Source organism: Rhodococcus sp. P3_B8, assembly GCF_056402775.1.
In genome coordinates this window covers 1-40507 of the sequence record NZ_JBFUGT010000047.1, presented here as the reverse complement: position 1 = coordinate 40507, position 40507 = coordinate 1, and the positions used below count along the sequence as shown (strand labels likewise).

At 67.5% G+C, this 40507-nt stretch carries 45 protein-coding genes; 33 read left to right on the top strand and 12 right to left on the bottom strand.

What is annotated here, in order from left to right; all coding sequences use genetic code 11:
* Both AC1D1G_RS17825 and AC1D1G_RS17820 read right to left on the bottom strand, forming a co-directional pair.
* A partial coding sequence (locus AC1D1G_RS17825; protein ID WP_477953060.1) for an acyl-CoA dehydrogenase family protein occupies window positions 1-349 on the bottom strand: 349 nt, incomplete at its 3' end.
* Window positions 350-485: 136 nt separating this feature from the next.
* Window positions 486-1091, bottom strand: coding sequence for a TetR/AcrR family transcriptional regulator (locus tag AC1D1G_RS17820; protein ID WP_477953059.1), 606 nt, complete (start codon window positions 1089-1091; stop codon window positions 486-488).
* A gap of 202 nt (window positions 1092-1293) precedes the next feature.
* Here AC1D1G_RS17820 and AC1D1G_RS17815 point away from each other — a divergent pair, with 202 nt between their 5' ends.
* The 7 genes from AC1D1G_RS17815 to AC1D1G_RS17785 all read left to right on the top strand — a co-directional run bounded on the left by AC1D1G_RS17815 (window position 1294) and on the right by AC1D1G_RS17785 (window position 6040).
* Window positions 1294-1773, top strand: a complete 480-nt coding sequence (locus AC1D1G_RS17815; RefSeq protein ID WP_477953058.1) for a nuclear transport factor 2 family protein — start codon at window positions 1294-1296, stop codon at window positions 1771-1773.
* Window positions 1770-2123 carry a DUF485 domain-containing protein gene (locus AC1D1G_RS17810; RefSeq protein ID WP_317571689.1) on the top strand — a complete coding sequence of 118 codons (354 nt, stop codon included), beginning with the start codon at window positions 1770-1772 and terminating at the stop codon, window positions 2121-2123. Before AC1D1G_RS17815 ends, AC1D1G_RS17810 begins: the two co-directional genes overlap by 4 nt.
* Window positions 2120-3724, top strand: a complete 1605-nt coding sequence (locus AC1D1G_RS17805) for a solute symporter family protein (protein ID WP_477953057.1) — start codon at window positions 2120-2122, stop codon at window positions 3722-3724. The genes AC1D1G_RS17810 and AC1D1G_RS17805 overlap by 4 nt, the downstream gene beginning before the upstream one ends.
* Window positions 3725-3865: 141 nt before the next feature.
* Complete coding sequence (locus AC1D1G_RS17800) at window positions 3866-4336, top strand: nuclear transport factor 2 family protein (RefSeq protein ID WP_283333712.1); 471 nt, start codon at window positions 3866-3868, stop codon at window positions 4334-4336.
* Between the two features lie 20 nt (window positions 4337-4356).
* Window positions 4357-4929 carry a TetR/AcrR family transcriptional regulator gene (locus tag AC1D1G_RS17795; RefSeq protein ID WP_283333710.1) on the top strand — a complete coding sequence of 191 codons (573 nt, stop codon included), beginning with the start codon at window positions 4357-4359 and terminating at the stop codon, window positions 4927-4929.
* Between the two features lie 35 nt (window positions 4930-4964).
* Complete coding sequence (locus AC1D1G_RS17790; RefSeq protein WP_167115687.1) at window positions 4965-5288, top strand: putative quinol monooxygenase; 324 nt, start codon at window positions 4965-4967, stop codon at window positions 5286-5288.
* A gap of 53 nt (window positions 5289-5341) precedes the next feature.
* Complete coding sequence (locus AC1D1G_RS17785) at window positions 5342-6040, top strand: HAD family hydrolase (protein ID WP_477953056.1); 699 nt, start codon at window positions 5342-5344, stop codon at window positions 6038-6040.
* Between the two features lie 32 nt (window positions 6041-6072).
* Here AC1D1G_RS17785 and AC1D1G_RS17780 read toward each other — a convergent pair whose 3' ends face one another.
* Window positions 6073-7155, bottom strand: coding sequence for an NAD(P)H-dependent amine dehydrogenase family protein (locus AC1D1G_RS17780; RefSeq protein ID WP_477953055.1), 1083 nt, complete (start codon window positions 7153-7155; stop codon window positions 6073-6075).
* A 120-nt stretch (window positions 7156-7275) separates the two neighbouring features.
* On the opposite strand from AC1D1G_RS17780, the gene AC1D1G_RS17775 reads away from it, so the two are divergent.
* The 7 genes from AC1D1G_RS17775 (at window position 7276) to AC1D1G_RS17745 (ending at window position 11884) form a co-directional block, all read left to right on the top strand.
* Window positions 7276-7764: a GAF domain-containing protein gene (locus tag AC1D1G_RS17775; RefSeq protein ID WP_283333706.1), complete on the top strand. Its 489-nt coding sequence runs from the start codon at window positions 7276-7278 to the stop codon at window positions 7762-7764.
* Window positions 7765-7869: 105 nt separating this feature from the next.
* Window positions 7870-8106, top strand: a complete 237-nt coding sequence (locus tag AC1D1G_RS17770; RefSeq protein ID WP_477953054.1) for a hypothetical protein — start codon at window positions 7870-7872, stop codon at window positions 8104-8106.
* A gap of 283 nt (window positions 8107-8389) precedes the next feature.
* On the top strand, window positions 8390-9622 hold the full coding sequence (locus AC1D1G_RS17765; RefSeq protein ID WP_317571698.1) for an alkane 1-monooxygenase: 1233 nt from the start codon (window positions 8390-8392) through the stop codon (window positions 9620-9622).
* Window positions 9622-9789: a rubredoxin gene (locus tag AC1D1G_RS17760; protein WP_280780589.1), complete on the top strand. Its 168-nt coding sequence runs from the start codon at window positions 9622-9624 to the stop codon at window positions 9787-9789. The genes AC1D1G_RS17765 and AC1D1G_RS17760 overlap by 1 nt, the downstream gene beginning before the upstream one ends.
* Window position 9790: 1 nt before the next feature.
* Window positions 9791-9976, top strand: a complete 186-nt coding sequence (locus AC1D1G_RS17755) for a rubredoxin (RefSeq protein WP_477953053.1) — start codon at window positions 9791-9793, stop codon at window positions 9974-9976.
* The gene (locus AC1D1G_RS17750; RefSeq protein WP_283353968.1) at window positions 9973-11247 is read left to right on the top strand and encodes an NAD(P)/FAD-dependent oxidoreductase; all 1275 of its coding nucleotides are present in this window, start codon (window positions 9973-9975) and stop codon (window positions 11245-11247) included. The genes AC1D1G_RS17755 and AC1D1G_RS17750 overlap by 4 nt, the downstream gene beginning before the upstream one ends.
* A gap of 10 nt (window positions 11248-11257) precedes the next feature.
* On the top strand, window positions 11258-11884 hold the full coding sequence (locus AC1D1G_RS17745) for a TetR/AcrR family transcriptional regulator (protein WP_283353967.1): 627 nt from the start codon (window positions 11258-11260) through the stop codon (window positions 11882-11884).
* Between the two features lie 31 nt (window positions 11885-11915).
* Here the strand turns inward: AC1D1G_RS17745 and AC1D1G_RS17740 are convergent, their stop codons facing one another.
* The 3 genes from AC1D1G_RS17740 to AC1D1G_RS17730 form a co-directional block, all read right to left on the bottom strand.
* The gene (locus AC1D1G_RS17740) at window positions 11916-13094 is read right to left on the bottom strand and encodes a 4-hydroxybenzoate 3-monooxygenase (protein WP_477953052.1); all 1179 of its coding nucleotides are present in this window, start codon (window positions 13092-13094) and stop codon (window positions 11916-11918) included.
* 91 nt (window positions 13095-13185) lie between these two features.
* Window positions 13186-13923, bottom strand: coding sequence for an IclR family transcriptional regulator (locus tag AC1D1G_RS17735; protein ID WP_477953051.1), 738 nt, complete (start codon window positions 13921-13923; stop codon window positions 13186-13188).
* A gap of 16 nt (window positions 13924-13939) precedes the next feature.
* Entirely contained in the window at window positions 13940-16015 is a 2076-nt protein-coding gene (locus tag AC1D1G_RS17730; protein WP_477953050.1) for an acyltransferase family protein, read from the bottom strand.
* 194 nt (window positions 16016-16209) lie between these two features.
* Between AC1D1G_RS17730 and AC1D1G_RS17725 the strand changes: the two genes are divergently transcribed.
* From AC1D1G_RS17725 to AC1D1G_RS17715, 3 genes are all read left to right on the top strand, one after another.
* Entirely contained in the window at window positions 16210-17487 is a 1278-nt protein-coding gene (locus AC1D1G_RS17725; protein WP_283353964.1) for an MFS transporter, read from the top strand.
* 91 nt (window positions 17488-17578) lie between these two features.
* Entirely contained in the window at window positions 17579-18055 is a 477-nt protein-coding gene (locus tag AC1D1G_RS17720; RefSeq protein WP_283353963.1) for a VOC family protein, read from the top strand.
* Between the two features lie 26 nt (window positions 18056-18081).
* A complete protein-coding gene (locus tag AC1D1G_RS17715) occupies window positions 18082-18474 on the top strand; it encodes a VOC family protein (RefSeq protein WP_283353998.1) in 393 nt (130 codons plus the stop codon).
* Here AC1D1G_RS17715 and aztA read toward each other — a convergent pair.
* Window positions 18455-19090, bottom strand: coding sequence for a zinc ABC transporter ATP-binding protein AztA (aztA, locus tag AC1D1G_RS17710; protein ID WP_317571702.1), 636 nt, complete (start codon window positions 19088-19090; stop codon window positions 18455-18457). The two genes, AC1D1G_RS17715 and aztA, sit on opposite strands and share 20 nt — an antisense overlap.
* A gap of 18 nt (window positions 19091-19108) precedes the next feature.
* On the opposite strand from aztA, the gene aztB reads away from it, so the two are divergent.
* The 4 genes from aztB (at window position 19109) to aztD (ending at window position 23398) form a co-directional block, all read left to right on the top strand.
* Window positions 19109-19963, top strand: a complete 855-nt coding sequence (gene aztB, locus AC1D1G_RS17705) for a zinc ABC transporter permease AztB (RefSeq protein WP_477953049.1) — start codon at window positions 19109-19111, stop codon at window positions 19961-19963.
* A gap of 13 nt (window positions 19964-19976) precedes the next feature.
* Entirely contained in the window at window positions 19977-21251 is a 1275-nt protein-coding gene (locus tag AC1D1G_RS17700; protein WP_477953048.1) for an ABC transporter, read from the top strand.
* 5 nt (window positions 21252-21256) lie between these two features.
* Window positions 21257-22168, top strand: a complete 912-nt coding sequence (gene aztC, locus AC1D1G_RS17695; RefSeq protein WP_317571717.1) for a zinc ABC transporter substrate-binding protein AztC — start codon at window positions 21257-21259, stop codon at window positions 22166-22168.
* A gap of 66 nt (window positions 22169-22234) precedes the next feature.
* Window positions 22235-23398, top strand: coding sequence for a zinc metallochaperone AztD (gene aztD, locus AC1D1G_RS17690; protein ID WP_477953047.1), 1164 nt, complete (start codon window positions 22235-22237; stop codon window positions 23396-23398).
* A gap of 16 nt (window positions 23399-23414) precedes the next feature.
* Here aztD and AC1D1G_RS17685 read toward each other — a convergent pair whose 3' ends face one another.
* Genes AC1D1G_RS17685 through AC1D1G_RS17675 form a run of 3 tightly spaced genes read right to left on the bottom strand, consistent with a single transcriptional unit; the run spans window position 23415 to window position 26657 of the window.
* Window positions 23415-23834: a carboxymuconolactone decarboxylase family protein gene (locus tag AC1D1G_RS17685; RefSeq protein WP_283333693.1), complete on the bottom strand. Its 420-nt coding sequence runs from the start codon at window positions 23832-23834 to the stop codon at window positions 23415-23417.
* A gap of 43 nt (window positions 23835-23877) precedes the next feature.
* Complete coding sequence (locus AC1D1G_RS17680; protein ID WP_477953061.1) at window positions 23878-25425, bottom strand: NAD-dependent epimerase/dehydratase family protein; 1548 nt, start codon at window positions 25423-25425, stop codon at window positions 23878-23880.
* Complete coding sequence (locus AC1D1G_RS17675) at window positions 25425-26657, bottom strand: aminotransferase class I/II-fold pyridoxal phosphate-dependent enzyme (protein ID WP_477953046.1); 1233 nt, start codon at window positions 26655-26657, stop codon at window positions 25425-25427. The genes AC1D1G_RS17680 and AC1D1G_RS17675 overlap by 1 nt, the downstream gene beginning before the upstream one ends.
* A gap of 168 nt (window positions 26658-26825) precedes the next feature.
* Here AC1D1G_RS17675 and AC1D1G_RS17670 point away from each other — a divergent pair, with 168 nt between their 5' ends.
* Together AC1D1G_RS17670 and AC1D1G_RS17665 are read left to right on the top strand one after the other, a co-directional pair.
* The gene (locus AC1D1G_RS17670) at window positions 26826-27941 is read left to right on the top strand and encodes an acyl-CoA dehydrogenase family protein (protein WP_477953045.1); all 1116 of its coding nucleotides are present in this window, start codon (window positions 26826-26828) and stop codon (window positions 27939-27941) included.
* A 75-nt stretch (window positions 27942-28016) separates the two neighbouring features.
* Window positions 28017-28388 carry an MmcQ/YjbR family DNA-binding protein gene (locus AC1D1G_RS17665; RefSeq protein ID WP_477953044.1) on the top strand — a complete coding sequence of 124 codons (372 nt, stop codon included), beginning with the start codon at window positions 28017-28019 and terminating at the stop codon, window positions 28386-28388.
* On the opposite strand, the gene AC1D1G_RS17660 is transcribed toward AC1D1G_RS17665, so the two are convergent.
* On the bottom strand, window positions 28369-29721 hold the full coding sequence (locus AC1D1G_RS17660; protein ID WP_317571706.1) for a TIGR01777 family oxidoreductase: 1353 nt from the start codon (window positions 29719-29721) through the stop codon (window positions 28369-28371). The two genes, AC1D1G_RS17665 and AC1D1G_RS17660, sit on opposite strands and share 20 nt — an antisense overlap.
* A gap of 59 nt (window positions 29722-29780) precedes the next feature.
* Between AC1D1G_RS17660 and AC1D1G_RS17655 the strand changes: the two genes are divergently transcribed.
* Window positions 29781-31262, top strand: a complete 1482-nt coding sequence (locus AC1D1G_RS17655) for an SDR family oxidoreductase (RefSeq protein WP_477953043.1) — start codon at window positions 29781-29783, stop codon at window positions 31260-31262.
* Here AC1D1G_RS17655 and AC1D1G_RS17650 read toward each other — a convergent pair.
* Window positions 31241-31843, bottom strand: coding sequence for a lipocalin family protein (locus AC1D1G_RS17650; RefSeq protein WP_283353952.1), 603 nt, complete (start codon window positions 31841-31843; stop codon window positions 31241-31243). The genes AC1D1G_RS17655 and AC1D1G_RS17650 overlap by 22 nt on opposite strands.
* 205 nt (window positions 31844-32048) lie before the next feature.
* Between AC1D1G_RS17650 and AC1D1G_RS17645 the strand changes: the two genes are divergently transcribed.
* From AC1D1G_RS17645 to AC1D1G_RS17605, 9 genes are all read left to right on the top strand, one after another.
* Window positions 32049-32714, top strand: coding sequence for a fasciclin domain-containing protein (locus AC1D1G_RS17645; RefSeq protein WP_283333684.1), 666 nt, complete (start codon window positions 32049-32051; stop codon window positions 32712-32714).
* A 172-nt stretch (window positions 32715-32886) separates the two neighbouring features.
* Window positions 32887-33534, top strand: a complete 648-nt coding sequence (locus AC1D1G_RS17640) for an alpha/beta hydrolase (RefSeq protein ID WP_283333683.1) — start codon at window positions 32887-32889, stop codon at window positions 33532-33534.
* A complete protein-coding gene (locus AC1D1G_RS17635; protein WP_477953041.1) occupies window positions 33527-34867 on the top strand; it encodes an NAD(P)/FAD-dependent oxidoreductase in 1341 nt (446 codons plus the stop codon). The genes AC1D1G_RS17640 and AC1D1G_RS17635 overlap by 8 nt, the downstream gene beginning before the upstream one ends.
* Window positions 34864-35604: a DUF1365 domain-containing protein gene (locus AC1D1G_RS17630; protein WP_477953040.1), complete on the top strand. Its 741-nt coding sequence runs from the start codon at window positions 34864-34866 to the stop codon at window positions 35602-35604. Before AC1D1G_RS17635 ends, AC1D1G_RS17630 begins: the two co-directional genes overlap by 4 nt.
* The gene (locus AC1D1G_RS17625) at window positions 35601-36983 is read left to right on the top strand and encodes a class I SAM-dependent methyltransferase (RefSeq protein WP_477953039.1); all 1383 of its coding nucleotides are present in this window, start codon (window positions 35601-35603) and stop codon (window positions 36981-36983) included. Before AC1D1G_RS17630 ends, AC1D1G_RS17625 begins: the two co-directional genes overlap by 4 nt.
* Entirely contained in the window at window positions 36980-38290 is a 1311-nt protein-coding gene (locus AC1D1G_RS17620; RefSeq protein ID WP_477953038.1) for a class I SAM-dependent methyltransferase, read from the top strand. Before AC1D1G_RS17625 ends, AC1D1G_RS17620 begins: the two co-directional genes overlap by 4 nt.
* Window positions 38287-39087, top strand: a complete 801-nt coding sequence (locus tag AC1D1G_RS17615; RefSeq protein WP_477953037.1) for a DUF1295 domain-containing protein — start codon at window positions 38287-38289, stop codon at window positions 39085-39087. Before AC1D1G_RS17620 ends, AC1D1G_RS17615 begins: the two co-directional genes overlap by 4 nt.
* A gap of 98 nt (window positions 39088-39185) precedes the next feature.
* Window positions 39186-39764, top strand: coding sequence for a sigma-70 family RNA polymerase sigma factor (locus tag AC1D1G_RS17610; protein WP_477953036.1), 579 nt, complete (start codon window positions 39186-39188; stop codon window positions 39762-39764).
* The gene (locus AC1D1G_RS17605; protein WP_280780612.1) at window positions 39757-40494 is read left to right on the top strand and encodes an anti-sigma factor; all 738 of its coding nucleotides are present in this window, start codon (window positions 39757-39759) and stop codon (window positions 40492-40494) included. Before AC1D1G_RS17610 ends, AC1D1G_RS17605 begins: the two co-directional genes overlap by 8 nt.
* Window positions 40495-40507 lie beyond the last annotated feature (13 nt).

Here is a 40507-nt window from a genome sequence, read left to right as displayed (position 1 = left end):
ACGCCGCCTCCTGCTCCGCGGTGAACCCGCCGCCCATCCCGTTGCCGCGGGCCAGCAGCCCCGACACGCTCATCCACGCCCGCGACAACTCCTCCGCGACCAGGCAGTACTCGAACACCCCGAGACCGAGACCGCCGTGCTCCTCGGGGATCATGATCCCGAAGAACCCGACCTCGGCCATCGCCTTCTTCACCGTGTCCGGGATGGTGCCGCGGACCGGGTCGAGTTCGTTGGCGACCGGGAGCACCTGCTTCATCGCGAACTCGCGAGCCAGGTCGCGGATCGCCACCCGGTCCTCGGTCAGATACCGCGGCGAGTCGGTACGCGGCTGTGACGGCCGGTGAGTCATGGACACTCCTCATCCACTCGAACTACGGGGCGCGTGACTCGGGGGAACTCGCGGTTCCACACTCGGATCACATTAACGCTTGTTCACCCAGTAGAGCACGGACGGGAACGCACCGTCAATGCCGAATCTCCCCGAGTCAGGCGGGACGGTATCCGACCAGGTTGAGCGCGTAGACGCCGTACGAGTCCGCGACCGCCTGCGCGGACAACGGTCCGTCCGGGCGGTACCAGAGCGCGATTCCCGCGCACATGGTGAGCACCGCAGTCACCGCCTGGTGAACATGGGGGACGTCGAAGTCACCACCCGCCACACCCGCCTCCGCGATGGTGACGAACAGGTGCTCCTGCGCATCGCGCGAGCCCACGACCCGTTTGCGGTCCACCTCGTCGAGGTACCGCAGCTCGGTGTTCGCCACCAGGCAGGCTTGCTGGTTACGGGCGGTGTACAGCGAATGCGCGACCACCGCGGCCGTCCACTGCTCCGCCGGCGCGGACCCAGCCTTCCGCAGGGCGGTCCGGGTGGCGGTGAACTGCTCGTCACTGGCCGACCGCAGAATCTCGACCAGGAGCTCGTCCTTGTTCTCGAAATGGTTGTACACGTTGGCGGCACTGCAGCCCGCGCGTTTGGCGATGGTGCGCATGGTCGCCGCATGAAAGCCGGCGGTATGGAACTCCTCCAGCGCCGCGTCCAGGATCCGCTGCCGGACGGAGGGAATCACCGCACCGCTTGACCGAGTGTTCATCCCTCGGAGGGTAGGGGCCGCGCACAGCGTGGGCAATACACCCGGCAGAAAATGCAGCTCACCACGCTTCACGCACGTCGATCGGGGTGACGGCGCACGGTATTGACCGACGGTAGCGCGTCCGTTATGGTCCAGATCACGTGAACGGTTGTTAATTGCCGGTTCGCGCATTCCGCTCCTCACACCGTGGAGGTATGCCACCTTGAGCACCCTCGAAGAACGAATCCGCCGCCTCGAAGACCTGGAGGCCATCCGGTACCTCGACGCGCGGTACTGCCGCCATCTCGACGACGGCAACTGGGACGCCCTGATGGATCTGTTCACCGACGACGGCGAATTCGACGGGCTGTCCAACCCGAAGGGCAAGAGCGAGATGCGGGCGTTCTTCGCCGGCCTCGCCCCTGGCGGGCTCACCGCGTTCTGGCACTTCATCACCAACCTGGAGATCGACCTCGACGGCGATCGCGCCACCGTCCGCTCGTTCCTGTGGCAGCCCTGTGTATCCGACGCCAACGCCTCCATCGCCGCCGGCCGCTACACGGACGAGGCCGTCAAAGTCGACGGCCGCTGGTTGTACCGCGTCAAACAGGTGCGCTTCCACTACTTCGGTCCGCTCGCGGAGGGCTGGGACGAGAACCAGTTCGCACTCGACTCGGCGCGACGCGCGGCGGTGAACGCGTGACCACCGAGTCCCCCGCCACCGCGGCGAGCGCAGCAGTCTGGTCACCGATTCTCGTGTTGCCGGAGTTCGTCGAGCTGCGACGACGACGCCGGGCGGTCACTGCCGGACTCGGCCTGATCGCGATCGCACTGTTCTCAGGCTTTCTCGTCGGATTCGCATTCTTCCCCGAATTCCTCGGCGACAACTCGGCGTTCGGCATTCCGCTGTCGCTGTGGGTGGTGTTCTCCCAGTTCGCCGGCACCTGGGTGCTCGTGTACGCGTACTTCCGACTCTCCCGCACCTTCATCCAACCCGCCGCCGATGCCGCCGTCCGGGCCATCGCGCAACGTGATCAGGAGCGTGCCTCATGACCGGCGACGCGGATTTCCTCGCCATCGGCATCTGCGCCGCCGTCATCTCGCTCACGCTGTGGGTGACGTTCGCCGCATCGCGCCGCAGCCGGAGCGCCACCGGATTCTTCGCTGCGGGACGCTCGATCACCGGCTGGCAGAACGGTTTCGCGATCGCCGGCGAATTCATTTCCGCCGGTAGCTTTCTGGGCACCACGGGCTTGATCTTCTACAAGGGCGTCGACGGCGCCGTCATTCTGTGCACGTCGGTGGTCTCCTTCCTCCCCGTCCTCTTCCTCCTCGCCGAGAAGATGCGGAATGTCGGAAAGTTCACTCTTGCCGATGTTCTGGTGTTCCGGACCGGTGCACGTCGCGTCCGGGTGGTGGTTGCGCTGAGCACCATCGTCACCGGCACGTTCGTGTTGCTCGCGCAGCTCGTGGCGGCGGGTGTCCTGCTCGAGTCCGTCTCGGGGATCCCGTTCGGCCTCTCCGTCGTGGTGGCCGGATCACTCATGGGCATCTACGTCTTCGTCGGCGGAATGCTGGCGACCACGTGGGTTCAGGTCATCAAGTCGTCCATCCTGTCGATCCTGGCGATCGTGGTGTGCCTCGGAATCCTCGCGAAGTTCGGTTTCAGCGTGCCCGGCATGCTCGGGGCGGCGACCTCGAATGCCGCGTCCGGAGATGCGATCCTCTCGCCGGGTCTGATCTTCGGGCAGACCGGTGCGATCAACCTGATCTCGTACTCCCTGGCGTTCGCGCTCGGCACAGCCGGTATGGCGCACATCCTGATTCGCTTCTTCACCGTCCCCGAGGCGGCGACCGCCCGGAAGTCGCTGGGCTGGACCGTCGCGCTGTGCAGCATCTTCTATCTGATCGTCATCGTGATGGGCTTCGGCACCGCAGCACTTCTCGGTCCCGACGGGGCGGATCGTGTCGGCGCCGGCGGCAATCTCGCAGCACCCACGCTGGTCACGGAACTCGGCGGAGGCGTCGGCACCATCGGTGGTTCGATCGCGCTGGCCATGGTGGCTGCCGTCGCGTTCGCGAGCATCGTCGCCGTCGTCGCGGGCGTCGTGATTTCGGCTGCGGGAACGTTCGCCCACGACGTGTGGCCCACCCTCACCCGCAGGAAGTCCGCCGACGCCGGCACGGAGACTGCGGATGCCCGCGAGGCGAAGATCGCCCGGTATGCGGCGGTCGCGTTCAGCGTCGCCGCGATCGGACTGACGATGGCGATCGGCGACACTACAAATATCACCTACTTCATGGGTATGGCCTTCATGGTCGCAGGCAGTGCGCACCTGCCCAGCCTGCTGCTCAGTCTCAACTGGCGGCGGTTCAACAGCACAGGCGCCGTGTGGGGCATCTCCGTCGGATTAGCATCCACCGTGGTCAGCCTGATGTTCACGGAGGCGCTCTGGCTGGGTAGTGGACCGGCGCCGCTGACCATTCAGTTGCCGGTGATCATCACGATGCCGCTCGGGCTCGCCGCCGCCGTGATCGGCTCCCTCGCCGGCGAACGCCTTCACGGACGTTCGGCAGATCGAGACGAGAAGTTCGCCGAGATGCTGGTGCGCGCCGAGACCGGTATCGGCGCGGAACTCGCCGAAACGCACTAGGTTTCACGCTCGGCCGATGCCCTCGCCGTSACGGCGAGGGCATCGGCCGGGACGTATGTCCGGCGCCACCCTGGACAGCACTTGTACCTATCGGTACAGTCTGTACTGAAAGGTACAAGAACTCCCGAAGGAGCGCCCACCATGTCCGTTCGCCCACCCGCACCCCCGTTCACGCTCGACACCGCGATCGCGAAGGTCCGTGCCGCCGAGGACGGCTGGAATTCCCGTGATCCCGAGAAGGTCGCGCAGGCTTACACCGAGGACAGTTGGTGGCGCAATCGGTCCACCTTTCTGCAGGGGCGCCGCGAGATCGTCGACTTCCTCGCCGGGAAGTGGGACCGCGAACTGGAATACCGTCTGATCAAGGAACTGTGGGCGCACGACGGGAATCGGATCGCGGTCCGGTTCGCGTACGAGTTCCACGACACCGACGGGCAGTGGTTCCGCGCGTACGGCAACGAGAACTGGCAGTTCGACGACAACGGTCTGATGCGGTGGCGTCACGCCAGCATCAACGACGTGCCGATCGACGAATCCGACCGCAAGTTCTTCTGGGACATGTCCGGCGTGCGACCGTCGGATCATCCCGGACTGAGCGATCTCGGCCTCTGACCGCCACACGAGGAGTAGTCATGCCCCGAGCAGTAGCCGAGCGCGGCGACGTCGTCCCCGTGCTGGCGGAGGTGTTCCGATCCCACGGGTTCGACGGCGCGAGCCTGGCCGTCATCACCGAGCACACAGGACTCGGCAAAGGCAGCCTGTACAACTTCTTCCCTCGCGGCAAGGACGAGATGGCGGAGGCGGTCCTCGACGAGGTCGACGCCTGGTTCCAGACCGCCGTATACCTGCCGCTGCGCGGGTCCGAGCCCGCCACTGCCCGTCTGGAGCGGATGTTCGACGAGGTCGAGACGTACTTCCGGTCGGGACGCCGAATCTGCCTGTTCGGCGCGTTCGCGCTCGGCCTCGAACGCGACCGCTTCGCCGACCGGGTCCGCGCCTACTTCACCGACTGGGTCGATTCGCTCGCCGGCGCTCTCGCCGACACCGGCCACGGCAGGCAGTCGCGGCCGCTCGCCGAGGAGGTCGTCGCGGGAATCCAGGGCGCGCTCGTCCTCGCGCGCGCCCTGGACGACCCCGACAGTTTCACGCGCATCCTCACCCGGCTACGCCGCTCGGTCGGAGATCCGACGACATCGCGCGCGTAGGATTCGGATGCGTCAACTCGAGAAGTGAGGCAGCCGTGATCTTCATCGTCGTCAACTTCACCGTGAAACCGGACCACGCGGACGGCTGGCTCGACCTGGTGCAGCCGTTCACCGACGCGACCCGAAACGAACCGGGCAACCTGTGGTTCTACTGGTCGCGGGCGGTGGAGGATCCGAACCTGTACGTCCTCGTCGAAGCGTTCCGTGACGACGACGCCGCCGTCGCCCACGTGCAGAGCGAGCACTTCCAGAACGCCTTGCGCGAGTTGAAACCCGCCCTCGCGCAGACGCCGCGGATCATCAACACCACGATCGACGGCACCGAGTGGTCGCTGATGGGTGAACTCGAAGTCGACTGACCTCGTCCGGCTTCACCCTGAAGTCGCGTGCACCGCGCGTTAGCCTGGAAAACGTGGCTTCCGATCTCACCGAATTCGACGCAGTGATCTTCGACTTCTCCGGCACGCTGTTCCGGCTGGAGGAGGACGACAGCTGGATGGCCGACCTCACCGACCACGACGGTGAGCCGTTCGACCTCCACCAGCAGGCCGAGTTGATGCGGCGCATGACGGCGCCGGTCGGTCAGACCGTCGAGATGGATGCCGCCGAGCACCACGCGTGGACCAACCGCGACCTCGACCCTCGCTTCCACCGGCAGGCGTACCTCGACGTTCTGCGCAAGTCCGGGGTCGCACACGAGGACCAGGCGGTCGGACTGTACGAGCGGGTCATCGACCCGGGATGCTGGAGCGCATACCCCGACACCGCGGAAGTGCTTGCGTCACTGAAGGACCGGGGAATCAAGGTCGCGGTGCTGAGCAACATCGCGTTCGACATCCGGCCCGCGTTCGCGGATCTGGGAGTCGAGCATCTCGTCGATGCGTTCGTGCTGTCGTTCGAGGTGGGTGCGATCAAACCGGACCCGAAGATCTTCGAGCACGCTCTCGCCGCACTCGGTTCCGAGCCCGAACGTACTCTGATGATCGGCGACAGCGAGGAAGCCGACGGTGCGGCACGAAAGGTGGGCTGCGCGTTCGCACTCGTCGAACCCGTTCCCCTCGCGGAGCGCCCGGACGGTCTCCGAACAGCCCTCGGTGCCTTCGGCCTGTGAGTACTTATTAACCACGGGCGGTTAACAAGTACTCACGGGTGCGAAGCGCACAATCCGCGGCCGGTGACGAGAGGCAGGTCGAGTGCGGTCACCAATCCGGGCTTTGCCCCGACCACCGCGTGCACCGAAWTCACCAGCCGCATCGCGGTGACGATCATCCCCGACACGTTGTGGTCGCCGTTTTCGCCGTGGTGGTTGAACTCGACGGTCATCATCGGCTCGCCCGTGATGTCGATGCGGTAGCACCCGTCGCCGCGGGTCGGTTTCGGCCAGTCCGGTTTCTGTTCGGGGTGGGTGCGGGTGACGTGCTCGAGGACCACGCGAGGCACTCCGTCGACCGTGCCGACGACTTCGAACCGCACCGCCGCCGCCGTTCCCTTCGCGATGTGGCACGAGAGAATGTCCAGGTCCTGCTCGGCGGGGATGCGTTCGAATTTCTCCACCAGCGGTTCGTCGAGCGTGAGGTCCAGTCCCGCGGCGATCTGGCGGACGACGCTCCCCCATGCCAGAGACAGCACGCCCGGCTGGAACAGCATCGGCGTCTCCTCGACAGGTTTGCCGAAACCGAAGATCTCGGTCATCACCACCGGCTGGTAGTAGGTGGAGTAGTCGGCGATCTCGGCGCAGCGCACCTCGTCGATCCGCTGCGACAGGCTCGTCATGGCCAGCGGCAGAACGTCGTTCGCGAATCCGGGGTCGATACCGTTCACGTGGAGGCTCGCGTCTCCCTGCTCGCCGGCGCGGTGGATGCGGTCGACGAGTTCGTCCGGGACCACACCGATCGGGTACTGCAACAGAACAGGTCCCGAGGACACGACGTTGATGCCCGCCTCGAGGAAGGAGATCAGGTCCTCGATGGCGTCGAAGATGCGGTCGTCCGTCATCGCGGTGTGCACGATGCAGTCCGGCTTCAGGGCGAGAAGTGCTGCTTTGTCGTCGGTCGCCGCCACGCCGAGTTCTCTTCCGAGACCGGCCAGCTCCCCGGCGTCCTTCCCGACCTTCTCCGGATCGGACACCCACACACCGACCAGTTCGAGGTCGTCGCGGGCGTCGATCCCTGCGATGGCGTGACGCCCGACCGTACCGGTGGACCATTCGACGACGCGGTATCTCATGAGTTCTCTCCGAGTTCCAGAAGTAGCACCCCTCCCGCGAATGTAACAGGTTCTAGTTTACCGGGTGGACGATTGCCGAAGAGTGCTATCGCGGTTCGGCGTCAGGGAGAATCCATACGTATGACACCCACCGACGTCTACCGCGCACCGATGCGTTCCCGTCGCGACGACGTGGACCCAGGGCTCGCGGTGCAGCGCGCGCTCGCCATGCACGTGTGTGGAATCGGCGGTTTGCTGGCCCCACCTCCCGTCGATCTGAGTGAGGCGCTCGACGCGACCGAGCGCACCTACGGCGATCCGGCCGCACGCCGGCTCGAACGCTTCACGCAGGTGCTGGACGGATCGTTCGTCTGGTCGCGTGACGCCGACGGGCTCTACCTCCTCGGCCGGATCGACGGTCCGTGGCGCTACGACTCGAGTCCGGAGGCCACGGCTGTGGATCTGGTGCACCTCCGAGACTGCGAGTGGCTCGACGTACCCGTCGCCGAGCTCGACGTACCGCCCGCGACCGTGCACACCTTCGCCCGCGGTGGACGCAACTTCCAGCAGACCCACCACCCTGACATCGCCGAGCAGACGCGGCGCGTGTGGGACCGCGGAAGGCGGTGACCCGACGCGCCGCGCCGAACGTGGCTGTCCGACCTCCCCGCCGTCGTCGAAACGCTGAGTCGGGAGTGGTCGCTGGACATCGGTCGCCCGTTCCAGCCGGGCGGCGTGACGTCCTGGACGGCGCCCGCACGTCCCGCCGCCGGCGAACGCGTGGTGCTGAAGGTCGGCTGGCGACACGACGAGGCACTGCACGAGTCGGACGGACTCGCGGCCTGGGACGGTGACGGCGCCGTCCGACTGCTCGACCACCGCGTGCTCGACCACACCACGGCGCTGCTCCTCGACTCGGGCACATGGGCGCGATGCTCCGCCCGTGAGTACTTATTAACCGCCCGTGGTTAATAAGTACTCACAGGCGGAGCTACCAGCGGTACCCGAGCAGGCCCAGGACGAATTCGAGCCAGTCGGGAAGTCCGGGATCGCGGAACATCGAGGGCCTCCTCAGCACGGTGTAACGGTGTCGACCTGTCTATCGGCACCGAAGACCCCGGCGTTAGAGCACTGCATCTCGTCGGATTTACAAATCTTCATATTTGTCTAGCCTCTGGATCAAAGTCAGTGTACTGTCCAAATGAGAGTGAGCTGGTTCATACCGGCACGGCTACTGGACGAGGAGGTTCGGATCGTGACGACGTCGAATGTCGGCAGGATTTCAGGAGAGGCGCCACCGGAAGCGTGGCGTGACCGCAAGCGCTACCTGTGGTTGATGGGATTGATTCCCCCGACCGCAGTGTTCCTCGCTGCGGGGCTCGTGTGGGCTTTCAACCAATTGGGATGGTCGGCGGCTGCTCCGGTGTGGTGGTGGATCGGCGCCCTGCTGTTGTTCGGACTGCTTCCGCTCCTCGACAGGTTCTTCGGGCCCGACGGCCAGAACCCGCCCGAGGAAGTGATGGAACAGCTCGAGAACGACAGGTACTACCGGTACTGCACCTACGTATTCATCCCGTTCCAGATGGCGAGCCTGGTGTTCGCGTGCTACCTCTGGTCGGCGGACAACCTCTCCTGGCTCGGCATCGACGGCGGCCTCGGGCTGGTGTCGAAGGTCGGCGTCGCGTTCAGCGTCGCCGTCATGGGCGGCATCGGCATCAACACCGCACACGAGATGGGCCACAAGAAGACCGAGCTCGAACGGTGGCTGGCCAAGATCACTCTCGCGCAGACCTTCTACGGTCACTTCTACATCGAGCACAACCGGGGCCACCACGTTCGGGTTGCCACGCCGGAGGATCCGGCGAGTTCACGCTTCGGCGAGAGCTTCTGGACGTTCCTGCCCCGCAGCGTCTGGGGAAGCCTGAAGTCGTCCTGGGAGCTCGAGAAGACGCGGATGCAGCGACTTGGCAAGAGCACGTGGAGCATTCACAACGACGTGCTCAATGCCTGGCTCATGTCGGTGGTGCTGTTCGGTGTGCTCATCACCGTCTTCGGTCCGGTCGTCATCCCGTTCCTGATCATTCAGGCGGTCTACGGTTTCTCTCTCCTCGAGACGGTCAACTACCTCGAGCACTACGGCTTGATGCGTCAGAAGACCGCCAGCGGCCGCTACGAGCGCTGCGCTCCCGCACACAGCTGGAACTCCGACCACATCGTCACCAACATCTTCCTCTACCACTTGCAGCGTCACAGCGACCATCACGCGAACCCGACCAGGCGGTACCAGACGCTCCGGAGCATGGACGGCGCCCCCAACCTGCCCAGCGGCTACGCCAGCATGATCACGCTCGCGTACTTCCCACCGCTCTGGCGCAAGGTGATGGATCACCGCGTGCTCGACCACTACGACGGCGACATCACCCGTGTGAACATTCAACCCGGCAAGCGCGAGAAGGTGCTGGCCAAGTACAGCGGCGGAGTTCGGTGATGGCCGCCTACCAGTGCCCGGTCTGCGACTACGTCTACGACGAGGCGTCCGGCGCACCGCGTGAGGGATTCCCCGCCGGCACCGCGTGGACCGATGTGCCCGACGACTGGTGCTGCCCCGACTGCGGGGTCCGCGAAAAGATCGATTTCGACCCGAAGGTGGCGTGACATGAGTATCGATTTCAAGCTTTACCGCTGCGCCCAATGCGGATTCGAGTACGACGAGGCCGAGGGCTGGCCGGAGGACGGCATCGAGCCCGGCACCAGGTGGGACGATATTCCCGAGGACTGGTCGTGCCCCGACTGTGGGGCCGCCAAGGCGGACTTCGACATGGTCGAGGTCAGCCGGGCATGAGCGCAATGCCGAATCTCTCCACGGAACTGTCGACGGTGGTCATCGTCGGGTCCGGTATCGCAGGGGCGAGCGCCGCGCAGACGCTCCGGTCGGAAGGCTTCAGCGGGCGCGTCGTCCTGATCGGAGACGAACCCGCACCGCCGTATCGGCGGCCGACGGTGTCGAAGGACCTCCTGTCGGGTGCCACTGCCCCGGAGAAGGCCGCGCTGAAGCCGGACTCTTTCTGGAAGGAAAGAGATATCGAATTGATCACCGGTGCAACGGCAGTCGAACTCGACACCCGGCGGAAGTTGCTGACGCTCTCCTCCGGCGACACACTGCAGTTCAGTGCCCTTCTGCTCGCGACCGGTGGCCGGGCCCGAAAACTCGAGGGTGTCTCCGGTGCGCACGTCTTCACTCTGCGGTCGATGGCCGATGCCGATTCCCTTCGCGAGTCGATTCGGCGCACCGGTTCCCTGCTCGTGATTGGCGGGGGTCTCATCGGATGTGAGGTCGCGGCCACGGCGAGGTCGCTCGGCGCGGAGGTCACCGTCCTCGAACGAGACCCGTCGCTCCTCAGTCGAATTGTGCCCCCGGAAATCTCGACGATGATCGCGTCGCTGCACTCCGAGAACGGCGTCGACGTCTGCACGGATGTCGCATTGTCGTCGCTCGACGTGAGCGACGACGGCTCCGTCCGCGCCACCGCAGACGACGGTCGCAGCTGGAGTGCAGGCACCGTCCTCGTGTCGGTCGGCACCGTCCCCGAGGTGACGCTCGCGGTCGCGGCGGGACTGCGCGTCCACAACGGCATCACCGTCGATGAGCGGTTTCGCACCTCGGCCGACGGCGTCTACGCGGCCGGAGACGCCGCCAACCTCCCCGGTGCGCGTGTCTCCGAGCGTTTCCGTTCCGAACATTGGAACGGCGCTCAGGCACAGGGGATTGCCGCCGCGCACTCCATCCTCGGGAAACCCACGCCGTTCACCGACGTTCCGTGGGGATGGTCCACGCAGTACGGCCACAACGTGCAGTTCGCCGGCACGACCCGTTTCGACGACGACTACGTGATCCGCGGTTCGATCGACGATCGCGATTTCACAGCGGTCGCGGTGCGTGCGAGCACGCCGGTCGGGGTCATCGCCGTGGGCCGCCCGAAAGACCTCCGAACCGTGCGCACCATGATCGCCCGGGGCGGCACAGTCGACCGCGCCGCATTGGCGGACGAGTCGGTTGCTCTGACCGACGTGCTCGCCGGCGAGCGGGAAGGTCGGGTTCCGGCCGCCCGCTAGCATCGAGGTCATGTCCGCAGACGACCGCACCGAGCGACAGAGTCGATACCGGCTGGCCGCGACGTCGCTGATGCGGGAGACAACCCTCGATGCGCTCCGGGAACTGCTGCTCGAACGTCCCTGGCCGACAATCACCATGACCGACGTCGCGGTCGCCGCCGGGCTGAGCAGGCAGACGATCTACAAAGAGTTCCGCTCGCGGCGCGGCCTGGCGGAGGGGTACGCACTTCGGCTGACCGACAGCCTCGTCACCGTCATCGAATCCGCTCTGTACGAGAACCCCGGCGACGCGACAACTGCTCTGCGGGAAGGTTATGCGACGTTCTTCGAACTCAGCGGAGCCGATCCCCTGGTGATGTCGCTGCACCAGGGGAAGGCACCCGAGGATCTGCTGCGCCTGATCACGACGGACAGCAACATCATCATTCGTCCCGCGGCCGATCGGCTCGCAGTGACGTTGCAGCGGTCGTGGGTGAACTCGTCCCCGGACGATGCGGACATCATCGCGCACGCCATCGTCCGGCTCGCCTTGAGTTTCATCGCCAACCCACCCGAGGACACCGCGGCGGCGTCGGCGAACACCGCCCGGCTGTTCGCCCCGTTCGTTGCGGCTCCGCCACCCGTGAGTACTTATTAACCGCCCCACGTTAATAAGTACTCACGGGGTGTCAGCCCAGCGGGGTGCCGACGTAGTTCTCGGCGATGAGGGTGCGGCCGGCGACGGAGCGGGTGACCATGTCGAGTTCGGCGACCTGCCGCTTGTGGCCGAATCCGGTGTCGTCGGGGAGTCGGTGCAGCATCGAGGACATCCACCAGGAGAAGTGCTGGGTCCGCCACACGCGTGGGAGGACGCTGTCGGTGTAACCCTCGAGCCCGGCCCGGCTGCGGGTGGCGAAGTATTCGGCCATCGCCTTGGAGAGGAAGTACACGTCGGCGATCGCCAGGTTCATGCCCTTCGCGCCGGTGGGGGGCACGGTGTGGGCGGCGTCGCCGGTGAGGAAGAGGTTGCCGTGCTGCATGGGTTCGCACACGAAGCTGCGGAACTGCAGGATCGACTTCTGGAAGATCTTGCCGTCCTTGATCTCCGCGCCTTCGCCGTCGACGCGGGCGTGCAGCTCCGACCAGATGCGGTCGTCGGACCAGTTGTCGATGGAGTCGTCCGGGTCGACCTGCAGGTAGTGCCGCTGGACCTCCGGGGTGCGGGTGCTGATGAGCGCGAAGCCGCGGGGGTGGTTGGCGTAGATCAGTTCCTCGGACGACGGCGGGGCCTCGGCGAGGATGCCGAACCAGGCGAACGGGTACTGGCGGAAGTGGTCGGTGCGCACGGTGGTCTCGGGGATGAGACCGCGGGTGGTGGTCCGCGAGCCGTCGCAACCGGCGACGAGCGCACAGGTGAGTGTCTGCTCGTTGCCGTCGGCGTCGAGGTAGGTGATCTTCGGGTTGTCGGACGTGTGGTCCAGAACCTGCACGTCGGAGACGCCGAAGCGGATGTCGCCGTCGTCTTCGAGACGCCGGGCGATGAGGTCTTTGAGGACCTCGTGCTGCGGGTAGACGGTGACGGCGCGGCCGCCGGTCAGTTCGTCGAAGTCGATGCGGTGGCCGCGGCCGCCGAACCGCAGTTCGATGCCGTGGTGGGTGAGTCCTTCACGCTTGACGCGGTCGCCGAGTCCGGTGTCGACCATCAGGTCGACGGTGTTCTGTTCGAGCACACCGGCCCGGATCGTGCCCTCCACCTCCTCGCGGGTGCGGCTTTCGAGCACGACGGAATCGATGCCCTTCAGGTGCAGGAGATGGGACAGCATCAGTCCTGCGGGACCCCCGCCGACGATCCCGACCTGTGTGTTCATGAGCAGACTCCTCGCGTAGTTCGTGACACCAGTCACTGTGCTGCCCGCCGTGTGATCGCAACACCCCCTCTTTCACTGAGTGAAAGACGAGCTACGCGACGCCGCGGGAAATGCCGCGTGCGGCCGCCCGCACCGCCGGGATCAGGGGCGCGGGATCCTTCTCCGCCGGAACCACGACGGACACCGCTGCCACCACCTCACCCGTCGACCGCGACACCGGTGCGRCCACGGCCAGCGTTCCGACGTTGAGGTGTTCGCGGCACGTGACCCAGCCGGTTCGGCGGATGTCGTCGAGGGTGCTGCGCAGGCGATGTTCGGTGGTGATGGTCGACGGGGTGAAGCGTTCGAGGCCCGCCGCGAGGACCTCGTCGAGCAGGTCCTTGCCGCCGAACGCCAACAGCACGAGGCCGCCGCTCGACGCGTGCAGCGGCAACCGGCCGCCGGCCCTCCCGACGACGGTCACGGCACCGCGCGCCGACAACCGTTCGATGTAGAGCGCCTCCAGATCCTCCCGGACCACGAGCTGGACGTTCTCACGCGTCGCCTCGTACAGGTCCTCGAGGTAGGGCAACGCCACCTGCCGCAATCCGTGGGCGCGGGGCGCGAGCGCACCCAACTCCCACAGCCGCACCCCGATCTCGTAGTGCCCGTCGTCGACGCGTTCGAGCGCGCCGTTGCCGACCAGTTGACGGCACAGCCGGTGCACCGTGGGCAGCGGCAGTCCGGTGCGCCGGCTCAGCTCCGACTGCGACAGCCGAGGGCGCTCCGAGGTGAACGAACCCAGCACCAGGAAGGCGCGTCCCAGCATGCTGCGGTCGTCTTCGGACATGCCGCCAGTATCCCGGTCACCACCAGCGGGTGGCCATGCCGATCTGACGGTCGAGTTCGGGGACGAGACTCCGGACGTACGTCGCCGAGAGGTGATGCGAATCGTGATACACGAGGATGTTTCCCTGCACCGCACGGCAGATCGCCACGTCACACACGGCGTCCGTGAGGTCGAGCGGATGCACCGACGGCAGGTCGCGGGCCGCCTCGAGGGTGGGGTTGTCCGGGGCCAGCACGTCGTCCCGGCGCATCCCGCAACTGTCGGCGTCGCCGCCGTCGGCGAGGCAGTCGACGACCGAATACGGGACGCCGTCGTTGTGCAGCCACGGGGTGTCGCGGATGCCGAGGAACGGGAGCCCGAAATCCGCCAGCCGCGCCCACAGGCCCACGTAGTCGTCGGGGGTGACGTCGCCGGCGCCCTCCTCGTTGGGACGCGAGGACGTCGAGAACACCCAGTCCGGTCGGTGATCACGGAGACGGTCGAGGACGTCGCGGGACCAGTCGCCGCAGTCGGGATACGGCTCGCCGGCGAGCAGCGGATCGTCCGCGACGGTCAGCGGGCACCCCATCTTGAGGTACGTCTCGACCCGGATGCCGCGCTGTTGCCCGATGCGATCGAGCGCGGGCACCCAGTGCTCGGCGTGGGAACTGCCCACCACGGCGATCGTCCGGTCGGCGGTGAGGTCGCCGTACACGCAGGTGACGACGTCGCGGGTGCTCAGATCGGAGATGCAGCCGTCGAGGGTCGGCTGCGGAAGATCTCCCGACGCCTCGAGCAGGGTGGGTCGCATGTCCGTGCGCGGCGCGAACGCGCCGTCGGTCAACGACGCCGCACCCGGGTACAGCCACGGGTCCAGCTCGCCGACCCGCGCGGTCGTCTCGGGGTTGCGGACCAGATACACGTGCCAGCCGGACGCGGTCCCCACCACGGCGACGCCGAGGATCGCGACCAGCGCGGTCAGCGCTCGCCTCGGCCGGGCCGACCCGGTCTGGAACCGCTCTTCGATCAGCCGCTGGGTGAGCCACGCCAGCACCAGCGACACGAGGATCACCGCGAGTCCGCCGAGCGCTCCGACCGCGGGCCGCTCCCGCCACGTGAGGTAGAAGATGAGGATCGGCCAGTGCCACAGGTACAGCGAATACGCCAGGCCACCGAGTTCGACGAACGGCCGCGACGCCATCATCGTCACGATCCCCGGCTGCTCGGACGGGCCTGCGCCCGCGAGGATCAGCGCCACCGCCGCACCGACCGGGATCAGGGCCACCGGACCGGGGAACAGGGCGGCGCCGTCGACGAGGAACCCGCATCCGAGGACCACGGCGAACCCCGCCACCGCGAGGACGGTCCGCGACCACCGGGGCAGCGCGACCCGATGCACGACGAGCGCGAGCAGCGCCCCCGCGAGCAACTCCCACAGTCGCGCGAACGTGTCGAAGTACGCCCACGACTGCCGGTCCTGCGACAGCACGGCCGCGTAGGCGAACGACGCCACCAACCCGAGAACGAGGACACCACCCAGCACGCGGCGGAGGAGGTCCGGTCGGCAGCGACGACGGCACGTCCACGCGATCCCGGCCACCACCGCGAGGGCGACCAGGTAGAACTGCCCCTGCACGGACATCGACCACAGGTGCTGCAGCGGACTGACCGACGCGTCGGCGGCGGCGTAGTCGGATGCYGTCCGGGCCAGCTGCCAGTTCTGCACGTACAGAAGTGACGCGAGGATTTGGTCCGCGATCCCCGACCACTGCGTGAACGGCCGCTGCATCACCGTCACGACCGTGGTCGCGGCCGACACCAGCACGAGCGCGGGCAGCAGCCGGCGGGCGGTGCGCCGCAGGACGGCGGGAATCGACGGACCCGAATCCGCCCCGGCGCGTCGCACGAGCATGCCCGTGAAGAAGAACCCGGAGAGGACCAGGAAGATGTCGACGCCGCCGGACACCCGCCCGAACCACACGTGATAGACCACGACCAGCGCGATCGCGATTCCGCGCAGACCGTCGAGGTCGTACCGGTAACCGCTCACGGCCGACGGTGGCGCCGCGGCGTGGCTCGGACGGCTCGCAGCCACCTGGGGGTTGGGTCTCACAATCCGTCCTGGCTCATCGACTCGGTACCCGATCGATTATCCACACGGGGTTTACCAGTTCTTGACCAACCGGGGCGTGGAGTAGCCGATGTTTGACAGGCAACTATGGCGCGCCACACAATAAGTCCGCGTATAGAACTAGGGTTCGCATCGCGAACAACCCGCGCACATCACCGCCGAACGTCGAGGACACCATGACCACTTCCCAACGAAGCGCCGCCCGCGCCTCCACCGCCCTCTGGGTAGCGCCCCTCTGCTGGGTAGCCGTACTGCTCGACGGTTTCGACCTAGTGGTCCTCGGCGCCGTCATCCCTTCCCTCCTCGACTACGAGGACTGGGGGCTCTCGACAGGAACGATCACGTTCATCTCGACTTTCGGCCTGGTCGGCATGACGATCGGAGCGCTGGTCATCGGGACGCTGACCGACGTCATCGGACGCCGGCGCGCCCTTCTGTATGCCGTTGCGGCGTTCTCCGTTCTCACGCTCCTCTGCGCCGTGGCGCCCAATCCGTTCTTCTTCGGACTGTTCCGCTTCCTCGCCGGAGTCGGACTCGGCGGCGCACTGCCGACGGCGCTGGCCCTGGTCAACGAGTTCTCGAAGAGGCAGGGCGGCGGTTCCGCGTCGACGCTGCTGATGACCGGATATCACGTGGGTGCCGTCGCAACCGCTGCGCTGGCGATCGTGCTGATCGAACCGTTCGGCTGGCGTTCGATGTTCGTCGTCGGCGCCCTGCCCGCCGTGGTCCTGATTCCGCTGATGCTGCGCTACCTCCCCGAGTCCCCCTCGTACCTGCTGGCACACGGCAAGCGCGCCGAGGCCGAGGCCGTCGCGAAGCAGTACGGCCTGGAACTGGAGGCTGCACCCGCCGCCGACGCTCCCGTCGCGGCCTCGGCCAACCCGGTGCGCGCCCTGTTCTCGCGCCCGTTCCTGCGCAACAGCATCGCCATCTGGGTCACGTCGTTCATGGGACTGCTGCTCGTCTACGGTCTCAACACGTGGCTGCCGACGATCATGCGCGAGGCGGGCTACAACCTCGGCGCGTCACTGACGTTCCTGCTGATCCTCAACGCGGGCGCGGTGGTCGGACTGCTGATCGCGGGCGGCGTCGCCAACAAGATCGGCCCGCGCACCGCGGCCATCATCTGGTTCGCGGGCGCCGCGGTGTTCCTCGCCCTGCTCAGCGTCAAGGTGTCGTTCGGCATCTACGCCCTGGTGTTCCTCGCCGGCTGCTTCGTGTTCAGCGCACAGGTTCTCGTCTACGCGTTCACGAGCGCGAACCACCCGCCGCAGATCCGCGCCACCGCGCTCGGCTGGTCGGCCGGTGTGGGCCGGGTGGGCGCGATCTGCGGTCCGATCCTCGGCGGCGTCCTGCTGGGCGCGGGCTACGCGGTGCCGTGGGGCTTCTACGCATTCGCCCTGGTAGGGCTGTTCGGAGCGATCGCCATCTCGTCCACCCGGACGGTGCGCTGAACTCTTGACAGCCGTCCGATGAGTTTCGGGCGTGGGCGCGGTCTATATCGGCGAGGATGAATCGACGAGGACCTGCGAGAGGAACTGCGCCATGAAACCCATCACCCCCTGCCTCTGGTTCGACACCCAAGGCGAAGAGGCCGCGAAGTTCTACACGTCGCTGTTTCCGAATTCGCGGATCACGGAGGTCACCCACTACGGTCCGAACACTCCCGGTCCGGAGGGGGCGGTGTTGACAGTGTCCTTCGAGATCAACGGGCAGCCGTTCATCGCGCTCAACGGGGGCCCGCAGTTCACGTTCGACGAGGCCATCTCCTTCGAGATCCTGTGCAAGGATCAGGCGGAAGTGGACCGGTACTGGGACGCCCTCACCGGCGACGGCGGTGAGGAGAGCCAATGCGGTTGGGTCAAGGACCGTTTCGGCGTCTCCTGGCAAGTGGTGCCCGAGCGGCTGTACGAACTCATGCGCGACCCGGACACCGAGAAGGCGCAGCGCGCCATGCAGGCCATGCTGCAGATGCGCAAACTCGACGTCGCCGAACTCGAGAAGGCGTTCGCGCAGGCGTGATGCCTGCCGACGAGAAGGTGGACGGCATGAGCGCGGACGGCAAGACCCACATCAACGGGGTGCACACCGTTGCGGTCCCCGTGACCGATCAGGATAGGGCGCTCGAATTCTATGTGGGCGCACTCGGTTTCGAACGCCGCATGGATGCGGAGTTCAGCCCCGGACAGCGGTGGGTGGAGGTGGCGCCACCGGGATCGGCGACGTCGATCGCGCTCGTGCCCGCACGCGACGGCGTCCCCGCGGGCGTCGAGACGGGCATCCGACTGACCACCTCGGACGCCGACGCCGACCATGCGACCCTGTCGGCGAACGGCGTCGACGTGGACGCGGAGGTGCTGCGGATGGGCGACTACGTGCCGCCCATGTTCTACTTCCGTGACCCGGACGGCAACAAACTGGTCATCGTCGAAGTGGGGTGAGCTGCACCCCCGACGACAGGGTCAGCACCTGGTCGGCGCGTTCCGCGTCGCAGGATTCGTGTGTGGCCACGACGACGGTCGCACCGCGCGCGGCCTCTTCGCCGACGACGTCGCCGATCACCGCGCGGGCTTCCGCGTCGAGACCGGTGGTCGGCTCGTCGAGGAGTAACAGGTCGCCGCGTTGCACGAGCGCCTGCGCGAGCAGGGCACGTTGACGCTGGCCGCCCGACAGTGTGCCGATCCGCCGCCGGCCGAGGTCTGCGAGACCGAGCCTGCCCAGCGCCTCGTCGACGGCCTCCCGGTCGCCGGGAGTGAGCCGTCGCCACAAGCCACGCCGGCGCCAGGCTCCCATGGCCGCCACCTCGCGCACGGTCAGCGGTAGCTGATCGCTCACCGCATTGCGTTGCGGCACATATGCCGTGCCCAACCCCTTCGTGCCGTCGATCCGTCCCGCCGTCGGTCGCGCGATGCCGGCCAGGCACTGCAGGAGCGTCGACTTCCCCGAACCGTTGTGCCCCACGACGGCCGTGACCGTACCCGGCGCGAGCCGGGCGCTCACACCGTTCAACGCCGGGGTCTGGCCGTACCGAACCTCGATTTCGCTTACGACAATCATTATCGTTAGATTAGCAGAGTGCAGTGGCTACTCGACCCCCTGATGGTGTCCTTCGTCCGGCGTGCGCTCTTCGCGGGAATGCTGGTGTCCGTGCTCTGCGGGCTGGTGGGCACGTGGGTCGTGTTGCGCGGCATGGCCTTCATGAGCGAGGCCATCTCGCACGGCATGCTGCCCGGCGTGGCCGTCGCCTATCTCGCCGGCGCGAATCTCCTCGTCGGCGCGGCCGCGAGTGCGGTCGTCATGATCCTCGGCGTCGCCTGGGTGTCGAAGAACTCGCGACTGTCCGAGGACACCGGGATCGGCCTGCTGTTCGTCGGCATGCTCGCGCTGGGTGTCGTGATCGTCTCGCGTGCAAGGTCGTTCGCGGTCGATCTCACAGCCTTCCTGTTCGGTGACGTCCTGTCGGCGACACCGGGAGACCTGATCTGGCTCGCGGCGGCGGCCGCGGTCGCCGGGATCGTCTCGGTGATCGCGTACCGCCCGTTCGTCACCCTCGTCTTCGACGAACGCAAGGCCCACACCCTGGGCCTGCAACCACGGTGGGCGCACCTCGCACTGCTCGCTCTGGTGGTCCTCGCGGTGGTCGCGTCGTTCCGCATCGTCGGCACCCTCCTCGTGTTCGGTCTCCTCGTCGCCCCGTCCGCCACCGCAGCACTGTTCGGCAGGTCGATCGGCGCGACGATGGCGATTGCCGTGCTCCTCGGCTGGTCCGCCACATTCGCCGGGCTGATCGTGTCGTGGAATGCCGACACCGCTGCGGGCGCGACGATCGCCGGAATCGCCGTGCTCCAGTTCTTCGTCGCAGCCCTCGCCCGGTCGGCGGCGCGACGACTTCGGCCTGCCCTTCGGCCAACCCCGATACCCGTTCGATAGATGGAGACCATGAATGCCGAACACCACCCTCGCCCGCGCAGCAATTGCCGCGGTCGCCGCGCTGGCCCTCGGAGCCTGCGCATCTCCACAGGAGGAGGCCGCGTCCCCCGACGGCCGGAGTCAACCGGGTAGCGACCTTGCCGCCGAGGCCGGATCCACCGAGGTCGACGGGCCCGAACCCCGGCTCGTCGTGTCGGACGCCGACTCCGGCCGGGTGGACGTGCTCGACCTCGCTACGGCAGAGAGACTCCATTCGTTCGAGTTCGACAATCCGGCGCGGGTGACGACGGTGAAGGACCGCTACGCGTTCGCCGTGGACGGCGCCGGTGGCGCGGTGCATGTCGTGGACGCCGGTTCCTGGACCATCGATCACGGTGACCACACCCACTCGTCCACCAAACCGCCGGTCGAACTCGGCGCCCTCGAGGGTGGCAAGCCTGCGCACGTGATCGAAGGCGACGACAAGGTGGCGACGTTCTTCGACGGCGACGGACTCGCCCGCGTGATCGATTTCGCCGCCCTCCGCAAGGACAGCATCGACGTCGGGGCCGTCGTGGACGCCGACGCACCGCACCACGGCGTCGCCCTGCCGATCGCCGATGGTTTCGTGGTGTCGCACTCGGCCGCGGACGGAAGCGATTCCCGCCCCGGCACGTTCGAGGTCCACACCGCGCACGGGGAGGTCGAGCAGAGCTTCGACACCGCCTGCCCGAACATGCACGGCACGGCGGTGTCCGACACGAACGTGCTGGCCGCGTGCGACGACGGACTGTTCCTCGCGACCACCGCCGCCGGGGCGTGGACGTCGGAGAAGGTTCCGTACCCGGCAGGCATCGGCGCCGCCACCCGACCCACGTCGTTCCGCGGACACGACGGCCTGCCGATCCATGTCGCCGCCGCCGGACCCGCTGCCACCAACGACGGGGTGCTGGTCTTCGATGCCCGCACCCGCGGGTGGACGCACGTCCGGACGCCGGATCGCGCGCTGAGCGTCGCACTGGCGGGCGACGGTCGCTCCGTGTTCGCGGTCCTCGCGGACGGCACCTTCCGCGTGTACGACACGACGACCGGCGCGGAGACGGCGTCCTCGCACGTGCTGGCCGCCCCTTACGACGGGAGCGACGAGTCCGCAACGCTGCCTGCCGTCGTCGTCGGCGGCACCCGCGCGTACGTCTCGGATCCCGCATCGAAGACGGTGACCGAGATCGACTTCCGGGACGATGCGCGGGTGGCGCGAACTCTCGACGTCGGAGTCGCCGCGTCCACCCTCGGCGTGGTGGGGCTGTGACCGGGATGCGGCGCCTGCTGCCGCTGACCCTGCTGGCCGCACTCGCGGCGCTGTCCGTGACGGCGTGTTCCCCGGGCGCCTCCGACGGACCGGTCGTGGTCGTGACCACGAACATTCTGGGCGACGTGGTGCAGAACGTCGTCGGCGACGAGGCCGACGTGATGGTGCTGATGCCGAGAGGCGCCGATCCCCATTCGTTCGAGATCTCCGCGTCGGACGCCGCGCGGGTGGAGCGCGCCGACCTCCTCGTGTCGAACGGTCTCGGACTCGAGGAGGGAATCGGCAAGACCGTCGACACCGCACACTCCGAGGGAGTTCCGATCCTGCAGGTCGGTGAGGCCGTGCGGCCGATCGAGTACCGTTCCGGAAAGTCCACGGGCACCCCGGATCCGCACATCTGGACCGATCCGGACCGGGTACGCGAGGCCGTTGCACTGATCCGCGACGCGGTGATCGACCACGTGCCGGAGATCGACGCGGGGGCCGTCCGCCAGAACTCGGACAGCTACGCCCGGCAACTCGAAGAACTCACTGCCCGGATGACGGACAGATTCGCGGCCGTCCCCGCAGACCGGCGAAAGCTGGTGACCAATCATCACGTCTTCGGTTATCTGGCCGAACGTTTCGGCTTCGACACCGTGGGGGCGGTGATTCCCAGCGGGACCACCCTGGCGTCGCCCAGCGCGTCGGACCTCTCGGACCTCGCCGCGACGATCACCGCATCGCGGGTTCCCGCGATCTTCGTCGACTCCTCGCAGCCCGATCGGCTCGCGCAGGTCTTGGCCTCGGAGGCCGGTGTTCCCGTCGACGTCGTCTCGCTGTTCACGGAATCACTGGGCGAAAACGGCTCGGGCGCGGGCACGTACATCGAGATGATGGATTCGAACTCCCTGGCGATCGCGGAGGGGTTGAAATAGCGATGCATTCACACATGCACACTTCCAACTTTGACAACCGTTTGCAATAAGAGTTAATTCTCCTGGGTGACCCTTACGCGTAGACCTCTCCCCACCGCCGTTGCCGCCGTGGCACTCTCGGCGACACTGCTCACGTCCTGCTCCACCGACTCCGGCACGGCCGAAGCGACCACCACCGACTCGGCCACACCGCGGCTGGCACTGAGCTACGACGGCGGCGTGCTGGTTCTCGACGCGCAGAGCCTCGACGTGGTCGGTTCGGCCGAGGTGGACGGATTCACCCGGCTCAACCCCGCAGGCGACGACCGGCACGTGCTGGTCAGCACCGGAAACAGTTTCACCGCCCTCGACACCGCCGAACCCGCCCTCACCGACGTCGCGTTCGAGGCGAAGACGCCCGGACACGTGGTCCGGCACGACGGCAAGACCGTGTTGTTCGACGACGGCACCGGACTGGTGCGCGTGTTCGATCCGGCCGGACTCTCCGAAGGCACACCCGACACCACCGAGTTCACGACGCCGGAGGCGCATCACGGAGTGGCCGTGGAACTCTCCGACGGCAGCCTGCTCACCACCGTCGGCAACGAGGACGAGCGCACCGGCATCGTCGTACTCGACCGCGACCGCAAGGAGATCGCGCGCAACGAGGACTGCCCCGGTGTGCACGGTGAGGCCGTCGCCGCCGGCGAGACGGTGGTCGTGGGATGCCAGAACGGCCTGCTGATCTACCGGGGCGGCGTCATCACCAAGGTCACCAGCCCGGACCCCTACGGGCGCATCGGAAACCAGGCCGGCGACGAGGATTCACCGATGATGCTGGGCGACTACAAGACCGATCCCGACGCCGAACTCGAACGCCCCGAACGGGTCTCGCTCACCGACACCGCCACCGGACAACTCACCCTCGTCGACCTGGGCACCAGCTACACGTTCCGCTCGCTCGGTCGAGCCCCGCACGGTGAGGCCCTCGTCCTCGGCACCGACGGCGCCGTGCACGTGATCGACCCGAACAGCAAGGCGGTCAGCCGCACCGTCGACGTCCTCGATCCGTGGACGGAGCCGGACAAGTGGCAGTCGCCGCGGCCCGCGCTGTACGTGCAGGACCACACCGCCTACGTGACCGACCCCGCGAACAAGAAGATCCACACGATCGACCTCGACACCTGGACCGTATCCGGGCAGGCCGACCTGCCGGAGACCCCGAACGAGATCACCGGCGTCACGGGCTGATTCGCTTACCGCGGCGTCAGTCTTCGGTTTCCAGCGGTCCCAGTTCCGCGTCGAGCGCCTCCTGCACCACCGCCATCGCCGACAACCCGGCGGGGGCGCCGCAGTAGGCGCTCGCGTGGATCACCGCCTCGACGATCTCGGTGCGGGTCAGACCGTTTCGCAGTGCACCCCGCACGTGGCCCTTCAGTTCACCGTGCGCACGCAGCGCGATGAGCATGCCGAGGTTGAGGAGGCTGCGGCTGCGCCGGTCCAGCCCCGGCCGGTTCCACACGGCGTCCCAGACGTGCTCGGTGACGAACTCCTGCAGCTGTTCGCTGTCGGTCCCCGCCGTGCGAGTGAGTGCCCGCTCGACGAAGTCGGGGCCCATCACCTCACGCCGCACCGTCAGCCCCGCCTCGACGGCCGGACTCCGCTTCCCGGGTTCTTCACTGGTCATGGGTTCACTCCTGTTCACAGCGTCTACGTGTTCAGGAGTCACTCTACGAGTCGACGCGGTCGGCGCGGGTGAGTGCGACGACGTCGCGGACGGAGTGGGCGTGCGGGATGTGCCCGAGCCCACCCTCGTACCGCAGCCTCCGCGGGAGCAGCCCGTCGGCCGGGTTGACCGACACGTGGGTCCGCGAGCGGGCCACCCTCGATCGCCATCGCCCCGGCCGCGACGCGCGCTCGGTCGCGTCGCCGACCCTCACGACGAGCGGAGTAGCACCGAACCGGATCCGGGCGTAGCCGAGAGCAACCGCCAGGGCGTCGTTCACCCCGGCCACCGTCGCATGACCACGCTTCCCCGTGCTCAACCCGTGCCCGGGGAGGTCCACGACGACGACGTCGACCCCGTTCTCCGCCAATTCCGCGGCGAACGGGGTGAGATACCGCGCGTGGAGCCCGGGTGGCGCGGGCAGGACCACGGTGGCTGCGCCGCCCGACTCCACGGTGGCTGCGCCGCCCGACCGCGCCGCGTGAATCTCGGCGTGCACGGCCCCGGTCGCCGCGGGAATCTGGACGTGTTCGAGCCCGCGACCGTCGACGCCGACGAATTCGGACGCCGGCTCCAGCGCCGCCTCGCAGGCGATGCGGCGTTCCAGGGCATCTTCCCTGCGCAGCACGGGTTTCCCCTGCAGCAGGATCATGACGGCCGCCGACTCCCGGGCCGTCAACGTCGGTGCCCAGCCGGTCGCCTCGGTCAGGCGCGTCGAATCGACGACGGTCTCGCCCGCGGTCACCCACTGGCCGGAGAACGTGGTGAGTCCGAGCCGGAACGCGACGTTCGCCGCCACGACCGCCGGTCGTTCCGGCACGTCGAACATCCGCTGCCCCTGCATTGCAGCGAGCTCGCGGACACCCACCCAGTCCCGCGGTCCGAGGTTGAACGGGCCCACGAGATCCTGCTTCACGGCGCGATGGAACGCGTCCGCCATGTCCCGCTGGTGCAGGAATTGATACGCGGCGTCGTCGGCCCGCGGAAACGCCCCGACCGGGCCGGTGAGCTGGTCGATGCCGTCGTTGGAGAAGTCCGGTCCGATGATGTAGGTGGGACGCAGCATCGAGATCGCCATCTCCCCCTGATGGCGGCGCAGCCACCACTCCGCGTAATGCTCGACCTCGGCCTTGTCGTGGAAATAGTATCGGTCGGGATCACCTGCGGGATAGACGTCTTCGTTCACCGGCTCCGGCCGTAACTCCGGTCCGTACGCGTTGATGCTCGACGCGATCACGACGCGCACCACGCCTGCCCGGTAGGCGGAGTCGATGACGTTGCGGGAACCCCTCAGGTTGATGTCGTGGGTCACCGTCTTGTCCCGGATCTCCTCCACCACGAACGCCAGGTGGACCACGGCCTCGCAGCCACGGAACACCTCCTCGATGCCCGGATCACGAATGTCCATCCGGACGGACTCGAGTTTCGGATGTTCGATCGGCAGTTCCCGCCTGCCGAGCCCGACCACCGTGTCGATGTCCGGATCCGCCAGCAGCACAGGGAGGATCGCGGCGCCGAAGTCGCTCGTCGCCCCGGTGACGGCAACCTTCATCACGCGGCGGCCTCCGTGACGGTCTCGGAGATCACTTCCACCGCCCGCCGCAACTGTGCGTCCGTGTGGGTGGCCATGACGCACAACCGGAGCATCGCGCCCGAGCGGGGAACAGCGGGATAGAGTGCCGCGCTGGTGAACACGCCCTTGTCGAACAGGGTGCGCCAGAGGTTCATCGCCTCGAGGTCGTCGCCGACGTGGACGGACACGATGGGCGTCACCGTCACACCACCATCGGGCAGCGGCGACAGCGCACCCACGTCGAGTCCGTTGTCCGCCAGTCCGGACCGCAGGACCGCGGCGTTGTCCAGTGCGCGTCGTGCGCGCTGTTCCCCTTCCTCGCTGCGGATCAGCCGCACCGCGGCGAGGGACGCCCCCACCGCGGCGGGAACACCGGATGTCGTGAACAGGAAGGCACGGGCATTCACTCGCAGCGAGTCCAGGAGGTCACACGACCCCGCGATGAATCCGCCCGTGGAACTGGGGCTCTTGGACAGCGACGCCATCCGGATGTCGGTGTCGCCGTCGATGCCGAGCAGTTCGGCGGCGCCGGTCCTCTGCTCGCCGAAGATGCCGAGACTGTGCGCCTCGTCCACCATCAGGGCCGCACCGTAGCGGTCACAGAGTTCGGAGACCGCGCCGAGTGGGGCGAGATCGCCCTCCATCGAATACAACCCGTCCACGATCACCAGCACCGCGCCGTCCCCGTCTGCCGTGTCCCCGAGAATGCTCTCCAGGTCGGCGACATCGTTGTGACGGAATTTGCGGACCGTGGCACCGGACAGAGCACATCCGTCTCGAATCGACGCGTGGGCGGCGGCGTCGACGGCGACGACGTCGCCCGCGCCCACGACGGCACTGATGGTGCCGAGATTCGTTTGATAGCCGGTGGTGAAGACCATCGCGTCCTCGGTGCCATGCCATTCGGCGATTTCCGATTCGAGGTCGAGGTGCAGGTCCATGGTGCCGTTCAGGAGGCGGCTTCCGGTGATCGCGCCGCCGAACGTATCGAGGGCGTCCTGCGCTCCCTGACGGATGTCGGGGTGATCAGCCAGCCCGAGATAGTTGTTGGAACCGAGCATGATCCGGTCGGCGCCCTCCACCTGGACGATGGGCGCGGTGGCGGACTCCATCACCCGGAAGTACGGACTCACGTCGGACTCACGAACTGCCCGGAGCAGATCTACCCGGTCGTCGCCACCCAGCCTCTGGATCAATCTGTTCACAGCCATCGATACCAATCTCCTCGCGGTGTGCATGATCGGAATTTCTCCGTTGATTCGGAGCGGTGGCGGATGCGGTTTGGTGGCACCGACCAAACCGGATTACTCCTCACTCCGAATATCCCTATGGATCTCCCTGGAGATCCGGAATTTCCGCGAACACATTCGAGGAGTGTCATGACCGCATTGATGGCCCGTGAACACGCAGCGCTGAAGTCGTATCTGCCCGACCTCGCCACTTACCTGGACGAGACACCACTGCTGACGCTGGAGGGCCGAGACAGCGGGGCGATCGGGCGCTTCCGGGACGCGGGCGGTACCGCACTGACCATTCCGAAGGAGTCCGGCGGGCTGGGCGCCTCCGCGCTGGACTCCGTGCGGGTCCAACGGGCAATCGGGAGCAGGTCGCCGTCTCTCGGCGCCGCCACCACCATGCACCATCTGTCGCTCGCCACCCTCAACGAATTCGCGCAGGAGGCGACGGACGAGGACCGCGCGCTGATCACGAGCCTGGTGGAACAACGCGCCGTCGTAGCCTCCGGCTTCTCCGAGGGCGTCACCGGGGGCAACGTCTTCATCCCCACGATGACCGCCACCAGGAACGGGTCGAGCTACCTCGTCAACGGCAGCAAGAAGCCGTGCAGTCTGTCGAGTTCGATGGACCTGCTCACCGCCAGCGTGGAGGTCGACACCGGTGAGCGGGCGATCGCGCTGATCCCCGCCGGCACGCCGGGCATTTCGGTGCGCCCGTTCTGGGAGAGCTGGGTCCTCGCGGGAGCCGAGAGCGACGAGGTGCACCTCGAGGACGTCGAGGTGCCCGCCGACCTCGTCCTCCTCAACGGCGCCGACGACCCCGACGGCCGACACGAGATGACCGGGTACCTGTGGTTCGGCATGCTCGTCACCGCGAATTACCTGGGCGCGGCGAGCGCGCTGCTCGAGCGGCTACTGGCGGCGGGCAAGGACGACTACGAGGGTTACGTGCGCGCCGCCGCCGACGTGGAGAACGCGATGGCCGCGATCGAGAACATCGCCCGCGCCGTCGACGAAGGCGAACGCGGACAAGACATCTCGGTGCGGCTACTGTTCTCGCGCATTGCGATTCGTGACGCGCTCGTCCGCGCCTCCGCGGCGGCCGTCGAATCGCTCGGCGGGATCGCGTTCATCACATCCTCCGACATCGGCTACCTCACCGCCGCCGTCCACGCATTCGCCTTCCACCCGCCGTCACGGCGATCGGTCTCCGAATCGCTCGCCAAGTTCCACGCCGGAGACGAATTCGCCTTCGTCTGACCCGCCGCGGTCCGGGCTGTCGGTGATCCGGGATATAAAGGTCCCGGACCACCGACCGGCTGCCCAGGAGCTGTGATGCCCACCGAACACGACGTGCGCGCGATGATGCTGGCGCTACCGGAGGCGCACGAAGTGGTGATCGCCAACTGGGGCGACCAGCCGACGTTCCGCGTGCGCAAGAAGATGTTCGGTCTCGTGGGTTACGGCGCCCCCACCGTCTGCCTCAAAGCGACGAAGGAAACGCAGGCGGCTCTGCTGCAGGAGGATCCCGACGTCTTCCTGGTCGCACCGTTCTTCGGGCGGTGGGGCTGGATCGACGTCGTCCTCGACCGCGTCGACGCCGAAGAACTGGCCGAACTCGTCGAGGAGGCCTGGCGCCTCACCGCCCCGAAGCGGGTCGTGGCGGCGTACGACGCCGTGGGGCACGCTACCCCTCGTCGGTCTTGAACCGACCGAGCTGGTGGCGCAGCGCCGTGTCGAGGTCGGGGCGCCGGAACCGGTGACCGCGGTCGAGGAGCTTGCCCGGGGCGACGCGCTGATCGGCGAGGGCGAGTTCGCGCGCACCCTGCTCCCCGAGCAGGAGCTTCGGCCCGAAATCGGGGACCGGGAGGAAGGCCGGACGGTGCAGTACCGACGCCAGAACTGCGGTGTACTCCTCGTTGCGAACCGGATTCGGCGCCACCGCGTTGACCGGACCGCTCAATCCCGAATCGACGACGGCGCGATGGTAGACGTCGATCAGATCGTCGATGTCGATCCACGACAGCCACTGCGTTCCGGCACCGAGACGACCTCCGAGTCCGACCTCGAACAGCGGCCGCTGCAGGCGCAGCACGCCACCGCTCGGCGACTGGACGATCCCGGTGCGGACGTGCACCACCCGCAGTCCGGCGTCGGCGGCAGGCTTCGCCGCGTCCTCCCAGTCCGCCACGACGTCGGCGAGGAAGCCGTCGCCCCGCGGGTCCTGCTCGTGCAGCACCTCGTCGCCGCGGTCGGGGCCGTAGTACCCGATCGCCGACGCACCGACGAAGATCTTCGGTCCCTGCCCGGACGCTGCCGCCACTTCCGCCAGCCGACGGGTGGGCTCGATGCGACTGTCCCTGATCGCCCGGCGGTGACCGTCGGTGAACCGTCCCGCGATGGACGCGCCGGCGAGGTGGATCACGGCGTCGACTCCGTCGAGCAGGTCCGCGGCAGGAGCGTCCGGGTTCCAGCGCCGCTCGTCGGGTGTGCTGGGCGCGCGGCGCACGAGCCGGATCACTCGGTGCCCGCCGGTGCTCAGGAACGCAGTGAGGGCGGAGCCGACCAGACCGGAGCTCCCCGTCACGGCGATGGTGAGGGGGCCGGGCAGGAGTGTGGACGCCCAGTGGTGCCGGTCCATGTCGTCGGCGAGCTGGCGGTGCCGGTAGACGAACGTCGAGCGGAGGAAGTGGCCGGGCACGATGGTGTCGACCCGGTCGGTGACCCGGGTCCGGCCCTCGGACACGACGTCGAACGTGTGCGTGTGCCGCCACGGCACCAGCAGGCGCAGCGGCAGCGCGGCCGAATAGTCGACGAACCGGTGCGGGGGGTCGTACTCCTTGGCGTCGTGCTGCGCGATCCACGTCAGTCCGCCGGGTAGGCGCAATTCTGCACGACCCGATTTCAGAGACTCGGATTCCTTCGCGAGACTCAGTGGCTGCCACGGCGGTGAGAGCCGGGTGAACGCCCCGGCCCTCGTGTGCCAGGCGAACAACTCGTCCCGCGAGGCCTCGACCACACTCGAATGCACGATGCCCATGACCCGACCTTAGCCGCGATGGCGGGCGAGGCGGTGACAACGACGAGTAGCGTGTGGGAATGACGCAGTTACGTGTACTGGTCACCGGTGCCACCGGATACATCGGCGGACGCCTCGCTCCCCGGCTCTCGCAAGCCGGCTATCGGGTGCGGGTGCTGGTGCGTTCACCCGAGAAACTGACCGACGTCCCGTGGGCGTCCGACGTCGAGATCGCCCGCGGCGACCTGAGCGATCCCGAATCCCTTTCTGCCGCTTTCACGGACGTGGACGTCGTCTACTACCTCGTGCATTCGATGGGTGGTTCGGACGAGTTCGAGGAGGCCGAACGCGTCAGCGCGGAGAACGTGGCCGAGGCTGCCCGCACGTCCGGTGTCGGCCGGATCGTCTACCTCGGCGGGCTTCATCCCGACTCGGTGGACCTCTCTCCGCACCTGCACTCCCGCACACAGGTGGGGCAGATTCTCGTCGACTCCGGTGTTCCCACAATGGTTCTGCAGGCCGGGGTCGTCATCGGCTCCGGTTCTGCGTCGTTCGAGATGATCCGCCACCTCACCAACCGGCTCCCCGTGATGACCACCCCGCGGTGGGTGAACAACAAGATCCAGCCGATCGCGGTCCGCGACGTGCTGCACTACCTCGTCGCCGCAGCGGAGGCACCGTTGCCGCGCAGCCGCACCTTCGACATCGGCGGCCCCGACGTCATCCGCTACGGCGAGATGATGCAGACATACGCCGAGGTCGCCGGTCTCCGTCAGCGTCGCATCCTCGTCCTTCCGGTGCTGACCCCGAAGCTCGCCGGTCTGTGGATCGGCCTGGTCACCCCGATCCCCCGCTCGCTCGGGCGGGCCCTGATCGAATCCCTGCAGAACGACGCCGTCGCCTCCGAGCACGACATCGACGACGTCATCCCACCGCCGAAGGCAGGCCTGACCACGTACCGGGACGCCGTGCGACTGGCGTTGCGGCGCATCGACAACGGCGAGGTGGAGACGACCTGGGCCAGTGCGTCCCCGGTCGGCGCCCCGTCCGATCCGTTGCCGTCCGACCCGGATTGGGCCGGTGAGGTCGTCTACACCGACGAACGCACCAAGGACTGCGAAGCGGACGCCGGAACGCTGTGGAGCGTCGTGGAGAGCATCGGCGGTGAGAACGGCTGGTACTCGTTCCCCCTCGCGTGGTCGGTGCGCGGCTGGCTCGACCGTGTGGTCGGCGGTGTCGGGCTCACCCGTGGGCGCCGGAACCCGAAGCAGCTCAACACCGGTGACCCCCTGGATTTCTGGCGGGTCGAACGGATCGACCGGGGGTCCCTGCTACGGCTGCGCGCCGAGATGCGGGCACCGGGCGGGGCGTGGCTCGAATGGCGCGTCCACAGTGTGGATTCCGACCGGTCCCGACTCGATCAGCGGGCCATCTTCTTCCCGAAAGGCCTCGCCGGAAGGCTGTACTGGTACTCCATCATGCCGTTCCACGGAATCATCTTCAAAGGCATGATGGAGAACATCACCGGCTCCGCTGCCCGTCAGACCGTGCAGAGCGGCTGAATAGCCTCTCGGCCACCGGTGGTCGGGGACGTCAGCAGCAGGCACGAGTTGTAGCCACGCGATTCCACCACCTGCCGGATCTGCTTCCATCCCACGTCGTCGACCGCCGGGTTGCGGGAGAGGACGAAACCCGAAGCCCGTGCCGGGTCACCGACGAGCGCCCACGAGTAGTCGTCGGCGATGTAGGTGACCACATAGTTGGTGGGACCGTCCGGTGAACTCTGGAACGGCACGTCCGGGAAACTCACGTGGAGTTGCGCATTGGTGACCGGGTCGTTGACACGCGCATTGCCGTTGATTCCGTTCGTCCCTCCCGCCCAGGTGGTGCACGAGTTGGCGACGCTGACGTTCGACGAGTCCACGAGCCCGTACGTCGCCCTGGTGTCCCGCGCGCAGTCCAGGTTGAAGGGCTGTGGCACAGCGGCCAACTGATACCACGTGCCGAGGTACCGCGGCACGTCGAGGGACGGGACTGGTGCGAGCGCACCGGGCTGAGCCTGTGCCGGGCTCGCCGCCAGCACCACGGCCGCAGCGGCGGCCAGCAGTCCTGCGGCGAATCCACGAGCCTTCGAGAGTGTCATCTCGGGTCCTTTCACGATCATGCGTCGACGAAACGGGCAACCTGAACGGAGTGCCTGTGCAGCACCCTCTCTCGGGACATTCGACGCCACTTCCGGATCGGATGGGTCGATCCGGGACAACCTTCGACCCATCCGTTCCGGAGACCGCTCCGAATGCCTGTCGATGGTGCTCATCCGCACCCACACCGGAGAGAGGCAATAACCCATGAACATCAGCACACGAGTTCTGGCAGTCGCAGCGAGCACGTCCCTCGTCCTGCTGGGCGCAGCGTGTTCGTCGGACGACAGCGACTCGTCGAGCAGCGGCTCCGCCTCGGAGGCGATGACGTCCGAGTCGATGTCGTCCGGTTCGATGACCTCGTCCGCGATGGCCGATCCCGCCGCCAACCTGGTCGGTCCGGGCTGCGCCGAGTACGCGAAGACGGTGCCCGACGGTGCCGGTTCGGTCAGCGGCATGGCGCAGGATCCGGTCGCGACCGCCGCGTCCAACAACCCGCTGCTCACCACCCTCACCGCCGCCATATCCGGTCAGCTCAACCCGCAGGTCAACCTGGTGGACACGCTGAACAGCGGACAGTTCACGGTGTTCGCGCCGGTGGATGCCGCGTTCGCGAAGGTCGACCCGGCCACGATCGAGACCCTCAAGACCGACCCGGCGCTGCTCACCAAGGTCCTGACCTACCACGTGGTCCCCGGCCAGATCGCGCCGAGTGACATCGACGGCCAGCACACGACCGTCGAGGGTGGCACGGTCACTGTCACCGGTTCGGGCGACGACCTGAAGGTCAACGACGCCGGCGTCATCTGCGGTGGCGTCCAGACCGCCAACGCCACGGTGTACCTGGTCGACACCGTCCTGATGCCCCAGTAAGCACGCTCGTCTCACAGTTCTCCGCACCCGGCGGCATCGGTCCCACACCGATGCCGCCGGGTTCTTGCGTGCTCCCACGTGAGTGCCACGGTGTGCTCGAGCACGCTTCGCCACTCACGTGAGCGGGTGCGGGTCCGCCCATCCGACGCAAACTCAGCTCCGAATAACGGTTATGGAGAAAGGCTCACCCACCACCCCGGCGTACGTGCTCGTGCTGCCCGGCGGCAAACCACGCAGTCAGGCACCCTCGCGGTGCTGGCATCTGTCGAATCTGCGCATGACCTGGATGGCCTGGTCTCTGAAGTCGAGGCTCGGGMGGCACGGAATCGTCGTGGAGCGGTTGCAGTACCGGGTCCGCGGATGGAACGCCCCCGAGGCCAGCCCGGTGCACGACGCCCGGGTAGCCGTCGAACGGGCCCGGCTGCGGTTCGGGGAAGTCCCCGTCGCCGTCGTCGGGCATTCGATGGGCGGCCGCGTCGCCGCCCACCTCGCCGCCCTCGACAACGTCCGGGCGATCGCCGCGCTCGCACCCTGGTGGCCCGCGTCCGACGGCGAACTGGTGCCCGCCGACCGCAGCCTGATGGTCGCGCACGGAACCGCCGACCGCTGGACGGATCCCACAGCTTCCCGGGTCCAGACCGAGCAGGCGCTGGCTCGTGGGGTGAACGCCTCGTGGATTCCCCTGACGGGCGCCGGACACTTCATGCTCACCCGGCCACGCTGGTGGCATCGCATCACCGCCGATTTCGTTCTCGACGCCTTCGCTGCGGAAGGTGTCGTCGCCGCACCGACTGACCGGAAAGCAGGTCGCCATGCATGATTCGGAGAAGCTCGAACGCAGGAACGTCGCGGTGATCGGCAGCGGCGTCGCAGGGCTGACCGCCGCCTACGTTCTGTCCCGCCACGACCGCGTCACCCTCTACGAGGCCGACGCCCGTCTCGGCGGTCACGCCCACACGCACCACCTGACACTCGACTCGGGCGCAGAAGTGGACGTCGACACGGGCTTCATCGTGCACAACGACCGCACCTACCCCACGCTGCTGCGCCTGTTCGCCGAACTCGACGTGGCCACCCAGGATTCGGACATGTCGATGTCGATCCGATCCGATGCGAGCGGGCTCGAATACGCAGGCGCGAAGGGGATCCGCGGGCTGTTCCCCACCGCCCGCACCCTGGCCCGGCCGCGGTATTGGCGGATGCTCGGCGAGGTCCTCCGGTTCCACCGTTGTGCCCGTGCCGTGCTCGACACCCCGGCCGACGAGGCCGGCGGGCAGGAACCGCTGGGCGAGTTCCTGAGCCGCAACGGTTTCAGCCCGTACTTCGTCGAGAATTTCATGACTCCGCTCGTCGCGGCGGTGTGGTCGTGCGATCCCACGACAGCGGCGCACTACCCGGCCCGCTACCTGTTCACTTTTCTCGAGCACCACGGAATGCTCACCGTCTTCGGATCACCCACGTGGCGCACCGTGACGGGCGGCTCGGCCCGCTACGTCGAGAAGGTGGCGGCGCACCTCGACGAGATACTTCTCGGCACCCCCGTGCAGCGGGTGGAACGCACCCAGGACGGCGGCGCGTGCGTCGTCGACGGCAGCGGCGACGTCCGGTACTTCGACGCCGTGGTGGTGGCCGTTCACCCCCGTCAGGCGCTCGCCCTGCTCGGCGACGCCTCGGACCTCGAGATCGAGATCCTCGGCGACATGCCGTACTCGGTGAATCACGCCCAGCTGCACACCGACGAGTCGCTGCTCCCCCGCGCGGAGAACGCCCGGGCCTCCTGGAACTACCTGACTCCCACCGACAGCACGGACGCGACGGGCGTCATCGTCACCTACGACATGACCCGGCTGATGCGCCTGAACACCGTGCACGACCGGCGGTTCCTCGTCACGCTCGGCGGGAAGCACCTCGTCGACCCGTCGACGGTCGTCGCCGAGATGACGTACGAGCACCCCGTCTACACCCCCGAATCCGTGGCGGCGCAGTCGCGGCTGAGCGAACTCGGCTCCGGCACCTTCGCTTTCGCGGGCGCCTACCATGGCTGGGGGTTCCACGAGGACGGGGCACTCTCGGGCCTGCGCGCCGCCGAGCGGATCGGCGGTTCGTGGGATACACATGCCGGACGACACCGCGACCGGGAGACGGTGTCATGACCGCGCCGGCGATCTACTCGACAACGATCCGGCACGCCCGCACCGAACCCGTCCGCCACAGTTTCCAGTATTCGAGCTACAGCTGGTACGTCGACGTCGACGACCTTCCACACCTGTCCGGGTGGCTCGGCCCATTCGCCCGCTTCCGCGCCGAGGACCACTTCGAGCCGGTCCCCGGTGCCGGCGCGGACACGCTGCGCGCCAGGGTGGATGCGTTCCTCGCCACCCACGGAATCGACCTCCGCGGCGGGACGGTGACGGCGCTCCTGAACGCGCGAGTGCTCGGGTACGTGTTCAACCCGCTCAGCGTGTACTGGTGCCACGACGTCGACGGCAGCCTCCGCTGTGTGATCGCCGAGGTACACAACACCTATGGTCAACGGCACAGCTACCTGATCCGGCCCGACAGCCGCGACCGCGCCGAGGTGGACAAGCAGTTCTACGTCTCCCCGTTCAACGACGTGAGCGGCCGTTACGAGATGCGGCTCCCCGAGCCCGGCGACACGCTCTCGCTGAACGTGGTACTCCACCGGGACGGGCACGCCCCGTTCACCGCGACGGTGCGGGGAACGCGGCAGCCCGCCACCCACCGCACGGTCCTGAGGACCCAACTACGCACTCCGCTGGCACCTCTCGTGGTGTCGGTTCGCATTCGCATCCAGGGAATCACTTTGTGGGCCCGTGGACTCCCCGTCACGGCTCGGCCCGACGGCCGGCAGAAGGAGACAGTTCAGTGAGAAGGAACAAGGCCACGGACATGGACGCATCGCCTGCCGTCAGTACCGCCGACCTCGCGTTCACCGTCGAGGATCCGCGGATCGACAACCGGATCTGGCCCGGCCTGGCCGACGTGCCGACCGGTCTGCGTGCCTCGCTGTCGGCGAAGATTGCCGACCGCCTGTTCCGCCGCGCGGCCGCCGACCTCGACGTCCGCATCGAGTACCCCGACGGCACCCTGGTTGGGGCGCGCCGGGAACAGGAGATTCTGCCGCGCATGATCATCCGCAACCCGGACGCGTTCGCCCGGCGGGTCGGGACGAGCGGCCTCATCGGTTTCGGCGAGTCGTACATGGCCGGCGACTGGACGTCGCCGGATCTCGCCGCGGTGCTGAGCGTGTTCGCCTCACGGATGGCGACCCTCGTTCCCCGCCCGCTGCAACGGTTGCGCGCACTCTATGTCGCCAAACACCCCGCCCAGGAACGCAACACCGAGCAGAACACCCGCTCCAACATCTCCCGGCACTACGATCTGTCCAACGAGATGTTCGAGACGTTCCTCGACGAGACGCTGACGTACTCGAGCGCACTGTTCTCGTCGACCCCGACCCGGGTGGGGCAGGTCCGGGACGTGACGGTCCTGCGGGCACCCGTCCCACAGATCACCCCGAAGTGGGAGGATTTCGCGGACGCGCAGCGCCGCAAGATCGATCGGCTGCTCGACGAGGCCGGCGTCGGTGCGGGCACCAGGCTGCTCGAGGTCGGGACGGGCTGGGGAGAACTGTGCATCCGGGCGGCGGAACGCGGCGCCGTGGTGCGTTCGGTGACGCTGTCCAGCGAACAGCAGAGCCTGGCCCGCCTGCGCGTCGCCGAGGCCGGCCACTCGGACACCGTGCAGATCGACCTGCTCGACTACCGCAACGTCGACGGCGAGTACGACGCCATCGTGTCGGTCGAGATGATCGAGGCTGTCGGACATCAGTACTGGGCCACCTACTTCCGGGTGCTCGACAAACTCCTCGCTCCGGGCGGAAGGGTGGCGCTGCAGGCGATCACCATGCCGCACGATCGGATGCTCCAGACCCGCAACACCTACACCTGGGTGCACAAGTACATCTTCCCGGGCGGTTTCCTCCCGTCGACCGAGGCGATCGAATCCGTCACCGCCGAACACACCGCGCTACGGGTGCGGGAGCGACTGAGCATGGGACAGCACTACGCGGAGACGCTCCGACTGTGGAAGGACCGGTTCGCCGCGCACAGCGCCCAGGCGGAGGAACTCGGATTCGACGAGACGTTCCGCCGCATGTGGCATTTCTACCTCTGCTACTCCGAGGCCGGGTTCCGCTCCGGCTACATCGACGTCCAGCAGTTCGTCCTCGACAAGACGGGAGCATGACCGTGACCGTTGCCGCCGAACTCGACAAGGCGTTGCGTCCGCTCGTCCGCGGGGAATTGCCCGTTCATCTGACCGCGTGGGACGGCAGTACCGCCGGCCCGGTGACGGCGCCGAAGGTGGTGCTGCGCAGTCCCGACGCCCTGCGCCGATTGCTGTGGAGCCCCGGGGAACTCGGGGCCGCACAGGCCTACGTGACGGGTGAGATCGACGTCGAGGGCGACCTGGGCGAGGCCCTGGCACATGTGTGGGCGGTGGCGCGCGAGCGAGGTCTCAGCGGAGTCCGGCCGAGCCCGTGGACGGTCGCGAAGGTGTTGCGCGTCGCCGCGAAGCTGGGTGTCACGGGCGGGCCGCTTCCCGCACCCGCCGCACAGGCGAACATCCGCGGACGGCTGCACAGCATGCTGCGCGACCGCGCCGCGATCAGTCACCACTACGACCTGTCCAACGATTTCTACGCGCTGATCCTGGACCCGCAGATGGCCTACTCGTGCGCCTATTTCACCCGGAATGCGCCGGGAACGCCGCAGGATTCGGACTACGGACTCGAGGACGCCCAGCGGGACAAGCTCGACCTGGTGTGCCGCAAGATCGGACTCGAAACCGGCATGCGACTGCTCGACATCGGATGCGGCTGGGGATCGCTGAGCCTCCACGCCGCGGCCGAATACGGCGCACACGTCGTCGGTGTCACCATCTCCCGTGAGCAGAAAGTGTTCATCGACAAGCGGATCGCCGAGCGCGGTTTGCAGGACCGCGTCGAGATCCGTCTGCAGGATTACCGCGAGGTCCCCGACGGCCCGTTCGACGCCGTCGCGTCCCTCGAAATGGGTGAGCACGTGGGCGAGAAGAACTACGCCCGGTACGCGCAGGCCCTCCACGACAACGCGAAGCCCGGTGCGCGGGTGCTGATCCAGCAGATGTCGCGCACCGGACGCCATCCCGGCGGCGGCCCGTTCATCGAGTCGTTCATAGCTCCCGACATGACCATGCGTCCCGTCGGTGAGAGCGTCGCGTACCTCGAACGAGCCGGGCTCGAGGTGCGCGACGTGCACGGTCTCCGTGAGCATTACGTCTGGACCGTCGACGCCTGGCTGGAGAAGTTCGAGTCCCGCTGGGACGACGTCGTCGAGATCGTCGGGCTCGAGATGGCCCGGGTGTGGCGGCTGTACCTCGTCGGCGGCGGGATGAGCTTCGAGCAGGGCCGCATGGGTGTCGATCAGATCCTGGCCGTGAAGCCGACCGCGGCGGGTCGGTCGATGATGCCTGCCGCGCGGGTCGACTCCGCGGGATCCGGCGTGCTCCGATGAACGGGATCGACTGGTCGGAATTCGGCGCCGTCACCGCGGCGAGCGTTCTCGTGCTCGCCGTCCTCCAGGCCGCGACGTTCCTCGTCGGCCGGCGGATCGGACGCTACAACGTCGTCGATGTGTCCTGGGGCCTCGGTTTCGTCCTGGTAGCGCTCGTGGCCGCCGTCGTCGGCGACGGCGACGCACTGCGCCGGTGGCTGGTGGTGGTGCTCGTCGCGGTGTGGGGTCTGCGACTGACCTGGCACATGTACGCCAAGTCGGCGGGCAAGGGCGAGGACCCGCGCTACGTGGAGATGCTCGACCGGGCGGGCGGCGACTCGCCCTGGGTCGTCGTCAGGAAGATCTTTCTCACCCAGGGACTCGCGCAGTGGTTCGTCTCGCTGCCGCTGCAGGTGTCGGCCGTACTCGGTCCCGCATCCGGCCTCGGCGCGGTCGTCGCGGTGCTCGGAGTCCTCCTGTGGGTGGTCGGTGTCGTGTTCGAAGCGGTCGGCGACCACCAGTTGAAGGTGTTCAAGGCGGACCCGTCCAACAAAGGCGTGATCATGGACGTCGGCCTGTGGGCGTGGACGCGGCACCCGAACTACTTCGGCGACTCCTGCGTGTGGTGGGGCCTGTGGCTCATCGCGGCGAGCGTGTGGCCCGGCGCCGTCACCGTGCTGTCTCCCGTGGTCATGACGTACTTCCTGGTGTTCGCGACCGGCGCGCGACTGCTCGAGAAGACGATGTCGCAGCGTCCCGGCTACCCCGAATACCAGCAGCGCACCAGCTATTTCCTCCCCTTGCCGCCGAAGCGGTGAGTGCCATGCCGGCATCGCTCGCATCCCCTCGGATCCCATCGTGGTCACACCGGCCGCAACCTGCTATTAGGCTGTGGATCGATGAACGGAATGGGCCGATGACCGGTGTCGACAGGGACACGGAGAACGTGACGCTGACGGCGTTGCTGGCGCGTATCGCGCAGGGCGAGCGGGATGCCTTCAGCGACTTCTACGAACGCACCAGCGCGCGGGTGTACGGCATGGTGCTGCGGGTCCTGCGCGATCCCGGATACAGCGAGGAAACCACCCAAGAGGTGTACCTGCAGGTCTGGAACAACGCGGACAAATTCGATCCGAAGCAGGGGTCGCCGCTGTCGTGGCTGATCACCCTCGCTCATCGCCGTGCCGTCGACCGGGTGCGGTCGGAGCAGTCCGGCACCGAACGGGAAGCCGCCTACGGCGCCTCGAGTTGGTACGGACCGTTCGACGCGGTGTCGGAGGAAGTCACCCGACGCGGCGACACCAGCGACGTCGTCGACTGCCTCGGCACGCTCACCGAAGTCCAGCAGAGAACGGTGGTCCTCGCCTATTACGGGGGCCTGACGTACCGAGAGGTGTCGGAGCGGCTGTCCGTGGCGCTTCCGACGGTGAAATCACRAATTCGAGACGGATTGATCAGGCTCAAGCAATGTCTGGGGGTGCAGTTCGATGGATGAGTCCCAGCACGAAATCCTCGACCTCGCCCAGGTGTACGCCCTCGACGCCGTCGACGATCAGCAGCGCCGCGAGATCGACACCGCGGTCCAGAGCGCACCGCCCGACGTTCGCCTCGAATTCGACACCACCGTCCGCGGTGTGCACGAGACGATGGCCGCCCAGTCGGCGTCCACCGCGGTCGAGCCGCCCGCTCACCTGCTCGGGCGCATCCTCGATGCGCTGCCCGGCACCGCCGCTTCGCCCGCACCGATAGCACTGGACGAGGTTCGTGCGCGCAAGCGCAGGCGTCTCGTGGCGGCGTTGAGTGCGGCGGCCGCGGTCGTCGTCCTCGCCGTGGGTGGCATCACCGTCGCTCAGCAGTTGCAGAGCGAGGACGGCCAACCCGTGCCCGCTCAGATCCTCGCGGCCGACGACGTCCGCACGGCGGTCGCACCGATCGCCGGTGGCGGTTCGGCCACCGTCGTGTACTCCAAGGACGTCGACGCCGGAGTGCTGGTGATGAACGACGTCCCGCCGCCCGCACCGGGTTCGGTGTATCAGATGTGGCTGCTCGGACCGTCACACGAGCCGGTGTCCGCCGGAATCATGGAAGCCGATGACGTGTCACCGTCGACCACCGCGGTCGTGAGCGACATCGACCAGTCCACGGAACTTGGATTCAGTGTGGAACCGCCCGGCGGTTCCACCCAGCCGACCGGCGACATCTTCGCGACGGTGAACCTCACCTGATACGTGAGTGGCG

What these genes read in the sequence shown, in the direction of transcription:
- AC1D1G_RS17820 (WP_477953059.1), bottom strand. Translation starts at nt 1,091, where the DNA reads ATGAACACTCGGTCAAGCGGTGCGGTGATTCCCTCCGTCCGGCAGCGG.
- AC1D1G_RS17805 (WP_477953057.1), top strand. Translation starts at nt 2,120, where the DNA reads ATGACCGGCGACGCGGATTTCCTCGCCATCGGCATCTGCGCCGCCGTC.
- AC1D1G_RS17800 (WP_283333712.1), top strand. Translation starts at nt 3,866, where the DNA reads ATGTCCGTTCGCCCACCCGCACCCCCGTTCACGCTCGACACCGCGATC.
- AC1D1G_RS17795 (WP_283333710.1), top strand. Translation starts at nt 4,357, where the DNA reads ATGCCCCGAGCAGTAGCCGAGCGCGGCGACGTCGTCCCCGTGCTGGCG.
- AC1D1G_RS17775 (WP_283333706.1), top strand. Translation starts at nt 7,276, where the DNA reads ATGACACCCACCGACGTCTACCGCGCACCGATGCGTTCCCGTCGCGAC.
- AC1D1G_RS17760 (WP_280780589.1), top strand. Translation starts at nt 9,622, where the DNA reads ATGGCCGCCTACCAGTGCCCGGTCTGCGACTACGTCTACGACGAGGCG.
- AC1D1G_RS17755 (WP_477953053.1), top strand. Translation starts at nt 9,791, where the DNA reads ATGAGTATCGATTTCAAGCTTTACCGCTGCGCCCAATGCGGATTCGAG.
- AC1D1G_RS17750 (WP_283353968.1), top strand. Translation starts at nt 9,973, where the DNA reads ATGAGCGCAATGCCGAATCTCTCCACGGAACTGTCGACGGTGGTCATC.
- AC1D1G_RS17745 (WP_283353967.1), top strand. Translation starts at nt 11,258, where the DNA reads ATGTCCGCAGACGACCGCACCGAGCGACAGAGTCGATACCGGCTGGCC.
- AC1D1G_RS17740 (WP_477953052.1), bottom strand. Translation starts at nt 13,094, where the DNA reads ATGAACACACAGGTCGGGATCGTCGGCGGGGGTCCCGCAGGACTGATG.
- AC1D1G_RS17725 (WP_283353964.1), top strand. Translation starts at nt 16,210, where the DNA reads ATGACCACTTCCCAACGAAGCGCCGCCCGCGCCTCCACCGCCCTCTGG.
- AC1D1G_RS17720 (WP_283353963.1), top strand. Translation starts at nt 17,579, where the DNA reads ATGAAACCCATCACCCCCTGCCTCTGGTTCGACACCCAAGGCGAAGAG.
- AC1D1G_RS17715 (WP_283353998.1), top strand. Translation starts at nt 18,082, where the DNA reads ATGAGCGCGGACGGCAAGACCCACATCAACGGGGTGCACACCGTTGCG.
- aztA (WP_317571702.1), bottom strand. Translation starts at nt 19,090, where the DNA reads ATGATTGTCGTAAGCGAAATCGAGGTTCGGTACGGCCAGACCCCGGCG.
- AC1D1G_RS17700 (WP_477953048.1), top strand. Translation starts at nt 19,977, where the DNA reads ATGCCGAACACCACCCTCGCCCGCGCAGCAATTGCCGCGGTCGCCGCG.
- aztC (WP_317571717.1), top strand. Translation starts at nt 21,257, where the DNA reads ATGCGGCGCCTGCTGCCGCTGACCCTGCTGGCCGCACTCGCGGCGCTG.
- AC1D1G_RS17685 (WP_283333693.1), bottom strand. Translation starts at nt 23,834, where the DNA reads ATGACCAGTGAAGAACCCGGGAAGCGGAGTCCGGCCGTCGAGGCGGGG.
- AC1D1G_RS17680 (WP_477953061.1), bottom strand. Translation starts at nt 25,425, where the DNA reads ATGAAGGTTGCCGTCACCGGGGCGACGAGCGACTTCGGCGCCGCGATC.
- AC1D1G_RS17675 (WP_477953046.1), bottom strand. Translation starts at nt 26,657, where the DNA reads ATGGCTGTGAACAGATTGATCCAGAGGCTGGGTGGCGACGACCGGGTA.
- AC1D1G_RS17670 (WP_477953045.1), top strand. Translation starts at nt 26,826, where the DNA reads ATGACCGCATTGATGGCCCGTGAACACGCAGCGCTGAAGTCGTATCTG.
- AC1D1G_RS17665 (WP_477953044.1), top strand. Translation starts at nt 28,017, where the DNA reads ATGCCCACCGAACACGACGTGCGCGCGATGATGCTGGCGCTACCGGAG.
- AC1D1G_RS17660 (WP_317571706.1), bottom strand. Translation starts at nt 29,721, where the DNA reads ATGGGCATCGTGCATTCGAGTGTGGTCGAGGCCTCGCGGGACGAGTTG.
- AC1D1G_RS17655 (WP_477953043.1), top strand. Translation starts at nt 29,781, where the DNA reads ATGACGCAGTTACGTGTACTGGTCACCGGTGCCACCGGATACATCGGC.
- AC1D1G_RS17650 (WP_283353952.1), bottom strand. Translation starts at nt 31,843, where the DNA reads ATGACACTCTCGAAGGCTCGTGGATTCGCCGCAGGACTGCTGGCCGCC.
- AC1D1G_RS17645 (WP_283333684.1), top strand. Translation starts at nt 32,049, where the DNA reads ATGAACATCAGCACACGAGTTCTGGCAGTCGCAGCGAGCACGTCCCTC.
- AC1D1G_RS17635 (WP_477953041.1), top strand. Translation starts at nt 33,527, where the DNA reads ATGCATGATTCGGAGAAGCTCGAACGCAGGAACGTCGCGGTGATCGGC.
- AC1D1G_RS17630 (WP_477953040.1), top strand. Translation starts at nt 34,864, where the DNA reads ATGACCGCGCCGGCGATCTACTCGACAACGATCCGGCACGCCCGCACC.
- AC1D1G_RS17620 (WP_477953038.1), top strand. Translation starts at nt 36,980, where the DNA reads ATGACCGTGACCGTTGCCGCCGAACTCGACAAGGCGTTGCGTCCGCTC.
- AC1D1G_RS17615 (WP_477953037.1), top strand. Translation starts at nt 38,287, where the DNA reads ATGAACGGGATCGACTGGTCGGAATTCGGCGCCGTCACCGCGGCGAGC.
- AC1D1G_RS17605 (WP_280780612.1), top strand. Translation starts at nt 39,757, where the DNA reads ATGGATGAGTCCCAGCACGAAATCCTCGACCTCGCCCAGGTGTACGCC.